The organism is Halolamina litorea (assembly GCF_026616205.1).
GTDB classification, from domain to species: domain Archaea; phylum Halobacteriota; class Halobacteria; order Halobacteriales; family Haloferacaceae; genus Halolamina; species Halolamina litorea.
The window spans coordinates 223,077-267,810 of record NZ_JANHGR010000003.1; the positions used below are offsets into that span (position 1 = coordinate 223,077).

Sequence of the window (44,734 nt, forward strand, 5' to 3'; positions counted from 1 at the left end):
GTCCCAGAGGTCCGGCATCTCCTGTTCAAACCGATAGGTGACAGGTTGCAGTGGGATTGGCTCATATAGGCGATTGAGGAGACCAATCGACGGGAGCCATGGGATGTCTGCTGGCCGGATATCGGAGTATAGACGCACGTACAGGAGTGGGATGATGGGCTTCCCACCATCGGGTGGCGGTGAGAGGTCGAGACCAATCGTCGTCATTCCCGTTTTGGCGCTCATGACCGACGCGTTCCACCGGAACACTTCCTCACGTCGCTCTTGGAGGTAAGACAGTCGTGGGTCGAATGTTTCGGCCTCCATCGAGAGTGCGTCGTACTCTTCGACGTCCCCTTCGGGGTAGTCGATCGACAGCATGGACGGCGTGTAATGGAGCTGTGTGGCATCCAGTAGAACAGGGAATGGAGAGGCGTTTGAGATCACCAGTGCAAGGTCGCCTTCCATCTTTTGGAAGCCGACGCCGAGTTTCGGTGTGATTGTGTAGTGGGCAGCGAGTCGGATGCCAGCCCATAGGAGTGCGTACGCTGCAGTCCCGATGCTGGTGGCAGTTGCGATGACCGCCAGGATACCGATTGCGGGCGTGATGAGGAACAATATCACTGAAAGAATCCCGGCAGCGATACTCAGCAAGTCAGCGGTGAGGATACGCCAGCGCATGGTGTTCTAGTTAGGTGATTGGCAGCAAGTAGCTTTGTCTGGTATTGGGAATCGAATCCTCCGGAGGGGGTGAGGGTGACCAATTATCGGGCTGTCCTTGAGTTTTGTATCCACGCCACCATACGACCGCATTGAATGCAATCACCTGTTTTATTTTCATACTTAGTCGATCATAGCGGCTCAACCATTCATTTGCACCCAGTAGATTGATTTTGTGCGCGGGTTTACTGGGTGAGTATGCATGCGACAGCCAGAACTCGATTCTAACGCTCCTGGCGAACTGATCTCCTATGGGCGGCGGTCCTACTACAAGCCGGATCCGCTGCCGCCATCTCGAGAGCTCGATCTCGGGGATGATTTCTACGAGACGCTCTCGGAAGCGACATTCTGGCTCGGGAAACTCAGTGGAGTGAGTCTCGAACTCGACTTCCCACCAGTACTCTACACGTCACTCCTCCGTAAGGAAGCCATGGAATCCGCGGAAATCGAAGGCGCCGATGTTGACTATGACGCTCTCTACAGTCTCGAAACGCGCTCCTTTGACGCCGGCGAGGACGAGACTAGTGTTGAATCCACGACGGCCCAAACGAAGGACACGCAGGAAGTCCTCAACTACGAAGACGCTATCGAGGATGGTATCGAGGCACTCGACCGGGACGACGCGTTAACCGTTGAACGGCTGCACGAATTCCACGAGACGCTTCTCACTGGCGTTCCAGACGATCGGGCTGATACCGGCACTCTTGGCGCATACAAGACGAAACCGAACCATATCGGTGACTTCCTCCCACCCGTTCCAGACAAAGTTGATGGGTTGATGGATGCGCTGTTCACCTACTACAGAACTGGCGGAAGCTACCACCCGCTCGTCGATATCGCGCTCTTCCATTACCAATTCGAGACGATCCATCCGTACGGGGATGGGAACGGTCGTCTCGGACGGCTCCTCATCACGCTCCAACTGTACGATGCTGGCTATCTCGAACGCCCGAACCTCTACCTCAGTGAATACTTCAATCGAAACAAGCCAACGTACGTCGACCGGTTGGAGGGCGTTCGATACAATGGCAATTGGGAGGCTTGGCTATCGTTCTTTATCGAGGGTATTGCCCGACAGGCTCGTGAGTCCGTTGATCGAACACTCTCGCTCACCCGCCTCAAGCGTCGGTACGACGACGCGTACGGCGGCAAATCCTACACCAAGAATCAACTCGCAGTGAAGCTCTTCGAACAGCCGTACATCACCAGCAAGACTGTGCAACGACTCTTCGATGTCAAGCAACCGACGGCGTCGCGAGCGATCAACGCGCTCGTTGATGAAGGCGTTCTCGAGGAAGTGACCGGGAAGGGGCGCAATAAGGAGTATCGCGCTCGAGAGATTTTCGATATTCTCGAGCAGCCACCGCAGACCTACTGACGCTAGTGGTGACGTGCCAGGTGATGGGGCCAACGTTTTCCCAGCGCTTGTCGATAAGGCGCGTTGACGATGGACAGCAGTCGCTGCAACGAGCCTGCGTGTCTCCAGCTGGCGACGATGGGCCCACAGCTCAGGGTGACCGCCAAAGTGACTCACGTGCATCGGCGATGCCTCGTTTCAAATCTGCAAGGGTCTTAGCTTCAACCCCACGAGGGTACGTCTGAAACCCAGATACCGCTGTTGACCATCACCTTCACAACCTTCATGCCAGAAAACGTCCGCCGCGCCGTCACTCGAAGATCTCCGAGTCTTCGATAGACCCGCTTTCGTTGTTTTCCGGGTCGACCCCGATCTCTCGGAGTTCTTCCTCGGTCGGCGCGTGGCCTTCACCATGGAACCCCGCAATCGCCTCATCGAGGTTATCGAGCGCAGCTCCCCGAGTTCGGCCCTGTGAGGAGAGGGCCGTTTCCTCATCACGGGCGACCCACCACTCCTCATCTTCAGAGAGGGTGAGCGTGATTGTCTGGGCCGCAGCCGGGTCGTCGACATGGGCCGGCGTGTCGGTGCTCATAGAGCAGGCTATCCTCACTTCCCTGAACTACCTTGTGCTCACCAAGTGAGATACACCGCACGGTCCGTCCTAGTGAATGACTCGGCCTGACTTGGACATGATTATGAACCGTCAAAACTTAGTGTTCAACTGTTAAGCAATGCCACGTGAGACGACGAGAACTGTTGTCGAAAGGGCTATCACTCTCGCTCGCGCTCGGAGCCGGTGTTACCACCGTGCGAAGCGAGCAGTCCCCAGCGACGGGGTCGGAGTTGTGGCGGAGTCTCGGCGGCGATACGCGGAGTTCCGGCTACAAGCCGGAGGCCTCCGTGCCGACTGAGGGCGCACAGGCAACCTCCCTCGAACCCGTCGCGGACGCGACTCAGCGTCTCGGCGATGAGATCGACGACTGGTGGTACTGGGCCTATCGGTACAGCACAATCGCAGCCGACGAGTCGCACGTGTACTACACCGGTGGGTTCGACCACGACGCCGTCGAGGGTGGCGTCGTCGCCGTCAACCGGGCGACCGGAGAGACAGCCTGGCAGTTCGGGCCGAAAGAGGCGGCCGCGTGGTTCCGAGGTGGGATCACCGTTCGAGGCGACACGGCAGTCGTCGGCGGGATCGATGGCGAGAGCGAGAAGGGAATCTTGTTCGGTATCGACACCACTTCCGGCACGGAACGGTGGCGACAACGCGTCCCCGGTGCCGTGTGGATGCCACCGGAGTGGTATGACGACACGGTGTACGTAGCCAGTCGCGCGGTCCAGTACACCGGTACTGATCGAGCCCTATTAGCTGTCGATCCGACAGACGGCACCATCGAGTGGGAGGTTCCGCAATCGGAACTGCCGGACCGGATGCTTCGGACCAGTCCGGTCGTCGACGACACTGGTGTGTACATCGCCGCGAACTGGCAGACGATCGCGGCGTACACACACGACGGCAGTCAGCGGTGGACGACGAAGATCAGGGGACCGATCATAGGCTCTCCAGCTGCCGACGACAAGAGGGTGTACGCGACGCGGCAACGGTACGGCCAAGGGTACGGAGATGAGAACACGGATGTCGTTGCACTCGACAAGTCGAACGGGCAGATCGACTGGCGGTACCAGACGGAGAGCAAAGAGGCACAACATAGGCCTGCCGTCACCAACGACTCCGTCTACATCGTCAACTCCGATAGTACCGTGATCTGTCTCTCGAAGACGGGTGATCTGCGGTGGAAGACGAAACTACCCGGAACGCCAGGTACCCCACCAACCGTCGCCGACGGGTTGGTGTTCATCGGGCACAGCGAGCAACTCAACCCCGGAGTGGTCGCACTCCGGACCGAGAACGGGAGACAGCGGTACAGCTATTTGACCGACCGCTACGGACCGATCGGCGAAATCGTCGTGGTCGACGGCGCCATCTGGGTGTTAGAGGCGAACAACCGGCTCCACCGGCTCGAGCCGGGGTCACAGCGCGACACGACATCGGCGCCGACCGCCGATATCGACATGCCGGAGTCGCCCACTCTCGTCGGTTCCGCCGTCGAACTCAGTCCGGTCGTCCCAGAGACGGTAGACCTCCAGGCGACAGACTGGTTCGTGACGACCCCCAGCGAGGAACGCGCTCGCCTGAGCGACCCTGAGCGGGACGCAGAAGATCCGGTGTCGTTCCAGCCGCCGACGCCCGGCGAGTGGACCGTCGAACTGTGGGTGCAGAACGAACACGACAACTGGGGTCGAGCACGCGAGTCATTCCTCGTCAGAGAGCCGACCCCGACCCCGACCCCGACGGAGACGCCGACAGAGACGCCGATGCCCACGACCACGACCGAGGGGCCGGGTTTTGGCGTCGTCTCCACACTTCTCGGTGCGGGCGGAGCGGCATCGCTTCTGCGTCGTCTCGGTGAGGGGAGCGAGAACTCGGCTCGAAGTGCCGAACGGGACGAGAACTGATCAAGAGCCCTCTCGAAACGGCGAACCCCTCTCGGACCCTTGTCGTCGTATTTCGAACTCCCCCTTCGGTTGCTGAATCGGGGAACGACTCACGGATTCAGAAACCGGCGAACAACGGTACGAAGTTGAGTACGAAACGAGGCGGACGAAAACACCCGTGTTGTGCTGACTGTTCTCTCTATGCAGCACGCTGCCCGCCGACTCTCGACACAACTGCAGTGGCCGGGAACGCGACGGAGACGGGGATCCAACGGTAGGAGGCATTAGCGCTCGAGTCCCGTTCCTCGGTCCCGACGCACACGCTTCGGGTTTCACCAAGCTGATCGCGTGGAACTATACCGGCCCGCCGGGACGCATACGGACGATGGAGATCCACGTTCGAGGGACGGCACAGGACGGGGGCGTGCCCCACCTCGGCTGTAGCTGTTCGCGCTGTACTGACGCTCGAAGCGACCGGACTGCCGTACGCTACCCGGCCTCGCTCCGCGTCGATGCGGGACAGTCGCTGTTGGTCGACGCCTCGATGGACGTTCGTCATCAAGTCGTCGGCGACGTCGATGGCGTCGTGTTCACACACGCTCATCTCGGGCACTTCCCCGGGATCCTGCAGTTCGGGCGGGAGGTCCTTGACGCCGACGCGCTTCCGGTCTACTGCACCGAGGGGCTCGCCGAGTTCGTCCGGACCAATCAGCCGTTCACCAAGCTCGTCTCGAACGGGAACGTCGACCTCACCCCCGTCGGCGCCGACGGCACGATCGACCTCCCCAAGGGCGAGGTGCGGCCGTTCCCCGTCCCCCACCGGGACGAGTTCGGGACCGGAACGCTCGGCCTCGAGTTCCGTGGCTCCCGGTCGCTCGTCTACGTCCCCGACATCGACGACTGGGACGACCGAACGCTCGCTCGCATCGAGGCAGCCGACATCGCCGTCCTCGACGGCACGTTCTGGGGGACCGACGAGGTCAGCGGGCAGGCGGACGTCCCACATCCGCCGATCGAGGAGTCACTCGCGGCGCTGCCGCTCTCGGAGACGGACGTCTACTTCACCCACCTCAACCACACGAACCCGGTGCTCGACGCCGATTCGCCGGAATCAGCGACCCTCCGCGAGGCGGGGGCCGGCGTCGTCGAGCCGGGACAGCGGTTCGACCTCGGGTAGAGTCGGGTATCCTGCATGCCGCTCGTGCCCAAAGCCTGTATGGATTCGTGGGGACCGTGTTGGACACCGAGAGTGTTTCGCGTACTTGAGTTCTACAGGCGGGGCAGGCCGAGTGCCTCGGGACTTGCCCCCGAAGGCGGTTCACTGAGAAGCGAGAGCGCGAACGCGATTACCGGTTAACAGAAACGTGAGCGAACGTTGATCCCTGTATGCAACGGCTGGGTGCACTCTTTCGGCCCGTCGAACGATACGCGAATACACTCTCCACGAAAACCCACAGCGCTGTCGCCGCTGTATCGTTTTTCACCTTCGTGGGGGTGATCGCGCTGGGGTTCGCCCCGGTGACTCGCCGGATCGAGACGTCTGGCTACTCCACGGCAGACCTGCAGGCTGCGACGACTCGGACGGAAGTAGACACGATACTGCGAGCGTTCGAACCGGTCATGGAGTCCGTGATCCTGCTCTCGGTCCTCGATTACGTCTTTATCGTCGCGGGGTTCTTCCTGTTTTTCTCACTCCATTCGCTTTCCCTGAAGACGCTAGCGGGCCACGACCGGCTCGCCCTGGCCCCGAAGATCGGGATGTGGTTGACGGTCCTCTCTCGACTTCTCGATTCTCTGGAGAACTTCTGGGTCATCCTCATCTACACGAACCCCGACGACTACGCGACCGTCCTGATCACCCTGATGAACCGCTCTGAAGCGTTGAAGTGGGCGGTCGTCAACGTCGAATATCCGATGCTCGGCATCGCTATCGCACTCGCACTGCTGACACGCTTCACTTCACTGTTCGACGGTCGGTCAGAGACCCGACAGTAGGTGCTCTTCGATTCTCCGGGTCTACAGATCGCCAAGGCGACCCCTTCGGGGCTTGACCCCGAGGCGGTTCACACCGGGGCGTTGAGGGCGCCGAAGAACACCTGCCACGCCAGCAGTGACTTCGCGACGAGGCTGAGGACGATGTACGTCCGCTCGCCGAAGAGGTAGTCCTCCCACTTCCAGGTCTCGCGGTACTGGAGCACCATGTTGATCGCGAACAGGTTGAAGAACACGAAGAGGCTGACGTAGATCACGATCACGAAGTCCGGTGGACCACCGCCGTCGCTGCCGAGGATGGTGGCCACGATGGTGATGGCGATGACGACCCAGGGGACGAGGCCGGCGAAGGTCCCGATGATGTAGGCTGTCCAGTCGGTCGTCTCGGTGGTCTGGTTGTGGAGTTCCATCATCAGCCCCATGAGGTTCATCACGGCGACGAGCGAGAATAGCGAGACGAGTGTGCCGAGGTCCCAGACGCCGGCGAGCATCGCGATGACGACGATCATGACGGAGGCGCTGACGGAGTACTCGTACCAGCGGTACGGGTTCATGCCGCGTTCGAGGTAGCTCACGTAGGAGTCGTAGAGGACAGTCGCGATGAGCAGGTGAGCGAGCGCCGAGAGCAGTAGGAACGCGGCGACGAGGTACGACAGTTGGATGGTCGTCCACGGTTCGAGCGCCGGTGTGAGCCGCTGGCTCGTGGGGTCGAACTCGAGGCTGGTGACGGTGATGGTCCACTTGAGCGTGGTGCTCAGGTAGACCATCAGCGCCCCCTGGACGAAGTGGAGGACGGCCATCACGGCGTTGAACTGGCGGAGCCGTCGATACGTCTCGCTGTCTCGTGCCATCCTAAATGCATGTTCTACTGTGGTAATGAACGTATGGGTCGGATTCCCACGCCTCGGGCCCGAATCAGGGGCGCCACGACGGCCGCCGCGAACGCCGGGTCCGGGTATCGACGACCAGAATCCGTATGGTGCCGCCGAATCTACGCCGGTTGTGCCGAGTAAGCCACGCTTCGAACTCTACACGGACAGCGCCGGCGAGTGGCGGTGGCGACTGGTCGCGACGAACGAGGAGATAATCGCCGCCAGCGGTGAGGGGTACGTCTCGAAACAGGGCGCCCAACGCGGCATCGAGAGCGTCAAGCGAGCGGTCCCGAGCGCCGAGGTCCGGGACGTCTCCTGAGGGGAGGGGGGGCTCGCTAACGCCCGAACCGCCCGAAAAACGGCCCTGTAAGCCTCCTCGGCGCCGTATCCTTCGTCGAGCGCTATTCGGAGTATTTCGACGGGAGAAGGACTCTAAACCCCCGATACCGTCCGTTTCGAGGACAATGTGCGGTTTATCCTCCGGTCCCGGGAATAGGGGGGTAGAACAATGACTCAGCGCCGATCTGCCGGACACGCGGGACGCGTCTTGCGTAGGGGCGGGCCGTGAACACGCTCCTCGTCGCCACTCTGTTTGTCGTCGTCTCAACGGGCGTGATCTGGAAGGGGAGCGAAGCGCTCGAGGCGTCGGCCGAGCGGCTCAGCAAACACTACGGGCTCCCGGTCGCCGTCCACGGGGCCGTCGTCGTCGCCGTCGGGTCGAGCTTTCCGGAGCTCAGTTCGGTCGTGATCAGCACGACCCTCCACGGGGAGTTCTCGCTTGGCGTCGGCGCCATCGTCGGGAGCGCCATCTTCAACCTCCTCGTGATCCCGGCGCTCTCGACGCTCTTCAGCGACGGCCTCGACTCGACTCGCGACCTCGTCCACAAGGACGCACAGTTCTACATCATCAGCATCCTCGTGTTGTTCGTGACGTTCGCTCTGGGCGCGACCTACGTTCCCGGCGGCACGAACCAAGCGGCGGTGCTGACGCCGGCGCTTGCCGTGTTCCCGTTGCTGACGTACGCCGTATACGTCTTCCTCCACTACCAAGACGTCCAGGAGCACACCGATCTCGAGGTCGTCGACATCGCGCCGGCACGCGAGTGGGGCCGGCTCCTCCTCTCCCTCGCGGTGATCGCCGTCGGCGTCGAGGGGATCGTGCGTGGGGTGCTCGACTTCGGCGCGTTCTTCGACACACCGACGTTCCTCTGGGGGGTCACGGTTATCGCCGTCGCGACGAGCCTCCCCGACACGTTCGTCAGCGTCCGGGCGGCACGGCGAAACGAGAGCGTCACCAGCCTCACGAACGTCCTCGGGAGCAACACGTTCAATCTCCTCGTCGCGATCCCCATTGGGGTGCTCATCGCCGGCGCGACGACTGTGAACTTCCTCGTCGCCGTCCCCCTGATGGCGTTCCTCGGGGTGGCGACGTTCGTGTTCATGGTCTTCGCACGGACCGGCCTCGAGATTTCGAACCCCGAGGCGTACGCCTTCCTCGTCCTGTACGGCGCGTTCCTGGTCTGGATGGGGCTAGAAACCGCGGGCGTCGTCCAGCTCGTCCGGGGGCTGTAGTGGAACGGGGCCCCTGTTGTGACCCCTCTCCACGTCCGACTCTCGTCCCCCTTCGATGCATGATCGTATGGTACACCTTCATTACCGTGGGGAATTCAGGGAGAAGAGAGTTAGCAGAAACGACTTCGCCCTCCACTTACATGTCCCTGCCTACAGACCCGGCGATGATTCTCGCCGCAACCCCCGCCAGCGAGATCGAACCCCTCCTCACACGACTTGAGGGAACTCACTCACGGATCACTGCTCGGGCTGCCGAGTCAGCATCTGCCGCCGCAGAACTACTGTACAGCTGTCCCCCCGACCTGCTGTTCGTGCCCGTCGAGGCTCGGGACGGCCGCTGGCGGGAAACGGTCGACGTTGCCCGGGACGTGGGGGTGGACTGCGTCGTCGTCGATACGGACCAGTTGCTCTCGCCGTCAACGGCGCTTGAGGCCGGTGCAACGGAGTACATCCACACGCTCGACGATCAGTGGCTCCCGTTGTACACAGAGCGTTTCGCTGGGCTCCTGACCCGCCGGGAGCCCGCTGGCGGGACCGAACTCCCTCACACCGTCGGGCTCGCCGGGCTGAACGAGATCGACGACGTGATCTATCTCTTCGACGCCGACGGTCGGCTTCGGTGGTGGAACGAAGCCCTCTCGGAGGTCACTGGCTACACTGATCCCGAACTCGCCGGGATGGAACCGACGGACTTCTTTGACGGCGAAGACCGCGACACCATCTCGGCAGCCTTCTCACGAGCACTCTCGGGTGAACGGGTGATCGTTGAGGCGCATCTCGCCACCAAACGTGGCGAGCGGCTCCCCCACGAGTTCACTGCCACTCGGTTGGATCGGGAAGCGTGGGAACAGGGCTACGTCTGTGGGGTCGGGCGCGACATCGGTGAGCGCCTCACTCGGGAGGCGGAACTCCGGGCAACCGAACGCCAGATGAACGCGATCTTTCAGGACCCGTTGACGTTCATCGGCGTCCTCGACAGGGACGGCCACCTCCTCACGGCCAACCGGACCGCCTTAGAGTACATTGACACTACACAGGGGGCGGTCGAGGGTGAGCCGTTCTGGGAACTCCCGTGGTGGACGGAGTCGTCGACGCCCCAATCCGTCGTCGAGGGCGCGATCGAACGCGCGCGACGGGGAGAGTCGACCCGGTTCGAGGCCGAACACCGTCGAAGCGACGGTGCGGTCGGCACGTTCGACTGCGTGGTTCGCCCTGTCACCGACGACGACGGCGAGGTCGTCTCGGTGTTGGCCGAGGCGATCGAGATCACCGAGCGAGAACAGTTACGCTCCGAGCTCGACGAGGTCCTCGACCGGATCAACGATGCGATGTTCGCCCTCGACACCGACTGGCGCATCACCTACGTCAACGACCGCGCCCTCGAACTGACCGACTCCGTCAAGGACGACCTCCTCGGGTCGGTGTTCTGGGAGGCGTTCCCGGAAGCGATCGGTACCGACTACGAACGGTACTACCGGCAGGCGATGGAGACACAGCAACAGGTCTCCTTCGAGGCGTACTTCGAGCCGGTCGACATGTGGACCGGTGTCCGTGCGTACCCGTCCGACACCGGGCTCTCGATCTACTACCACGACATCACCGAGCAACGTCGGGCTCAGCAGGAGCGGGAACTGCTCGCGACGGTGACGCGGATCGCGGCCGAGGCGACATCGTTCGACGACGCTCTCGAAGACGTACTCAAAGTCGTTTGTGCCGAGAGCGAGATCGTCTACGGGGAAGCGTGGGTACCCAACGACGGATCTCTGAGCCCGGAAGCGACGTACTACAGCGGGTCGGTCGACGCCACCTTCCGCGACGTGACCGCGGAGACCCGGTTCGAACGAGGCGAAGGGCTTCCCGGGCGTGTCTGGGAGCGCAACGAGCCTGAGTGGATCAAGGACCTTGCCGACGTTCCCGACTCGACGTTCGCCCGGCGCGAAGCGGTTTCATCGACCGACCTCCGGACGGCCTTCGCCGTCCCGATCGCCGTTGACGGGGAGGTGGTCGCGGTGTTGGCGTTCTTCCTGGGCCACTCGCGGGACACCGATTCCCGGTTCATCGACTCGATCACCACGATCGCGATGGATATCGGGACCGTCATGGCCCGGCAGCGAACGAGGGACGAACTCGAACAGGAACGTCAGTTCCAGGAGCGACTCTTCGATACGAGCCCCGTCGGCATCGTCGTCGTTGGCGCCGAGGGCGAACTGGTCCGAGTCAATGACCCAGTCAGTGACGTCCTCGGCTGGGCTGAGTCCGAGATCGCTTCCAGATCGTTCGCCGCCGAGGAGTGGGAGATCACGGACGCCGCCGGCGACGCCATCCCGACGGCGCAGTTGCCCGTCGCACGCGTGTTCCGGACCGGGGAGCCGATCATCGGGGCCGAGCACGCGATTCGCCAAGCTGACGGCACTCGTATCTGGCTTCGCGTCAACGCGGCCCCGCTCATCGACGCCACCGGCGACGTCGAACACGTCATCGCGACGGTACAGGACATCACGGAGGAGCGAGCACGCGAACACGAACTCCAGCGACAGCGGGAACAGCTGTCAGTCATGAACCGAATCCTCCGACACGACCTCCGGACGCATGCGAACGTCGTGCTCGGGCAGGCTGGGTTGCTCGAGCGTGGGGAGGTGTCAGTCTCGGATGCGACCGCAAAGATCGTCGATCGGATGGAGGGGCTGCTGGAGACTGCCGAGAAGACCCGTCGGTCGGCGTCCCTCGTCAAACTCACCGAGACCGCCCCCCGAACCGTGGCCGATCTCTTGGCGGACTGTGAGCGTGAACTCTCGAACCGCGTGGCGTCGTACACCCTCGAGATCAACGCCGATGCGCCTCGGTCCACTCTGATCGACGCGACTGACGGCGTCGTTCTCGGCCTCGTCGAACTCCTCGAAAACGCAGTCGAACACGGCGACGCCGACAGTCCAGTCGTCGTCAGCACCGAACACTCGACCGAGGAGTCGGTCGTGATCCGTATCCGAGACCATGGGCCGGGGATTCCCCGCCCCGAACTTCGTGTCCTGCGAGGCGAGGCCGAAACGCCACTTGTCCACTCGTCGGGTACCGGTATCTGGCTCGCAAAGTGGTTGATCGAGGCCCATGACGGGACGCTCGCTATCGACGCTGTCGAGAACGGCGGGACGGTGTGTACCGTCACGTTCCCGCTCAGTAATTGACCGCTTTCGGTGTACCTCTGTGGCGGCCCCCTCTGTACTCCGAACCCGTGCCTCGCTGAGAGACCGCCCGGTCGTGGACGGACCCAGGCGAGATCACTCCGCGACGACCGTCGCCAACCAGACTGTCACGAGTGCGCCAGCGAGCGCGACGACGGCGATCCCGCCGAACGCCGCGGTCGGGCCGCTGGCGTCCACGATGTAGCCGAACGCCGGCGGGGCGATCGCGCCGCCGAGCATCACCCCGACGCTGACCACCGCGAAGTTCGTCCCGACCGTGTCGTCGGCAGAGAGGTCGTCGGTCAGGCCGTCACGGGCCGGACCGGCGAGACTGCGGGCCGCACCGACGCCGAGCAGCGCGGCCACGGCGACGATCCCCGGGATGAGGCCGGACGCCAGTAGCGCAACGAAGCCCGTGACCGCCGCGAAGCTCGCGACCATCACCGGGCCAGGGGCGATCCTGTCGGTCAGGTCCCCGCCGAGGACGATGGCGACGGCGCCGACGACGAACATCCCCGTGAGTGCGAGGTTCGCCGTCTCCGGGGTGACGCCGTATACTCGGTCGAGGAAGACGACGGCGTAGGTGTTCACCCCCCACGACGCCGTCGAGGTCAGGAGCGCCAAGAGCGTGAGCCCCATGATCCCCGGCGAGTTCGCCAGCGCCCGGAGCGCGGCGACAGCGCGGGTCGACAGCGACTCGTCCGCGGCGTCGTCGTCTGCCGCTGCGGTCCCGACGTTTGGCCCTGTCACGTCGTCGCCGACTACGAACCGGAGAATCGCTGTCGCCACCAGCGCGTAAAGGAGGCCGACCCCGCCGACGACGCCGACGGCGTGGCGCCACGTCAGCCCGACGTTGGTAAACAGGCTGAACAGCACCGGTGGGGTGGCGAAGCCGAGCGCCCCGCCGACACCGTAGACCGAGAACGCCCGCCCGCGGAGCCCGTCGGGCGTCGCGTCCGAGAGCAGCGGGTAGTGGGCCGGGTGGTGGCCGCCGACGCCGACGCCGATCAGCACCTGCCCGAGCACGAGTGCCGGGAAGTCGGGGGCGACGGCGACAACCAACACTCCGAGCGCGCCTGCGACTGAGGAGAGTGCGAACGCGATGGTCCGGTCCCGGGCGTCGGCGAGCCAGCCGAACGGGAGTTGGAACACCGTGTTCGAGGCGCCTTGGACGCCGATGGCGATACCGAGCATCGTCAACGACACCTCGAACTCACTCGACAGTGTAGCCAGTATCGGCGGGAACAGCACCAGGTAGGCGTGATTGACGTACTGTGAGCCGCTGATGAGCCCCACGACGGTCGCAGTTTCACTCGACGCGTCACGGACGCTGTTGGCCATTACTCGGATCGAGGCGGCCCCGGTTCCCAACCCTACGGCTGCCGGCAAGCCGTGCGGGCTTTTCGCCGGACACGGCGCCGGAGATGGGTGTCGGGGAACCGATCACGTTCCGAGTCGGGTTCGTGTCGATCGGGTGCGTAGGCGCCGCGTAATTTTCCCCGGCCCCGTCGAAGCTGTTCCCCATGAGTGCAGCCGACATCGGTGGGCTCCAGACCTTCCCGGCGGAACTGCAGGACCGAGCGGCGTGGCTCGAGCCCTTCGAGTGGTACGCCGAGATGCGCGAGCGGGCGCCGGTTCGCTACGATCCGGACCGTCGCACGTGGGACGTCTTCCGGTACGACCACGTCAAGGAGATCCTCGCCAACGACGACGGCCGCTTCTCGACGAGCCCGCGGAACATCGACGGCTTCGAGGAGCCACCCGAGGACGAGGGGTTCCTGCTGGACACGATGTTGCTGCAGGATCCGCCCCGGCACGACGAGCTTCGGAGCGTCGTCGACGATGCGTTCGAGCCGCGGGCGATCCGGGAACTGGAGCCACGGATCCGGACGCTAACCAGTGAGCTGCTCGACGAGGCGCTCGCCGGCGCCGACGGCGAACTCGACCTCGTGGACGCCATCGCCTACCCGCTCCCGGTTATCGTCATCGCCGACCTCCTCGGGATCCCGAGAGAGGACCGCGACCGGTTCAAGCGCTGGTCCGACACCATCGTTCGGGGCGCCGACAGCGGCGTCGACCCGGAGTCGTTCGTCGAGGAGCAGCGTCAAGCGGGTCAGGAGATGGCGATGTACTTCCTCCAGCAACTGGAAGACCGACGGCAGAACCCCAAGGACGACCTCCTCACCACGATCGCCACCGCCGAGGGAGAGGGTGGGAAGCTCTCCCACCGCGAGGCGTTGGGGATGTGTATGCTGCTGCTGATCGCGGGGAACATCACGACGACACATCTCATCACGAACGCCGTCCGCTGCTTCGACGCCCACGATGGGGACCTGTTCGACAGCCTTGCCGACGGAGCACGGGAGCTCACCTCCGCCATCGAGGAAGTCCTCCGGTACCGAGCCCCGGTGCAGGCGATGACCCGCGTGCCGCTGGAAGACGTCGAAATCGGCGGCGAGACGCTCGAAGCCGGCGACGGTGTCGTCGTCTGGCTCGGCTCCGCCAACCGTGACGAGCGACAGTTCGCGAACGCCGACTCGTTCGTCCCCGGCCGATCCCCGAACTCCCACCTCGGGTTCGGCCACGGGCGTCACTACTGTCTGGGCGCGCCGTTGGCCCGCCTAGAGGCGAACGTCGTGCTCGACGAACTGACCGACCGAATCTCCGCGGTCGAGGTTGCCGACGCCGACCTCACCCCGGTCCGGAGTTCGTTCATCTACGGCGTCGAGTCGTTGCCGATCCGGTTCGAGAACTCGGCGTCGTGGTGATGGTTCGGTCCGTGTGGCCCCCGGAGCGTGGCTGGTGACCCTGTTGGGAGACGCTCCGCCCCTACCGACCCACTCTGCCTTCCTCCTCACCGGACTGTCGGCGAGCGAGGATAACCGAGCTCGCAGCCGCTCTCCCGACGCCCCCGGCGACGGAGCCGATCAGTTTCCGCCGCAGGAACGAATCCCCTGTCGCGCCGAGGATCGTGAGGTCGTGGCTGACGGTTTCGTCCGTGATCGCCCCCGCGACGTGGTCGCTCTCCCGTATCGTCGTCGCGACCTCGACGGTACTCCCCTCGAGTAACGCCGCGGCCTCGTCAAGCACGGTCTGTGCCTCCTGTCGACGTTCATCGGTCGCCGTCGGGGGGAGTACGTGAAGCAGATTGACAACGGCATCTTGTTGCTCGCCGATCGTGCCCGCAAGCTCGACGGCGAGCTCCCCGTGTGGCCCGCCGGCAACGGGAACCAGTATCGAGTCGACCCCGCTCGTCTCGCCGCGGATGCGCTCGACAAGGACGTCACACTGCGCTTCGCCAAGCACCCGATCGAGGAAGCGACCCAGTACGATGCCACGGCGGCGCGGGCGGCCACGCCAGCCCATCAGGAGTGTATCGGCATCGTTGTCGTCGACGGCGCCGACGATCCCGGTCGCTACGTCCCGCGCGTAGCGCAGCCGTGACTCCACCGGTACATCGGCAGCTTCGAGCTGTTCGGTCGCCCGGTCGATCAGCGTCCGTTCTTCGCCGTCGTCCTTGACGAGCCTCCTTCCCTCGGAGATCGGCACCTGTGGGGGAACCTCGATGACGTGGATCACGACGACGCGCATCGATCGACCGCACGCGATGTCGATTGCGGTGTCCAACAGCCGATCGACCGTCTCACGGTTCGCGACGGGAACTAACAGCGTCTCTGTGTCTGGGGGCATCCGTGTAGAGCTGTTTCAACTGTGTGTCCATTAACCGCTACGCTGGCCGCGAACAGTCCCAAGTCCCTCTCGTTTGCCAACCGACCAGCCCGCCGCTACGCTCCCGGACGGCCTTCGACGATGGTGCCGTCGCCGCCGACGGCCAGCACCGTCCGGTCGACAAGCAGTTCGGTGCCGTAGAACAACACGTCCAGGTCCAGACCGGGCCGGATCGATTTCCCCTCCCGGTCGATTCCCCCCACAAACGGGCCACGACGGCAAAAATGATGTACGCAGACGCCCCCCTATCCCGCCCGAGGCAACAGCGGGCTTATCCCCCGCACTTTCGTACTGGCGGACATGTACGAGCACCGAGTCGGCGCGAACCGACTCGCATCCCTCCGGGAGGACCTCGTCGTGACCGGCGAGCGTGAGCAACTGGACGTGATCGAGCCGTTCAGCGGCGACGTGCTGGCGTCGATTCCCGCGGGCACCGAGGCGGACGTGGACGCTGCCGTCGAACGCGCCCGCGCCGCACGCACGGCGTGGGCCAATCGACCGGTGGAAGAGCGAGCGGCCGTGCTGGAGCGCTACGCCGAGCGCGTTCTCGACGACCAGGCCGAACTGCTCGATATGGCCCAACTTGAGACCGGGAAGACCCGTCGGGACGCCTTCGAAGAGGTGCTCGACGTGGCACAGACGGCCACTCACTACGCCGATGCCGGCCCCGACCTCCTGACGAGCGAGCGCCGTCGCGGCGCGCTCCCGGGACTGACGAAGACGACGGTCCACCGCCAGCCGAAAGGTGTCGTCGGCATCATCGCGCCGTGGAACTACCCCGTCACGCTCGCCGTCTCCGACGCCCTCCCGGCGCTACTTGCGGGCAACGCCGTCGTCCTCAAACCGGCCGAGGAGACCACCCACTCGGCGCTGCTGGCCCGTCGCCTCCTCGTTGACGCCGGCCTCCCGCCGGAGCTGTTTCAGGTCGTTTCCGGCACCGGCGAGCGCGTCGGGGCAGGCCTCGTGGATCGGGTGGACTACGTCTGTTTCACCGGGTCGACCGAAGCCGGCCGCAGCGTCGCCGAACGGGCGGGGCGGGCGCTGATCGACTGCTCGCTCGAACTCGGCGGGAAGAACCCGCTGCTCGTCCTCGACGACGCCGACCCGGAAACGGCTGCCAACGGGGCGATCCGGGCCTCCTTCCCGAACGCCGGGCAGCTCTGTATCAGCACCGAGCGGCTCTACGTCCACGAGTCGGTGTACGAACCGTTCCGCGACGCCTTCGTCGCCGCCACCGAAGACCTCGACCTCGGCAGCGGGTTCGAGTTCGGCGCGGACGTGGGGTCGCTGCAGTCCGCCGCCCAACTCGAAAAGGTCGAACGCCACGTCGACGACGCCGTCGAGAAGGGGGCGGACGTGCTCGCCGGCGGCCGCGCCCGCCCGGACATCGGCCCGTTCTTCTACGAGCCGACGGTGCTCGAAGGCGTCACCCCCGAGATGACCCTCTACGACGAGGAGACGTTCGGGCCGGTGGTGAGCCTCTTCCCCGTTCACAGCGTCGAGGAGGCCATCGAACGGGCGAACGACTCGCCGTACGGGCTGAACGCGTCGGTCTGGGCCGGCGACCGGGACCGGGGCGAGCGCGTGGCCGAACGCATCGACTGCGGCACCGTGAACGTCAACGAAGGCTACGCCGCCTCGTGGGCGTCGGTGGACGCGCCGATGGGTGGCGTCGACGACTCGGGGATCGGTCGCCGACACGGGGACGACGGACTGTTGAAGTACACCGAACCACAGACGGTGGCCGTCCAACGGGGCGTCCGTATCGACTCCGGGCCGCTGCCCGATGCGGTTTGGGCGCGCCTGATGACCGGCGCCGTCAAGCTACTCAGTCAGGTACCCGAGCGGTTCCGGTGACCGCGTCAGGCGCTGCTCAGGGCTTTCACGGGCCGCCTTCGACACTGCCGTAACTGCAACCTCACGGTCCAATGTGTTTGGTCCCGGTCAGTTCCTCGATGATCCGCTCCTGTTGGTCCGCGAGCTTGATGAGGTGACAGAGGGGGTTCCCCGGGTGGACGACCGGGTTCTCGAGTACCCCGACGAGGAGCCCGGTGAACGGCGCCCCGACGACCGTTTCGTCGGTCTTGAACGGGTTCGTGATCCGGCAGATGGTTTCGCCCTCGTGGACGAGGTCGCCGCGCTCGAACTGCATCTCGACGATGCCGCCGGCGTCGGCCCGGAGCCACGTTTTCTCGCCCCAGTTCTCGACGATGGTCCGCCAGCCGGGCCAGCGGACGGTCTCTTGTGGGTAAATGCCGTACTCGGCGAACACACTTCGGACCCCTTCGAGGGCGTGGTCGATCAGGTCGCGTTCGAACCGGTGGGCCTCGCCCATCTCAAGGGTGATCGTCGGGACGCCGTCCTCGGTCGCCTCCCGGCGGAGCATCCCCGGCGAGCCCTCCCCGGCCATGATGAGGCTCGTGCCGAACGCCCGGGCGAGCCGGGCGGTAGCGTCGTCGCCCATGTCCGCCCGGACGTGGAACATGTTGGTCCGCCCCCGCGTCGACGTGTGGAAGTCGAGGCCGAAATCGCAGGGCGCAACGAAGTTGCTGTAGATCTCGTGGGCGATCCGGCTTGAACTCGTGCCGTCCCGCTTCCCCGGGAACGAGCGATTGAGGTCGTGATCGTAGATCGGTAGGTACCGCTCCTGTGTCGTGAACCCTTGGACGTTGAGGACGGGGAGACAGACGATGGTCCCACGCACGTTCCCGTGGTCCCACTCCTGTGCGACCTCGCGAACCACCTCAATCCCGTTGAGTTCGTCGCCGTGAGCCGCCGCCGAGAGGAACGCCGTCGGACCGGGCTCGGCGCCGTTGATGACCGTCACGGGGATCCTGACGGGGTCGGCGAGGTACGTCTCACTCACCGGGAACCGGAACTGCTCGGTCTCGCCCGGCTGGACCTCTCCGCCGTCGAAGGTGAACGTATCCGCGTGCTGGTTGTTCATTGCTGTCAGTAAACACGTTTTCCAACTACTAAACCACGAGCGCGAGAGGGCGGGGCGTCGCTATACGGGAGACCTTGTTGGCTATTCCTGGCTTTCAGCAGGACCGAATCGAGTCGGGTACCGAACTTTGGCGAAGCGGGGCGCTCTCTGGATGGTAGAGCGCCCACCTGTAGGAGCAGGCGGGCTTGGGATCCGTGATCTAGGCGGAACCCGTTTCGATCGAACCGACGTAGTCGGATAACGGTGCCGCTCCGAGGGCACTCACCGTGAACTCCGTTCGATGGGCTGGGACCACCTCGACCACCGAGCCATCGGTCAAAATGCGCTGGAACCAACGGACAGGCCTTGGGGAGGAACGCCGAGGAGAACGGTCGGTCTGTGGGTCGTGACCGTCATCGATGTGGCAACCCGACTGATCGGACTTTGTAACCTGTGCAACAGATGTTTGCCGTCTGGGCCGCAATACTCGTGGATGGACCATACAGCACCGACGAACGGCCTCGCGGCCACGTTCGAGGGCGACGGCGTCGCGCTCGGCGTGCTCGACAACACGTACAGCCCGACGCTCGTGGAGTTCTACGGCGAACTCGATCTCGACTTCGTCTGGATCGACCTCGAACACGGTGGCCCGGATCCCTGGGACGCGACCCTGATGGAGGACCTCCTCCGCGCCGCCGAACGGACGGGGGTCGAACTGCTCCTTCGACTCCCCGACACGGAGCCGACACTGGTCCGGAAGGCGCTGGATCTCGGGTTCCGTAACGTCTTTCTCCCGCGCGTGGAGACGGCGACGGAGGTCCGTGAGGCGGTCAAGTCCGCTCGGTTCCACTACGACGGCGAGCCCGGTGATCGCGGACTCGCCTCACCGCGGGCCAGCCGTTGGGGGCTCGTCGACGACTACACCACGGCCGAGGATCAGGAGACGCTCGTCGGCGTGACCGTCGAGACCGAGGAATCCCTCGAGAACCTCGAGGAAATCCTCGCGGTCCCCGAACTGGGGTTCGTCTTCGTCGGCCCGCTCGACCTCTCGGTTTCGTTGGGTCATCCCGGGGAACTCGATCACTCGGAGGTGCAGGAAGCCGTCGAGACGGTTCGTTCAGCGGCCGTCGATGCCGGCGTTCCCGTCGCCGGCCTCGGGTTCGGGATCGACGACGTCAATGAGAAAGCGGCCAACGGCTACGACATGCTGAACCTCGGGACCACGACGGGGGCGCTGAAAGGGGTCGTGACCGACTGGTTCGACGCCTACACGGGCGAACGGACGGCGAGTCGGTAGTCCGGCCACACGGGCCTCACCGGCTCCGGCATGGCTTCGCCAACAGCGGAAGCGACCGAGGGACGAGTAGCCGTTTACCTCGGACGTACCCCCGTCCCGGGTGCCGGATTACAATGGACATCCCCCCTCTCCCTACTCCAAACGTGGGCTGAGCATCTCGTCAACGACGTGCTCGATCTGGCTGTCGTCGGTGAGGTTGTCGAGGACGGTTTCGGCCTTGACTTCCAACTCGTAGCGGTTCGTTTTCCCGAGTCCCTGTCCCCGGCCACGGGTGTCCTTTGAGAGGATTCCCGAGTCGCCGAGGTCGTTAAGCTTGTCACGGAACCGCCGCTCGGAGATCGCCGTGGCGTCGATGTGGTCACAGAAAACTTCGTAGAGGTTGTGGAGGTCTTTCGTCTCTGAGACCTCGTTGCCGATGATCGTCGCGTGCGTGACGGTCAAGAGCGCGAGCGCACGCTGGAGTGGGAGCGATTGGATACCCCTCTCGACGGCCGCCTGCTCGAGGTACTGGTGGGCGCCGCGAACATGCTGTTCGGTGACGGACGATTCGCCGGCGTCATCGGCGAAGCGGCACGCCCGGAACAGCAGTTTAATCGCCTCTCGGGCGTCGCCGGAACCTTGGGCAGCGAGTGCGCTAGTCAGCGGGATCACGTCGCCGGTGAGTATGTCGCTGTCGAGTGTGGCGAACGGCTCGTCTTCGTCGCTGACCTCTGTGTCCCGAAGGGCACCAGCCGCACGGCGTGCGAGGATATCCCGGAGTTGGTTCGCGTCGTAGGGTGCAAACTCGATCTCGTCCTCGCCAAGCGAGGAGCGGACGTCGGCGTCGAGACCCTCTCGGAACTGGAGATCGTTCGTGATACCGATGATCAACAGTCGGACGTCGTCTGGTTCGGCTCGCGGGAGTTCGTAGAGGATGTAGTCGTCGCTGCCAATGGCGTCGATCTCGTCGAGGATCACGATCACTGTCCCGCTGATCGCTTCCAGTTCGTCGATGATCATCGACAGCAGCCTCTTTTTCCGGTAGCCGCTCGGGAGTTCTTCACCAGGTCCGAAGCGTTTCTCGCGGAGTTCTTTCAGCAGATGCGCCATCACGTGGTAGCTCTTGTCGATCCCCTTGCAGCGGACGTGGACCACATGGAGATCAAGGCCCTCCTTGTCGGCGTACTCCTGCAGTTGGCCGGTTTGAGAGAGATACCGACAGTCTTCCCCTGACCGGTCGGACCGAACACGAACGCGTTCAATGGCGTTGAGCCCATCGTCGCCGCCTCCCGTTCGGAGCAGTGCGTATCCCCGACAGAACTTCCGCCGTTCCAGCTCGACGGGCGGATGCCGGACACGATTTCGGGGAAGTTCGGGTATATGCACGCTCGCTGCCTATGAACAACTGCCATGGTTCCGAACGTCGACCTCGACCCATCTGGGAGGCCCCTGCTGATCGCCGGCATGCTGTGGGCTCTCGCGAGCGCCGCGACCGCGGCTTGGGTGTTCAGCATGGGGGATGTCGTGACGGCCCTCGGACTGACCGTGCTCGTCGGGGCTGGGCTCCTCTTAGCGGGGATCGACCTCTCGCCGAACGCCACGCCGCCGTGACGGTCGATACGGAGGTAGCCGACGCAGCGACGTGGAGCCTCGTCCTCGCGGGCGTCGTCGTCGCGTTTCTCGTCGGCGTCGGTCTGTTGCAGTTCTCGATGACTGGGAACGTCGGGAAGCTCGCACGCAACGTCAGCATCGGGTCCCTCCTGTCGCTGTTCGCCGTCGGGTTCTACCGGAAGTGGCACCGGGCCTGATCGAGCCTCTCGATACACGTCGCCCGCTCCCGTGTCGCGCGGCTCCGTTTTCCGAATCGTTCCTGACAAACCGTTCCTGAGAAAGGGTCCGCCCGCGTGGCCTCAGGAGTAGGCCTCGGGCTCGTCAACCGGCCCATCGAACGCCGAGTAGAGAACCACGAAGTAGACTGCGACCAGCGGTAACAGCAGCGCCGCCCCGATAGTCGTCAGATTGAGGGGGAGTGGGGATACGATGGCGGCCTCTGCGGTTCGGCCCACAGCGGGGTCCACCAGCGGGTAGAGCAGCGTGGCCACCAACGCCACGAGTCCGTACACCTGGCCAGCGACGGCGGCGAACGCCACGTAATGTCGCCCCCGGCGGCTGGCAGTCACGTAGACGGCTGCGAGCACCACTGTCACACCGAGCAACGTGAGCGTCGTCGGCGCAGTGACGTCGATGTGGGACGCCGAGCGGCCCAGTAGGAGGGCCGCGACTGCGAGAACGAGGTAGGCGACCTGTGCCACGTGGCCGAACAGGCGCGTCTCCAACCGGAGGTCCCCGCGGGTCTTCAGTCCGAGGAACGCGGCGCCGTCGACGACGGTCAGGGCGACGACCGCCAGCCCGATCGTCAGGCTCGCCGCGGAGGCGACGCCTCGAACTCCGAACAGCCAGTTGCCGACGAACACGCCGAGAGTGAACGGGGCAGCGAGGCTGCCCACGATGAACGCCCGGCCCCAGTACCGCTGCCACTGGCGGTCGTGGCGCTGTTCGTACATCTCCGGAGCTAAGCCACGCAGGATGAGCGACCCGAGGATCGCGAACATCAGGAGGTAGTGGCGGCTGAACAAGTCGCCGTAGACTACCGGGAACACGGCGAAGAGGAGACCGCCGAAGACGACGAGCCACACCTCGTTCCCGTCCCAGAACGGCCCGATCGCCGAGAGTAACTGCTCGCGCTCGCCGTCGTCGTCACGCGTAGCGAACAGCGCGCCGACTCCGAAGTCAAAGCCATCGAGCGCGAGAAACGTCCCGAAGACGACGAAGAGCAGTCCGAACCAGAGCCGCGTCAGCGGCAGGCCGAACAGCGGGCCGTCGGCGAGCGTCGACAGCGGTAGGGCAGTGGGCTCAATCATCGTTCGGAACGGTCACCCCCCGGTTGCCGTCGCCCGTCGGCGTCGCAGCGCGGGTGGGTGCTTCCTCGCGGATCAGCCGCGTCAGGACGTAGCTGTAGAGAACGAGCAGGGCCGAGTACACCCCGACGAAGCCGACAAGCGTGGCGAGTGCCTCAGCCCCGGTGAGGCCGGGGGAGACGCCGGCGCTCGTCTTCATCACCCCCTGGATCACCCACGGCTGCCGGCCGACCTCTGTGACGATCCAGCCCAGTTCGACGGTGAGGATACCGAGGAGCGACGAGCCGACCAGCGCCTTTGCCAGCAGGTCGTCGTCGAAGAGTCGACCCTGATACCACCGGATTCCGCCCCAGAACGCGAGCAGGATGAACCACATCCCGAGCCCGACCATCGCACGGAACGCCCAGAAAACGATGGCGACCGGTGGGGCCTCCGTGGGAATGTCGTTCAAGCCGGTGATCGAGGCGCCCGGATCACCCCCACTCGCCAAGATCGACGCGACGAAGGGCAGTTCGATCACGAAGAGGTTCTCCGCGCGCGGGTCGGTGATGTCCGAGAAGCTTGTCGGAAACGCTAACAGTTTCAGACCGACTGATGAATCGGTATCGTATTGCGCCTCCATCGCTGCGAACTTCTGCGGTTGGGTCTCGGCGACGTGTCGGCCGTAGGCGTCGCCGTGGATCGCTTGCAACGGGGCGGAGATCAGGAGCACGGCGAGTGCGATCTTCATCGTCTTGCGCCAGAACGCCGTGTCGCGGTTCATCCAGACGAAGTAGGCGGCGACGCCCGCCATGAACAGTGCGACGGAGAGCACGGCCGCGTTCTGCATGTGGACGTACATCCACGGGAACCGCGGGTTCGCGTAAGCCGCGATGGGGTCGACAAGCGAGACGACCGGCTGGCCGTTCTGCATCGCCATCTCGAACCCTCGTGGCGTCTGCATCCAAGAGTTCGCGATCAGTATCCAGAGCGCGGACAACCACGTCCCGAGGCCGACGAACACGCTCGAGAGCATGTACAGTCGATCGGTGACTCGATCGCGACCAAAGACGAAGATTCCGAGGAACGTTGCCTCCAGCATGAAGGCCATCATCCCTTCGATCGCAAGAGGGCCGCCGAAGAGCTCGCCGGCCGCAGTCGAGAAGGCGGCGAAGTTCGTCCCGAACTCGAACTCGAGGACGATCCCGGTCACGGTCCCGACGACGAAGCTGATGGCAAACACCTTGGTCCAGAACTCGCGTAGCTGTTGGTACACCTGTTCGTCCGTCCGGATCTCTTTCCACGTGAAGTATATCAGAAAGGGCGCAAGCCCCATGCTCATCACTGGAAAGATGATGTGGACGATCGTCGTCACCGCAAACTGAAGTCTGCTGGCGATGACTGCGTCGATCATATATTGTGTGTGAATGCCGCTGGTAGTCGTCCGGGCGACCCTCCCTCAGTAGCGCGTTACTCCGACTGTGTCACGAACCACCAGTCATACGCTTCCATGTCCTCCGCCGCTTCGGCCTCTGCTGTCCGGGCCTCGGCCTCGTCGACGGTGCTGGGCGGCGAGAGGAGGAGGCGATCACCGAAGGTCTCGTTTTCGGGCCAGTCGGCGGGGACGGCGATATCCTCCGCCTCGTCGCTTCGCTGCAGTGCGCGCAGCGACCGGAGGATCTCATCGATGTTCCGGCCGATTTCCATCGGGTACGTCAACACGAGTCTGACTGTTCCGGTGGGGTCGACGAGGAAGACGCTCCGGACGGTCGCGGTGCCCGCGCCCGGGTGGATCATCCCGAGCGACTGGGCGACCGTGCCCTGATCGTCGGCGATGATCGGGAACTCGATGTCCACACCGATGTTCTCGCCGATCCACTCGGTCCACTTGATGTGGGAGTGGACGCGGTCCACCGACAGGCCGAGCAGTTCGGCGTTCAGCTCCTCGAACTCCCCGCGGCGCTGTTCGAAGGCGACGAACTCCGAGGTACACACCGGCGTGAAGTCCCCGGGGTGGCTGAACAGCACCAACCAAGACCCCTCGTAGTCATCGGGAAGGGACACCTCGCCCTGACTCGTCTCCACCGTGAGTCCGGGGAACTGGTCACCGATCCCCGGTGCAGTGACGCCGTCAGCTGCCGCAGGTCGCTCACTCATTACAGCCGTAACTCGGGGACAGGCCGGTTAAACGAGGATTCAACGGGCTATTCTTTCGGACCACGGGCGGGATTTTTCGGGAACGGAGAATAATTGCCGCGACCGGGGCCGCGGCTCAGTCGTCACCGAGGTCGGCTTGCCCGAGCGCCCGCAGTGCCGCGACCAGCCGCCCGAGCGCCCGTCGGACGTCAGCGTCGAAGAGTGCGCCGACGAGCCCGAAGAAGCCGACCGGCTTCGGGTCTTCTCGTGTGAACCCCTCGACAGTGGCGTCGACGGCGTCGGTGACCACCGGATCGCCGAGTGTCTCCATGGTGGTAATCATGTTGCCAGCGTTCCGGCCGAGCTGATACATGTCCACCTCTTGTTCGCCGTGCACGTCGCTGAAGCCCGCGACGGCCATCCGGAACTCGCGGATGAGGTCCCGGTTGTCCTGTGCGACCTCCTGTAGCTCCGGCGTGAGTTCGGTCGCCAGGTCGTGGGTCGCATCGAGGAGGTCGAGCAGTTCCGTCAGCGTCTCGGCGTTGTCGCCGAGGCGTTCGAGCAGTATCAGCGTCTGCTCGTCTTCGAACGAGCCGCGGAGCCGCTCGACCGTCTCCCGGTTCTCCCGGACCGCGACCAGCAGCTCTGGCACGAGGTCGTCCGTGAGCTCTTTCGACACCGCGAGGATGTCGAGTAGCTCGACAAGCGTGTCGGCCTCGGTGCCGACTTTCGTGAGGAGCGTCAGCGTCTCCTCGCGCTCGAAGGCGAGTCGGAGTTCACCGAGGGGCTCCCGGTTCTCGTGAACGGCCTCCCGGAGTTCGGGGGTGAGGTCTCCCGCGAGGTCCTCGGCCGTCAGCAGGAGCCGGAGTAGCTCGGCGAGTTCCGCGTCGTTCTCTTCGACGACGCGTGCGAGTTCGCGGTCGCCCTCGATGGGGGCGGTCGTGTCGGCGGTGTTTTCATTGGATGCCATTGTTAGGGGAGGGGGTCGTACCCTCGAAGCCACGCGTTCCAGTACACGCTCGGCAGGACGTTGATGTCCAGAATCCAGTTTGCCCGGCTCTCGACGGGCGCCGAGATGCTGTTCTCGTAGTCGAACTCGGCGATCATCGCCTTCCCCTTCTTCGTCAGGAGGGGGCAGGCGGCGTAGCCGTGGTACTCGGCGGTCATCCGACCGTCGTTCATGTGGGCGACGAGGTTGTCGACGACGACGTGGGCCTGCTTCCGTGCCGCAGCCGCCGTCTTCGCGTTCGGCGTGTCGCCGGCGTCACCGATACCGAAGACGTCCGGGTACTCGGTGTGTTGCATCGTGTTCTCGTCGACAGTGACGTACTCACCACCGTGTTCGTCGTCGCCCTCGGTGAGCGGCGAGTTCTCGGTCAGCGCCGGTTGGCCGAACTGCGGCGGCACGGGCGCGTAGAAGTCGTACTCTTGGGTTTCACCCTCGATGGAGTGTATCTCCTGGGCCTCGAAGTCGATCTCCTCGACGGTGAAGTTGCCGCGGAACTCGATGTCCCGCTCGGCCCAGATTTCTTCGAGCTTCTCGCGGTACGGGGAGACCCCGAAGACGGCGTCGCCGGGCTTGGTCATCACCACGTCGACGTCGTCGCGAATCCCCTGTCGCCGGAAGTAGTCCTCGGCGAGCATCGTCATCTTCAGCGGCGCACCACCGCATTTGAACGGCGTGTCAGGGACGCTGACGACGAACGTGCCGCCGTCGAACGATTTCAGCCCCTCCCGCATGTCCATCGCCGCCTCGAAGTAGTAGAACGGGAAGACCGACTCGGTCTCTTCCCACCCCTCCATCATCCCCGGTATCGACTCGCCGCCTAGTCGATTGCCCAAGCCGGCGATCAGGTAGTCGTAGGAGATGGTCTCCTCCGAGAGGTCGACCGTCTTCGCGTCGGGGTCGACACCGGTAACCTCGTCCTCGACGAACTCGACACCCGGGCGCATTATCTCCCGGATATCGCGGAACTGGTCTTCCGGTTCCATGTACCCGAACGGCAACAGGTAGTACGACGGCTGATAGGCGTGTTCTGTGCCTTTGTCGACGACTGTGATCTGCGTGTCGTCGTCGAGGCGCCGATCGAGCATGTTCGCGCTCATCGCGCCCCCGACACCTGCACCGAGTACCACTATGTGGTCCATACTGTACGATATACGGCGGAACGGCATCTGTCGCCTTCGCTACGGGGAATGTTGCGGGGTCGAACGTCGATCTGAGGAGCTGAGGAAATAATTTCGCGTACCTGGCCCTCACGAGCCGATAGCTGGGTAGTTCAATCCCGATCCGGCGACTCGACGGGAGCGTCGACGAGGTTCCCCCACTCGCTCCACGAGCCGTCGTAGTTCCGGACGTGGGGGTAGCCCAACAGCTCCGAGAGCACGAACCAGACGAGCGCGGATCGCTCGCCGACGTTACAGTAGAGGATGATCTCGTCGCCCTCCTCGACGCCGGCGTCGATGAACGTCTCCTCGAGTCCGTTCCAGTACTCGAACCGGCCGTTCTCCCGGGCGACGCTCGTCCACTCGACGTTTACCGTCCGCGGAATGTGGCCGGACGCCCGGGCGGGAACGGTCGTTTCCCCGCGGTACTCTTCGGGCGACCGGACGTCGACGAGCGTAACGTCCGTCGAGAGCGCGTCGTATACGTCGTCACGGTACGCCCGAATCTGATCGTTCGGGGGCTGGGCGTCGTACTGAACGGGGGTAACGTCCGGCTCGCGCTGAGTCGTCCGATAGTCGTTCTCCGTCCAGTACTGCTTGCCGCCGTCGAGCAAGCGGACATCTCGGTGCCGGTAGTGTTTCAGCACCCAGTAGACGAAGGCTGCGAACTCGTTCATGCCGTCGCTGTATAGAACAACCGTGCTGTCGGCTGTGACTCCCCGTTCGCCGAGAATCGAGGCGAGGCGCTCCCTGCCAGGAACGGTTCGGCCGCCGGCGTCGCTGAAGTCCCGCTGTGGGTCAAGCTCCACCGCGCCCGGGACGTGTCCCTCGTCGTACGTCGTCGAGACCTCGATAAGCCGGAACTCGGGATCGTCGGTCTCGAACGCTGAGAGCATCTCCCGGGCGGCGTCCGGGCTCACGAGGAGCCGTTCGGGATGGCCCGTCCGATCGCCACCCATCGGTCGGGCCCGCACACTGTAACAGGTCTGTCGGCCGTCGTGGATCGCAGGTGCGCTCTCGACCAATCCCGCCGACTGTAGCTTCTCCAGCCCGTATCGGGCCGTCCGCGAGCCCAACAGCGTCGCCTCGGTGATCCCCTTGAGCGTCATCGACCCCTCGCGGGTTAGCTCCTTGAAGATGAACTTGGCGCTGGGCGGCAGGTCCTCCAGCGTGTCTTCGGCGTCGAAGAATTGCATTTCTCTCCCAATATCGGTCCACGGGAGTAATAAACACATTGTTGCCGCGGTACCAGCCTATCGTGCACGCGTAAGAAGTTATTAACTCAGCTAAAGGAACTCTAGACCGTCCAAAATACCGGAGATATTTTCGATAACGGACGCGCACCGACGTGTCTGCGACAAATTATTCTCGCCGCTCGAACGGTTATACGTGTACTCACCGTGCAATACCATGAAGATGGTCGAGACAATCACTGCAGAACGACTGCGCGACCTGATCGATGCCGACGAGGAGTTCGTCCTCTTCGACACACGATCGCCGGACAGTTTCGAGGACTGGCACATCGCCGACGCCCGGAACGTCGAGTACTCCAGCAACGACGACGAACTGATCGGCGAGTTCGACCCAGACGTGATCGGCGACGATGACACCGTCGTGACGATCTGCGCCACGGGGAGCTCCGCCGGCAAGTTCGCCACGTACCTGGAGGCTGAAGGCTACGCGGACGACGTCAAGACCGTCGACGGCGGCATGGAGGCTTGGAGCATGGTGTACGACGAGGTTCCCATCGCCACCGAAAACGACGACCTCGTCGTCGTCCAGCTCCAGCGTCGGTCGAAGGGCTGTCTCGGCTACCTCGTCGGCTCGAAGCGGGCTGGCGAAGCCGCGCTCATCGACGTGACCCGGGCGACCGACGAGTTCCTCGATGCCGCCACATCGCGGGGACTAGCGGTCACGAGGGTCCTCGATACGCACATCCACGCCGACCACATCTCGCGTGGTCGCCGATTGGCCGACCGTCTCGGTGTGCCGTACCACCTCGGCGCGCCCGCTGAGAGCCGGGACCCACAGTTCGAGTTCGACCCGATCGAGCCGAACGATACCGTCGAACTCGGCGACGTGGAGATCAAGGCGGTCCACACGCCCGGCCACACGACCGGGATGACCTCGTACCTCGTCGACAACGAGGCGCTGCTCACGGGCGATACACTGTTCGTCGAGTCCATCGGCCGGACCGAACTCCAGTTCGCTGACGCGGACGCCCGCGACGGCGCCCGTATCCAGTACGACACGCTCCACCAGGCGATCATGACCGCGCCTAACGACGTGAAGATCCTCCCGGGGCACTTCTCCGTCACTGACGACGGCGAGTACGTCGACGTGACCCCGGGCCAGCCGATGTTCTCGACGGTTGGCTACCTCTGGGAGAACAACGAGATCCTCCGACTGCCCGAAGAGGAGTTCGTCGACCACATGTTCGAGAACCTCCCGTCGAAGCCGCCGAACTACGAGCGGGTCATCGCGACAAACGCCGGCGAGTACGAACCGGAAGACACGGACGAAGAGACCGAACTCGAACTGGGTCCGAACCGTTGTGCGGCCACCGAGGAGAGCGCTATCGCAGACGACTAACGCTGCGCCCGGTCCCACGGATTCTCCAACGCGCTCCGAACCCGGCCGTCGGCGTTCGGACCCGCCGCCCCGTTCGACGACTGTGACGAAGTGAAAGGCCAGCCCCTGTTTTTCGGAGGCATCGAGCGAGCCACGGCTACCGCTACTCTATCTAACGTATAAACAAACCGAACAAAAAACTATTACAGTTGTTACCACGACTCTATGTGTGACTGGTTATCAACAGACCCTGAAGCCGTTCCTCTGGCGCGCACAAAACATCACCCCGGAGCGGGAAGTCGTCGCCCGGACCCACGAGGGGATGAAGCGGTACACCTACGCCGACTACGGTGACCGTGTCGGGCAGTTGGCGAACGCCCTCGAAGCAGCCGGCGTCGAAACGGGGGACCGTGTCGGGACGATGTGTTGGAACACCGACCGGCACTTCGAGACGTACTTCTCTGTCCCGAACCTCGGGGCGCAACTCCACACGATCAATCCGTTGTTGCCGGATGGACATATCCAGCATATCGTCGACGACGCCGACGACAAGCTGATCTTCGTCGATCCGTCGCTGGCCGAGAAGCTCGCCTCGGCGTACGACCCCGAGGCCTTCGAGAGCGTCGAGCAGTTCGTGATCATGGGCTCGGAGGTGCCCGACCTGCCACTGGAACCGATCACCGACTACGAGTCGTTCATCGGCGACCAATCGACGAGCTACGAGTTCCCGGAGCTCGACGAGGAACAGCCCGCGGGGATGTGTTACACCTCGGGGACGACGGGCATGCCGAAGGGTGTCGAGTACACCCACAAGATGCTCCACGCCCACACGATGGCGACGATGGTCCCACAGGCGCTGGGCATCGACAACTCCGACGTGGTGATGCCGGTCGTGCCGATGTTCCACGTCAATGCCTGGGGGATGCCGTTCACGGCGGCTGCTGCCGGGGCCAAGCAGGTCTTCCCCGGACCGTCGCCGGACCCGTCGGACATCGCCCGACTCATCGAAGAGGAGGGTGTGACGCTCGCTGCGGGCGTCCCGACGGTCTGGCTCGGCCTCCTCGAGTACGTCGGGGAGAACGACGTCGACCTCTCCTCACTCGACCGAGTCGTCATCGGTGGGGCAGCGGCGCCGAAGGCGCTCATCGAGCAGTACGACGAACTCGGTGTCGAGGTCGTCCACGCCTGGGGGATGACCGAGATGTCCCCGGTCGGGACGGTCGCGAACCTAAAACACGACCTCAAGGACGCCCCGAAGGAGCAGCAGTTCGACGTGAAGTCGAAACAGGGGCTGATCGTCCCCGGCCTCGAGTTCAAGGTGGTCGGCGACGGCGGCGACGAGATCGACTGGAACGGCGAGGACTTCGGCGAGCTGCTCGTCCGCGGGCCGTGGGTGACGATGGAGTACTTCAACCGGCCGGCGGCCAACGAGGAAGACTTTGACGGGTCGTGGCTCCGGACCGGTGACATCGTCACCGTCGACACGGACGGCTACATCGAGATCGTCGACCGCGCCGACGACGTGATCAAGTCCGGTGGGGAGTGGATCTCCTCACAGGAACTCGAGAACGCGATCATGGCCCACGACGACGTGAGCGAGGCGGCAGTGATTGGTGTGCCACACGAGCGCTGGCAGGAACGACCCGTGGCGATGGTCGTCGCGCCCGAGGGGACCGACCGCGAGCAGTTGAGCGAGGAACTCCGAGAGATGCTCCTCGAGGAGTACCCGAAATGGTGGGTCCCGGACGGCTTCGAGTTCATCGACGAGATCCCGAAGACCGCCACTGGGAAGTTCTCGAAGAAGGACCTGCGGGAACTGTACGAGGGCGAGGAAAGCGAGTTGCTCGATGAAGACGCTCCTGCAGAAGCGGCACCGGAAGGGGAGGACTGACCGGGCTTCCCGATTTTCTTCACATGAGCTGGTCGAGTTCGTCCGGACCGAACAGCAACCAGTTCTCGTCGACGTCCTCGGCAAGGCCATCGACAAATCCACTTCGGGAAAATAGTGCGAATCGCTCTGTCCGATCTGAGGGTCCCCACCGGACGTCGGTAGCTTTCTCAGTTAGTGAATTGACGAGCCCGTAGCCCACCGGTTCAGTCGTCCACTTGCACTCCCCGAACAGAATTCTGTCGTCACTTGGTGCAAGGCCGACGATATCGATCTCCTGTCCACCGTACCACCACCGACCAAGGTCGGAATACGGATCGACTTCCCCCTGTCGAATGGCTTCCCAGATGGCCTCCTCACAGATGTCCTCAAACGTCGAGGAGACGTAATCTGGCAGCCTCGGCTCGATGGTTCCCTCATACACAATCTCCGGCGCTTCTTCGATACTCGAACGATTCGGCTCGACGAACCGAAACCAGAACCGGAGGAACTCGTCGGCGACGATGTACCGGGAACGTTTGGACTGCTTTGCTGACGCTGTGACTGGTGTTTCTCGAGAGATCAATCGGAGCCGGCGGAGCGTCTGGAGATACTTTGAGAGCGGGCCTGATCCGACTCCAGTCGCACCGGCAATCTCGTTGGGCGTTGTGTGGCCGGTTGCGATCGCTTCAAGGATGCTCAGATACCGTGCAGGGCTCCGGAGCTCGGTTCGAAGCAGGAATTCCGGCTCGTTGTAGAGCATCGCTGTCGACGACAAAATCTGTTGCTGGATGTTCTCAGCGACCGATTGGCTGTAGTCGAACTGTGTTAGATACATCGCTGTCCCCCCGGTCACGCTGAACGATCTCACAGCGTCCTCAAATCCATAGGTGATCACGTCCCGGGCATCTTGGAACGAGAAGGGCTGCAGATCGATCTGGCCTGTCCGCCGACCGTAGAGGGGACTCTCGTGACCCAGTACCTCAGACTCCATTGTGCTCACACTGGAGCCACACAGGACGAGCATTGAGTCGGTTTCTGAGAGTTGTTCGTCGATGAATGCCTGGAGGTACGAGGGGAGCGAATCGTTCTCCTCCATTAGGTACGGGAATTCGTCGATGACAACGATGAGTCGCTCGTCTGCAAGCACCTCGGAGAGATACGCGAGTGCGTCCTCCCAGTCTGTGATCCTCGGTGGTCGCTCGTCGACGTGAGCGGCGATCTGCTCGACGAATTTTTCGCGTTGTCGCTGCTCGGACTCCTGTGCTGCGAGGTAGTAGATGTGTGGCCGATCGGTACAAAACTCCTTCAGCAGCGCTGTCTTCCCGATTCGTCGCCGTCCATACACCACGAAGTATTCGGCCTCCTGTGATGCGTAGGCAGCCTCCAGCGCATCGAGCTCTGCCTCCCTGTCGAAGAAGGTCATTATCTAGATAATCATTATTGCGATAATGACTTGTGTGTTTCGCCCGGTGGAGAGTTCTGGATGCAAGAGACGGTTTCGCCGCTGGTTTCGGTCAGCTTAGCCAGCCTCAAGAGCGACCTAATGCTGGGGCCCCATTGGACGGAAATATCTACACAACCCTCAGAACGGGCTTGAACGACCATCATCCCCACCGACCTGTTCGTACATCTCCTCCGGGAACGGAACGCTCCCCCAGATCGAGTAGGGACACTGCTCTTTCCCGATGCAGTACCGCTGCATATCGTCGTTGTCGCAGTTCATCGGCAACGGCGTCTCCCCCTCAATCGTGTTCGAGAACTCATAGCGGACTTGGTAGGCCGTTTCCTGTTCGTCGTACCACGGCCAGCGGGAGAAAACCGCCATCAGGTCGTCGACGATCTCGTCGATGTCGCTCTCGTGGTACTGGGGGAGCCACATCACCATCCGGGCGAAGTTGTAGAGGTCCTTTCGGACGGGCTTCTTTTGGTGCAGTCGCTCCTCCATGGCGGCCATACAGGGCAGCTCGAAGAGGTCCGCGATCCCCTCGACGTCGATCTGTTCGGCCCCTGATCCTCCTCGCCCGATTCGGTACTCGTTGACCCGACCATCCCGGTTGATTGTGACTGCCGGGTGGGTGCTGTGGTCGGTGAGCATTTTTGCGAGGCTGCTCGGACTCGAGATGCCGTCGATGACTGATGCCTCCCAGTCGGAATCGGGTCTGTACGCTTCGAGCCCTTCGTAGAGTTCTTTTGCCGTGTAGAACTCCCCGGGCTCGACGGCATCGGCGCCTGAAAGCGCTCGACGGCCTCGACCTCACGGTTCGCGAGGGGGAGGCGTTCGGGTTTCTCGGTCCGAACGGTGCGGGAAAATCCACAGCAATCAACCTCCTACTGGGGTTTCTGACGCCGAGCGGGGGGATCGGCACCGTTCTGGGCCACGACGTCGTGACGGAGTCGCGCCACGTCCGCCAGCGTGTCGGGCTGCTTCCGGAGGGGTACAGTCCGTTCGACCGGTTGACAGCGAGAGAGCATCTCGACTACGCCATCGCGGCGAAGGACGCGGACGACGATCCCGACGTGCTCCTCGACCGGACTGGCTTGGCACGGGAGGCACGCGACCGGCCGGCTGGCGAGTACTCGACGGGGATGCGGCAACGACTGGCGTTGGCGACGGAACTCGTCGGCGACCCGGAACTGCTGATTCTGGACGAACCCTCGTCGGGGCTCGACCCCGGTGGGATGGCCGAACTACGCGAAGTGGTCCGAGAGGAAACTGAGCGCGGCACGACAGTGTTCTTCTCCAGCCACGTGCTCCCCGAGGTCGAAGCGGTCTGTGACCGCGTCGGAATCCTGCGGGACGGCCGGTTCGTCGCAGTCGATACCGTCGATGGACTCCGTGCGACCCTCCATACCGAATCCACCGTGACCCTCTCGGTCGAGGACCCTCGTCTCGACGTCGACGGTATCGATGGCGTCTCCTCGGTGGTCGTCGACGACTCACAGCTCCGGGTGACCTGTACCGATCCGGCCGCCAAGGCGGCAGTGATACAGCACGCCGCCGACGTGACGACCGTCCGGGACGTGCAGGTCGAGGACGCGTCCCTCGAAGAACTGTTCACCACGGTCACGAACGGAAACGAAGTCGCCGGAAGTGGTGCGGAGGTGGACGCGTGATGGGGAGCGTGCTCCGAATCGCGAAGAACGACTTCACGAACGTCCGCCGTTCGCGCCTCCTCTGGGGTGTCGTCGGCGCCTACGCGGCGTTCACGGTTCTGCTCGTCGTGTCGCAAGCCACGACGGCAATCACGAGTGCGACGGAGCTTCTCGTCGGTGTGACGGGTATCACCGCCGTCGTGTTGCCTGCGGTCGCCCTCGTCGCCGGCTACCTCGCCGGCCGCGATATCGGTCGTGTAGATGTACACCTCGGTCGCCGTCCCCGCGCTGAGATGCTGGGCAGCGAGGGCGGCGAGGGCGGCGTCGGCACGCTCGACCTCGTCGGCGGGTCGGTCGTCGGCGTTCGCGATGTACCGCTGGACGCCATCCATCACCCGCGAGACGACCGGCTCGGAGAACTCGAGTGGCGCCGCAACCGTCGCCCATCCCTCGTCGATCGCGGTGTCGACGGGTGGCGCCTCGACGTCGGGATCGTCGACGGTCAGCTCCTCGTACACCCGTTCGGGCAGGACGAAGGTGATGTCGTTCCGGCGAGCGAATCGGCGAACAGCCTTGTAGCGGCTGTTCGAGGGCTGTCCCATCGCGACGAACAGGCCGGTGTCGGCGATGTGGAGCCGGCTCACGCGTCGTCAGCCGCGTCGCCGTCGTCGATATCCAACTCGTCGAGTCCTGCCCCTGTCTCCTCGATGTCGTAGTGCTCGTGGACGACGGGCCGCAGCGCCTGCAGAATCATCTCCGCGGCCAGCGGCGAGATGTCCAGATCCTCAGCCATCAACCGGTGGGTCACCTCGCCGCGTTCCCGAGCGACGGCGTAGGTGAGCGCCGTTGCGAGGCCGGCGACGCCGTGGCGGTCGATGTAGGTGTGGATGTCCGCATTCGTCTCGCGACGGCCGACGGCGTCGATGAGCGCCGGCGTGATCGTGTACTCTCGGTCACCGGCGGCCGTCGTCACGGTCAGGTCGATCTCACGGGCGGCGTACCGGCGCGGCTGCTCGTCGTCGGTGACGTCGACGACGCCGGTGTCGACGAGCCGGTTGACGTAGCTGTAGGCGGTTCCCTGTGCGAGGTCGAGGTCGTCCATCACGTCCTGGACCGTCGCCTCCTCCTCCCGAGCGAGGTACGCGTACAGCTGGGCCAGCTGTGGCTCCTCGAGGAGGTCCGCGACTGAGAGGAAGTCCCGGACGATGTCGCCGTGGGCGCGATCTGAAGTGCGTGACACGGATCGTTCTTGATTACAGTTTACAGCGAATCAGTAATCAGTGTTTGGGGTCACTCCGCTGGCACCGCGACGAGGTGCTCCTCGAGGTCACGCGTCCAGTACGTCGCGAGCCCGCCCGGTTGTGACTACGCACGCAACGGCTATCTCTCAGATGGGGAGGCTCGGTCGCTTATCGAGGCGATTGGCACGCGTCGGAGCTGGGAGAACAGCCCATACGTGACGCAACTGCCCAGCCATCTAGAGTAGCGAAGAGAGGTTGCGAACGCTACTGCCTCTACTGGAACTGTTTCCGAAGCGCATCCTCGACGACATCTGCCAGCGATTCAGACGGCGTGTCCTCGTTCTCGACGACAGCACCCAGCAACGCAGCTATCGAGCCATCGTCACGAATCGGAACCGCCCCGTCAGCGTCGTCGACGCCGACGGCCCCGCGCAGGTGCTCTAGAGCGAACGCCTCAACACTCTCGCCCTCTGCGGTCGCACTCGAAAGAAGGGTACTGAGCACCGGGCCGGCATCAAGTGAGAGCGCCTCGACTTCGGCGTCGAGATCGTCCCACGGTTCGTCCCCTCGGAGAATGTCGGCGATGTAGGCGTCGACGGCCTCCCGGACGAACACCGCCAAGGGTGTCTCAGCGGCTTGACCACGCTGCTGGGCAAGCAAGCCGATGGCGGGGTCGACGGTGACGGTGAGCGCATTTGTACTAACAGGCGTTCCAGAGCTGTCGTCGCTCGTCGACGTCTGCTCTTCGGCCTCGGACACGATGTCCCCCTCTGTAGACTCAGTCTCAATGGTGGAGTCACTACTGGAAGCAGCCCCCGATGCCTGCGTCGAACCACCATCAGTTGCTTCCACACTCTCCATCGACGCCTTCGGCGCCGAGCGAATATGGAGCTGCTCTCGAAGCGCCTCCACGTCGACGTCTTCTCGTCCGAGTTCGACTGATTCGCGCCGATGTGCTGCTGGCGCTGTGTCGACAGCGTCCAGTAGGGCAGCGTCGATGCGATCGGCGTCGAACTGCCCAGCCCTGTTCCGTACCCGACGCTCAACGTACTCAGTGACCCATGGTGGAGCAACGTAGGTCCCGTCCCGATAGAGCACTTCCTTCCCACGGGATCCAGTTGGCCACGAGAACGAGTCCCACTTGTCCTTGTACCTCTCCAAGGACTTCCCCTGTTGGTGCGTGACGACGACGTGAGTTGGCGAGATCGTCTCAACGACGTCGTCAAGGACTTCCTCAGAGGGGTGATTCGAGAACCGATGGCTCGAAACAGTCCCGGCGAACTCACTCCCGGTTGCGGCCTCAGTACCCCCACCCTGCACTTGGACGAGTGAGGCACTCGGGTCGTCGGCGATAGACTCGAACAGGCGGGCGCTGCTGCCCTCCACAGGGACTTCCGGGCCGGCGATGGTCACTGCCCCGTGCTCGAAGCAGGCATCGGGCATAGCGAACTCTGGAACCGTTTCGATACGGTCCTGTTCGTAGCCGAGGGCGGTGTAGAGCTTCGCTGCTTACCCGGCCAAGATGACGGGAACGTCAACATCGAGTTCGTCGTCGACGCCGGCGAGAAGGATTGCGAGGTGAACCCCAGTAAGCCCACTTGCCGTACAGAGTGTGCGCGAACCAGCGTTGGTTCGTTCGGAAATCGTGGCGACAGTCCGGGTGAGGTTCTCCTCGAACGCTCCGGTCGTCGCCGCCGTCAGGAAGAGGATATCCACGTCGGCGTAGGCCTCGGCGTCGAAGCCACGGTAGCCAGCAGCGTCGCGCTCGGTGAAGTCGCCAGTAGCGAGCATCGTCACTTGGTCGTCGCCGTCAGCGGCGCGAATGAGGAAGCCACAGGCGCCGGGCGCGTGGCCAACAGGAACGGGCCGAACGCGAAGGGTGTCTCCGAGAACGTCGTGCCACTCCGAGATCGCTTTGACGCGGTCAAGCACCTCGTCCGTGTTCGAGAGTCCGTACTGATCGGCTCCTTCCGAGAGGACGTCATCGAGAATTGACGCCGTTCCGGCACTCGTCAGAATCGGGGCTCCATCACGATGTGCCTCACCAAGGGACTGGTAGTGGTCAAGGTGGGCGTGAGTAAGCAGGATGGCTGCGAGGTATTCGTCTTCTCCGAGCAGCTCGTCCGTATCGACACCGTCGCCGGCGTCGACGAGCACGCAGGGCGTCAGCTCCGTGTGGTCCTCCTCAATACGGATGAGAAACGACTCGTTGCCCCGACGTGGGTTCGCATGCTCGTACGAGATGTCCACTTGTTGGGTAACAACCACCTTCGTTATCAACGTATGGGGGTCACCTCTACACTCGCCGTCCAGCTTCGTGAATGTGTCACCGCTCGCGCTTATGAAGCGGAGTCGGTGCCGTCGAGTCGGCGACCGAGGGCCGCCAAAAGGTCGTCCGGTCGACTGCCTGCGGGAAGCGACTTCGTCCCCCCGTCGACGAGCTCCATCCGGAGCGTTCCGTCCTCCTCCGTGACGGACCTGACGTCTTTGTACGGAATCCGCTCCGTCTGGTCCCCCACAGTCCAAGATCTGTTGAGCAGGTCCATCGAACCATCGTGGTGGACTGTCAGCGCCGACTCACCGAGGGTCACGACGGCGAGGTCGTAGCTTTTCGGACAGTCAAAGCCGACCACGGAGTCGGAACCGACCGCTAGCGAGTGAATAGTTGATGTATCGTCTAGGCCGAGTTCACCCGCCACGGCACGGCGGACGCTCCTCGTTCCGTCGTCGAACGCATCCCCACTGTGTCGGTTCACGGCCCGCACCCCGGCGACAGCGATTCCCAGACCGGCGACCAACACGCCGATTCCCAGTACAGTCCGGTCGGCCGCGAACAGGAAATTGCCGCCTAGCATCACCGCGAGAGTGACGACCCAGGGCCACTGCCAGCCAACGGACCACACCCGTGTGACTGTCCCGACGTCGATCGTTCCCTCCTCAGACACGGTTTGTGCCTCCGGAATCACGCCACTCGTCGTCGACTGTCAGGCGAGTCGGTACGTTGGGAGTGTCCTTCCGCCTCGCTTTCGAACCGTGGTCGCTCGTAGTTCCGTCCGTCCAGCGGTTCGTCCGGAACCCGCGGGGATGGCGTGGACTGTGGACTCGGCCGCATCGAGTGCTCGCTGACGCCTGATGCGTTCGGCCGCCTCCACGACCGTCTCGAGCGCGACATTCGACCGGCACGTGAAATTCTTCCGCTGACAACGTCTCAGGTGGGTTGCGGAATCGAATTCCATTGGACTTGCCGGGGAAGTCTTGGTCGCTGGGCGTCTCACCACGCTCGGGTTCTGTCATCGAACGAGTCCCGATACGCGTTGGAGTGCCAAAACACTATTGCAACAAACGCACAATACTCATGTTGGTCACCCGTTCTCCAGGAAACAGATAGAGTAAACTGCGTCTCGGGTAGGCCGGTTGACATTCTCCCCGCCCCGAATGGCGAGGATGTCAAAGGGCGTCTAGTTGGGTACGTGGCCGCTCACGACAGGTGGCTCTCAGGAGGATATGTAGCCGATCAGCTGGCTCGCCACATCCTCGGTGCGGTCGTCGATCAGGCTACGGGCCGTCGTGTCGTCGATGTCCGCTGTGTCGACGCCGGCGGCGTCGCGGTCCTTGGTCTCGGTGTCTACAAAGCACGTCGTGAAAACAGGAAGTCCCACCCGCAAACGGCGAACCGCGTCAGCGGTGAGCGAGTAGGATGGAGAGGAAGTCACCGACGAGTTTCAACTATCAGTCTCCATCGTGACGAGCGATTCATTGTTCGAGTCGGTACTCCGTTGCCGACGGGCTGCTCGCCCTGTCGAGGGAGTCAAACGCGCTCGATGAGGGTGGCGATACCCTGCCCGAAGCCGATGCACATCGTGCAGAGACCGTACTGACCGTTGCATTCCGCCAGTTGCGCGGCAAGCTTCCCCAGCAACACACCGCCGGTCGCTCCGAGTGGATGTCCATGAGCGATCGCGCCGCCCCAGACGTTGGTTTTCTCCCAGTCGGCACCGGTCTCTGCCAGCCACGCGAGAACGACTGGGGCGAACGCTTCGTTCACTTCGAACCGGTCGATGTCGTCGACAGTTAGATCATTCTCGGCCAGAATCTCGGTCGTTGCTGGAATCGGGCCCGTCAGCATCGTCTTCGGGTCGACTCCGACGACGTGTGAGTCGACGATGCGGGCCATCGGCTCCCAGCCATGTGTTTCACACGCCGCCTTCGACGCGATGAGGAGCGCCGACGCGCCATCGACGACACCGGAGGCGTTCCCTGCGTGGATGACGCCCTCGCCTTCCTCACGAAAGACGAGCGGGAGCTCCCGCAGCGTCTCCGCATCGGTTTCCGGGCGCGGATGTTCATCACGTTTGACGGTGACTGGTCCGTCGTCGACCTCGGTCTCGACAGGAACGACCTGATCGTCGTACTTCCCGGCTGCGGCCGCATGTCCCCATCTCGTTTGGGAGTCGACGGCAATCTCGTCGACTTCCGCCCGGCTGAACCCCCACTGCTCGGCAATTCGCTCGGCCCCCTCGCCCTGGGAGGTTAACTCCTCGAAGTGCTCGAAATACGTCTCAGTGACGTTCTCGGGGTCAGCGTAGCTACAGTCTGGGGAGGCCGTATCACTCGCCATCGGGACACGCGTCATGTGTTCGACGCCCCCGGCGACGAGCACGTCGTGCATACCCGCCTTGATCTGTCCGGCTGCGAAGTTCACGGCCTGCTGACCAGACCCACACATCCGATTGAGCTGGACGCCCGGGACGTCGTCGCCCCAGCCAGCAACCATCGGCGCGATGCGGGCGATGTTGCTCCCTTGCTCGTCAATCGGGGTGACACAGCCGTAAATCACGTCCTCGACAGCCGACCCGCCGTCGAACCCGTTGCGTCTTTCGAGCGCTTGAAGCGGTTCCGCAGCGAGATCCTGCGGGTGAGTATCGGAGAACGACCCGCCGTGTTTTCCGAGCGGTGTCCGCACCGCGTCGACCACGTACGCGTCCTGCATTATCCGAGAGTTTGCGATAGCGATGCTTCACCTTTTGGGATATGGCCCATCTCAGCGATCGGGGAAAATCGCCGTCGATGCGTATGGAAGACTCTCGATTCACTACCGGCTTGACCCTCACCCGAGTTCGAGTCTGTAGCTTCCGGACCCCTCTGCAAGCGTCGTTTTGTCATGAACGTCTCCGTCGACTTTGAGCGCGACATCCATCTCTGCTGGGGCAAGGCCACTGATCTCGATTTCGCCGGCATCGGGAAGTGACGGGACGTCAATGGCGGTGTCACGCTGCCCGCCAAGCCAGCGCCAGGTGTTTTCCTCGGTGCTCTCGGGACCGTAGGACCCGAGCAGGAATTCGACCGTCTCGCTTCCGGTGCCGACGTCGAGGTCGATGCGGGCTTGGCCGTCGTCGTCGCGGATAGTCAGTTCATCCAGCATGAACGAGAACTGCCGCCCGTTCTCGATATCCGGGTTCATCTCCGACTCCGCGATGAGTTTGCCGAACGAGAGCACGAACGTCTCGCCGTCGATAGTCGGCGGCGAGCGCTCGGCTGCAGCGAGTGCTTCAGCCGTGACATCGAGATACGCCTCGCCGTGGTCTTCACTCGGCTCGATTGCCGTGTCTTCGTACCACTCGTTGAACGACGTGACGAGCACCGGGCCGTCGGCGTAGTGCCGGGCGACGTCGGCGCTCCGCTCGTAGCGCTCTGCCGAGGGTTCGAGGGGGACGTTGTCCCGTTGATCGTGAGTGAGTTCTGTGTCGTCGAAGCCGGGCATCGCTGTCGGGATCACGTCGACGCCGACGTACTCGCTGCTCCGGTACCACTTCTCGTAGCCTGACTGGAGATCATCGATGAACTCGTCGGCGGTTCGGCCGCTCACCGTGTACGGGTTGTACGTTGTGACAGCGTCAGCGACTTCCAGTATCGGGTGTGTTCCGAGCCCGGAGGCCGCAGGGACGCTGGCGATCAGGTACGGCCTGACCCCGGCAGCTTCGACAGCTGCCTCATACGCCGCAGCAACATCGCCGTGAAAGAGCCGCGCGACCCAGATGTAGAGGACCGGGCGACCGTCGATACGTTTGTAGCTGTCTCGATCGAAGTAGTGCTCTCCCAGATACTCGAAGTCATTCACCAACTGCCGTTGGTTCGTTTCGTCGCTGAGGTCGATCGGATCGACGCCGAACTGCCCGACTGTCTCGTAGAGGACCGACCAGTCGAGTTCGTCCGAGCGGGGGTGGCCGAGGATGTCCTCGCGGAACCGGCGGTCGTGGCCGCTGTTCCGTCCCCACCACGACACGTTCAGCCACGAAATTCCTGCCTGCCGACACCAGTCAATGTGCTGTTCGATGACGTCAGGGTTGGTGGAGTCGTAGTTGCCGAGAACGGGCGTCGACGGTGACTCGAGGCTCCACTCGCCGCCGCGGTAGTCATGTAGCGGCGCACCGTACCAGGGGTAGTAGTGTGCGCCGACGTCGCGGACGATGTCCGGGCGCTCGGCACGGACCACAACCTCGCCCACGTGTGTGCCTGCAACGGTGATCGGCTGCGTTCCGGTCGTCGTCGGTGAGCCGGTGAGCGTGATCTCTCGTTGTTCGCCGGCGCCGAGTGTGAACGAGTGTGTCGTGATCGTCCGCCCATTCACCGCGAGTGGTAGGGTGACCTCCGTCGACGATGAGCCGGTATTCTCGACGCGACCAGTCACGACAAGTTCGCCCCCTTTGAGCAGTGCCGATTCCTCGAGAGAGAACTCGGTTTGGACGGCTGATTCCTCAGTGGTCGGTCCCCCGGTTTCGGTCGCTGACTCCGACGTCGACGTGTTCTTGGCTTCGCCCGTTCGTCCCCCACAGCCGGCGAGTGCGGCTAGCAGAGATGTACTAGAGAGTTTGAGCGCCCGCCGACGAGAGAGATCCGGCATTGGTCCAATTAAAATATTCTTGATAGATTAATAGTGTCGGCTCTTGCTCACCCGACTCGCTCTGTAATGAAGCCTCAGGAGGGTGACCGCGTCCGAATCGACATCCCCGATAAAACCGACCCCGACCACGAGCGGTACCACGGTCGGCAAGGGACGATCATCGAGGTGCTCCAAGACGATGCCGGCGAGTCAACTGGGGACGAACGGGATTCAATCCTCTACCGGGTCGAACTGGACGACGGCCGCGTCGCCGACTTCCGCTGGCGTGACCTCCGTCCAGCGTTCGACGGCTGATCTCTCTACCGGCGAAACTGTCCGTTCGGCTGTGGAACCTCCCCGGCCAGGATTTCCAAGTTCGTTCGTCTGAGGTGCTTACAGCCTTCTTGCCCGAGGGTATCACCCCGATTTCGCCAGTCTGGACAGGAACAGCGGATCTCCTCAACGTCGACTTGGTACGTGTTGCCGCTCTCGCTCCGGACGTCGTAGATCGGTCCCAATGCGCCGAACTGCACCACCATCTGCTCAGTGAGTGCCCGTCGCGTCCGTGGGTCGTCGATCGAGTACCCACCGTCGCTGAGTGGCGTCGACGAGTCTGGACCCGGGCACACCTCCTGGAAGTGTCCGGCGCGGTTCCGTTCTTGCCCACAGTTCTGACAGCGGTAGAACCGCGCCGTGTAGCTATCTCTGTCTGAGAGATCGATGTCGTAGTCCGTCGGTCGCTTCCCGATGAGTCGTTCGCTGACGATTGTTAGTTCGTGGCCGTTCGGATTTCGGATCTCCGGCTGTGCCGGTTTCGGGGGGAGTTGTCTTCGGGACATCGTTTCTGAGAGGCACTGTATCGCGCCTCCAGCCCTGCTGAGGCGCCAAAAACCGGGACCGTGGGTCGCACTAACCAACAGCGAACTAGCACAATCCCTCGGCGCGTGCGAGGCGCGGCGAACGCCGCAACCGCGCGCGAGGGGCGTCCGAGCCCGCGAGGACGACGGCTGGGGAGGTAGCTGGCCACACGAAAAAGAGAGGCCGAGATGGCCTTACTCAGCCCACCACGCCTCGCGCTCGGGGAACGAGATCGACGACCGCCCCGTTAGTGCAACTGAGACGCGCCCCTCGTACCAGCTCTTCGCGACGTTCCGAAGCACCACACGTTCGCCCTCTTCGACAACCGGTTGCGCTGACCGCGACCAGACCGTCAGCTTCGTCTTCCCGCTCTCGTCTTCGATGAGCCCCACCTGTTGAATAGCTGGACTCGATGGGTCCCACAGGGTCGTCACGACGCCGCTGACACTCACCTCACGCACTGGCACATCCGCAAGCGCCGCAATGGGGAGCACCTGCCCGGCATCAGTCTGTAACTCCTCGAAGACACCGACGACCGCCGCCGTCTTCGAGACACCATCGACGACCCGCTCAGCCAGCCGCCGACTGATCGCCGCCCGCGACCACCCCGGCAGCATCCCTGACAGCCGCCTCGCTTCTTCGTTCACCCAGCCCAGTTCCGCTTTCGACACTTGCTCGCGCGCATCAGCCCGCTCCGGGTCTTGCCACGGATCCACCGCCGCCGCTCGCTCTTTGAACACTCGTCGCTGTTCGACGCTCGCCTCACGAACCACCGTTCTCGTTCGCGCCTCTCTATCGGAGTCCAGCCGTCGATCGAACCGCTCGGCTGTTCGCTTGATCTCCCACTCACGCGCTTCCAGTCGCTCTTCGGCTTCCAGTGTCAGCCCAGCCCGCCGCCCATCTGGGTGATTGGTGTCCACCTTC

General features: G+C 63.6%; 41 protein-coding genes and 3 pseudogenes (1 of these 44 running past the window's edge). 17 read left to right on the top strand and 27 right to left on the bottom strand.

Going from position 1 to position 44,734, the window contains the following annotated elements; all coding sequences use genetic code 11:
* On the bottom strand, positions 1 to 660 hold the 5' portion of the coding sequence (locus tag NO998_RS15465) for a hypothetical protein (RefSeq protein ID WP_267648192.1). 111 nt of this gene lie to the left of the window's left edge; 660 of the gene's 771 nt are visible here — the first part of the coding sequence; it begins with the start codon at positions 658 to 660; the stop codon falls past the left edge of the window.
* 241 nt (positions 661 to 901) lie between these two features.
* On the opposite strand from NO998_RS15465, the gene NO998_RS15470 reads away from it, so the two are divergent.
* Positions 902 to 2,077, top strand: coding sequence for a Fic family protein (locus NO998_RS15470; protein ID WP_267648193.1), 1,176 nt, complete (start codon positions 902 to 904; stop codon positions 2,075 to 2,077).
* Positions 2,078 to 2,366: 289 nt separating this feature from the next.
* Here NO998_RS15470 and NO998_RS15475 read toward each other — a convergent pair whose 3' ends face one another.
* Complete coding sequence (locus NO998_RS15475) at positions 2,367 to 2,648, bottom strand: type II toxin-antitoxin system HicB family antitoxin (protein ID WP_267648194.1); 282 nt, start codon at positions 2,646 to 2,648, stop codon at positions 2,367 to 2,369.
* 215 nt (positions 2,649 to 2,863) lie between these two features.
* Between NO998_RS15475 and NO998_RS15480 the strand changes: the two genes are divergently transcribed.
* From NO998_RS15480 to NO998_RS15490, 3 genes are all read left to right on the top strand, one after another.
* A complete protein-coding gene (locus NO998_RS15480) occupies positions 2,864 to 4,573 on the top strand; it encodes an outer membrane protein assembly factor BamB family protein (RefSeq protein WP_267648195.1) in 1,710 nt (569 codons plus the stop codon).
* 364 nt (positions 4,574 to 4,937) lie between these two features.
* Positions 4,938 to 5,729 (top strand): MBL fold metallo-hydrolase, encoded by a 792-nt coding sequence (locus NO998_RS15485; RefSeq protein WP_267648196.1) that lies wholly within the window; start codon positions 4,938 to 4,940, stop codon positions 5,727 to 5,729.
* Positions 5,730 to 5,938: 209 nt separating this feature from the next.
* Positions 5,939 to 6,547 carry a hypothetical protein gene (locus NO998_RS15490; RefSeq protein WP_267648197.1) on the top strand — a complete coding sequence of 203 codons (609 nt, stop codon included), beginning with the start codon at positions 5,939 to 5,941 and terminating at the stop codon, positions 6,545 to 6,547.
* 68 nt (positions 6,548 to 6,615) lie between these two features.
* Here the strand turns inward: NO998_RS15490 and heR are convergent, their stop codons facing one another.
* Positions 6,616 to 7,395 (bottom strand): heliorhodopsin HeR, encoded by a 780-nt coding sequence (gene heR, locus NO998_RS15495; RefSeq protein WP_267648198.1) that lies wholly within the window; start codon positions 7,393 to 7,395, stop codon positions 6,616 to 6,618.
* Between the two features lie 151 nt (positions 7,396 to 7,546).
* Here heR and NO998_RS15805 point away from each other — a divergent pair, with 151 nt between their 5' ends.
* The 4 genes from NO998_RS15805 to NO998_RS15510 all read left to right on the top strand — a co-directional run bounded on the left by NO998_RS15805 (position 7,547) and on the right by NO998_RS15510 (position 12,170).
* Entirely contained in the window at positions 7,547 to 7,735 is a 189-nt protein-coding gene (locus NO998_RS15805) for an HVO_2922 family protein (RefSeq protein ID WP_267648199.1), read from the top strand.
* A gap of 245 nt (positions 7,736 to 7,980) precedes the next feature.
* Positions 7,981 to 8,988, top strand: a complete 1,008-nt coding sequence (locus NO998_RS15505) for a sodium:calcium antiporter (RefSeq protein ID WP_267648200.1) — start codon at positions 7,981 to 7,983, stop codon at positions 8,986 to 8,988.
* 55 nt (positions 8,989 to 9,043) lie between these two features.
* Complete coding sequence (locus tag NO998_RS15870; RefSeq protein ID WP_379822363.1) at positions 9,044 to 9,208, top strand: hypothetical protein; 165 nt, start codon at positions 9,044 to 9,046, stop codon at positions 9,206 to 9,208.
* Complete coding sequence (locus NO998_RS15510) at positions 9,129 to 12,170, top strand: PAS domain-containing protein (RefSeq protein WP_267648201.1); 3,042 nt, start codon at positions 9,129 to 9,131, stop codon at positions 12,168 to 12,170. Before NO998_RS15870 ends, NO998_RS15510 begins: the two co-directional genes overlap by 80 nt.
* A gap of 93 nt (positions 12,171 to 12,263) precedes the next feature.
* Here NO998_RS15510 and NO998_RS15515 read toward each other — a convergent pair whose 3' ends face one another.
* Positions 12,264 to 13,508 carry an MFS transporter gene (locus tag NO998_RS15515; RefSeq protein WP_267648202.1) on the bottom strand — a complete coding sequence of 415 codons (1,245 nt, stop codon included), beginning with the start codon at positions 13,506 to 13,508 and terminating at the stop codon, positions 12,264 to 12,266.
* 182 nt (positions 13,509 to 13,690) lie between these two features.
* Here NO998_RS15515 and NO998_RS15520 point away from each other — a divergent pair, with 182 nt between their 5' ends.
* A complete protein-coding gene (locus NO998_RS15520; RefSeq protein WP_267648203.1) occupies positions 13,691 to 14,935 on the top strand; it encodes a cytochrome P450 in 1,245 nt (414 codons plus the stop codon).
* A gap of 61 nt (positions 14,936 to 14,996) precedes the next feature.
* Here NO998_RS15520 and NO998_RS15525 read toward each other — a convergent pair whose 3' ends face one another.
* A complete protein-coding gene (locus NO998_RS15525; protein ID WP_267648204.1) occupies positions 14,997 to 15,857 on the bottom strand; it encodes a universal stress protein in 861 nt (286 codons plus the stop codon).
* 95 nt (positions 15,858 to 15,952) lie between these two features.
* On the bottom strand, positions 15,953 to 16,099 hold the full coding sequence (locus tag NO998_RS15530; protein WP_267648205.1) for a hypothetical protein: 147 nt from the start codon (positions 16,097 to 16,099) through the stop codon (positions 15,953 to 15,955).
* Positions 16,100 to 16,196: 97 nt separating this feature from the next.
* Between NO998_RS15530 and NO998_RS15535 the strand changes: the two genes are divergently transcribed.
* Positions 16,197 to 17,753 carry a succinic semialdehyde dehydrogenase gene (locus tag NO998_RS15535; RefSeq protein ID WP_267648206.1) on the top strand — a complete coding sequence of 519 codons (1,557 nt, stop codon included), beginning with the start codon at positions 16,197 to 16,199 and terminating at the stop codon, positions 17,751 to 17,753.
* A gap of 61 nt (positions 17,754 to 17,814) precedes the next feature.
* On the opposite strand, the gene NO998_RS15540 is transcribed toward NO998_RS15535, so the two are convergent.
* Positions 17,815 to 18,843, bottom strand: a complete 1,029-nt coding sequence (locus NO998_RS15540; protein WP_267648207.1) for a succinylglutamate desuccinylase/aspartoacylase family protein — start codon at positions 18,841 to 18,843, stop codon at positions 17,815 to 17,817.
* 472 nt (positions 18,844 to 19,315) lie between these two features.
* Between NO998_RS15540 and NO998_RS15545 the strand changes: the two genes are divergently transcribed.
* A complete protein-coding gene (locus NO998_RS15545) occupies positions 19,316 to 20,119 on the top strand; it encodes an HpcH/HpaI aldolase family protein (protein ID WP_267648208.1) in 804 nt (267 codons plus the stop codon).
* 132 nt (positions 20,120 to 20,251) lie between these two features.
* Here NO998_RS15545 and NO998_RS15550 read toward each other — a convergent pair whose 3' ends face one another.
* Positions 20,252 to 21,253 carry a Cdc6/Cdc18 family protein gene (locus NO998_RS15550; protein ID WP_267648209.1) on the bottom strand — a complete coding sequence of 334 codons (1,002 nt, stop codon included), beginning with the start codon at positions 21,251 to 21,253 and terminating at the stop codon, positions 20,252 to 20,254.
* 255 nt (positions 21,254 to 21,508) lie between these two features.
* Here NO998_RS15550 and NO998_RS15555 point away from each other — a divergent pair, with 255 nt between their 5' ends.
* Both NO998_RS15555 and NO998_RS15560 read left to right on the top strand, forming a co-directional pair.
* Positions 21,509 to 21,709, top strand: coding sequence for a hypothetical protein (locus NO998_RS15555; RefSeq protein WP_267648210.1), 201 nt, complete (start codon positions 21,509 to 21,511; stop codon positions 21,707 to 21,709).
* The gene (locus NO998_RS15560) at positions 21,706 to 21,906 is read left to right on the top strand and encodes a DUF8073 family membrane protein (RefSeq protein WP_267648211.1); all 201 of its coding nucleotides are present in this window, start codon (positions 21,706 to 21,708) and stop codon (positions 21,904 to 21,906) included. The genes NO998_RS15555 and NO998_RS15560 overlap by 4 nt, the downstream gene beginning before the upstream one ends.
* 102 nt (positions 21,907 to 22,008) lie before the next feature.
* Here NO998_RS15560 and NO998_RS15565 read toward each other — a convergent pair whose 3' ends face one another.
* From NO998_RS15565 to NO998_RS15590, 6 genes are all read right to left on the bottom strand, one after another.
* Positions 22,009 to 23,019: a cytochrome d ubiquinol oxidase subunit II gene (locus NO998_RS15565; protein WP_267648212.1), complete on the bottom strand. Its 1,011-nt coding sequence runs from the start codon at positions 23,017 to 23,019 to the stop codon at positions 22,009 to 22,011.
* The gene (locus NO998_RS15570; protein ID WP_267648213.1) at positions 23,012 to 24,409 is read right to left on the bottom strand and encodes a cytochrome ubiquinol oxidase subunit I; all 1,398 of its coding nucleotides are present in this window, start codon (positions 24,407 to 24,409) and stop codon (positions 23,012 to 23,014) included. The genes NO998_RS15565 and NO998_RS15570 overlap by 8 nt, the downstream gene beginning before the upstream one ends.
* Before the next feature lie 56 nt (positions 24,410 to 24,465).
* Positions 24,466 to 25,152: a peroxiredoxin gene (locus NO998_RS15575; protein WP_267648214.1), complete on the bottom strand. Its 687-nt coding sequence runs from the start codon at positions 25,150 to 25,152 to the stop codon at positions 24,466 to 24,468.
* A gap of 115 nt (positions 25,153 to 25,267) precedes the next feature.
* Positions 25,268 to 26,101 carry a helical membrane plugin domain-containing protein gene (locus tag NO998_RS15580; protein WP_267648215.1) on the bottom strand — a complete coding sequence of 278 codons (834 nt, stop codon included), beginning with the start codon at positions 26,099 to 26,101 and terminating at the stop codon, positions 25,268 to 25,270.
* A gap of 2 nt (positions 26,102 to 26,103) precedes the next feature.
* Positions 26,104 to 27,306 (bottom strand): NAD(P)/FAD-dependent oxidoreductase, encoded by a 1,203-nt coding sequence (locus NO998_RS15585; RefSeq protein ID WP_321169533.1) that lies wholly within the window; start codon positions 27,304 to 27,306, stop codon positions 26,104 to 26,106.
* Between the two features lie 104 nt (positions 27,307 to 27,410).
* Positions 27,411 to 28,493, bottom strand: coding sequence for a rhodanese-like domain-containing protein (locus NO998_RS15590; RefSeq protein WP_267648217.1), 1,083 nt, complete (start codon positions 28,491 to 28,493; stop codon positions 27,411 to 27,413).
* Positions 28,494 to 28,713: 220 nt separating this feature from the next.
* Here NO998_RS15590 and NO998_RS15595 point away from each other — a divergent pair, with 220 nt between their 5' ends.
* Positions 28,714 to 29,889 carry an MBL fold metallo-hydrolase gene (locus tag NO998_RS15595; RefSeq protein ID WP_267647972.1) on the top strand — a complete coding sequence of 392 codons (1,176 nt, stop codon included), beginning with the start codon at positions 28,714 to 28,716 and terminating at the stop codon, positions 29,887 to 29,889.
* A gap of 208 nt (positions 29,890 to 30,097) precedes the next feature.
* Complete coding sequence (locus NO998_RS15600; RefSeq protein WP_267647973.1) at positions 30,098 to 31,759, top strand: long-chain fatty acid--CoA ligase; 1,662 nt, start codon at positions 30,098 to 30,100, stop codon at positions 31,757 to 31,759.
* A 19-nt stretch (positions 31,760 to 31,778) separates the two neighbouring features.
* Here NO998_RS15600 and NO998_RS15605 read toward each other — a convergent pair whose 3' ends face one another.
* On the bottom strand, positions 31,779 to 33,161 hold the full coding sequence (locus NO998_RS15605; RefSeq protein WP_267647974.1) for an ATP-binding protein: 1,383 nt from the start codon (positions 33,159 to 33,161) through the stop codon (positions 31,779 to 31,781).
* A 159-nt stretch (positions 33,162 to 33,320) separates the two neighbouring features.
* Positions 33,321 to 33,983 (bottom strand): annotated as a pseudogene (locus tag NO998_RS15610) (primase-associated protein); the annotation flags it as partial.
* On the opposite strand from NO998_RS15610, the gene NO998_RS15615 reads away from it, so the two are divergent.
* The gene (locus tag NO998_RS15615) at positions 33,875 to 34,852 is read left to right on the top strand and encodes an ABC transporter ATP-binding protein (RefSeq protein ID WP_267647975.1); all 978 of its coding nucleotides are present in this window, start codon (positions 33,875 to 33,877) and stop codon (positions 34,850 to 34,852) included. The pseudogene NO998_RS15610 and the gene NO998_RS15615 sit on opposite strands and share 109 nt — an antisense overlap.
* 206 nt (positions 34,853 to 35,058) lie before the next feature.
* Here the strand turns inward: NO998_RS15615 and NO998_RS15620 are convergent.
* The 9 genes and pseudogenes from NO998_RS15620 to NO998_RS15655 all read right to left on the bottom strand — a co-directional run.
* Positions 35,059 to 35,475 (bottom strand): annotated as a pseudogene (locus tag NO998_RS15620) (PIN domain-containing protein); the annotation flags it as partial.
* Complete coding sequence (locus NO998_RS15625; RefSeq protein ID WP_267647976.1) at positions 35,472 to 36,071, bottom strand: DUF7437 domain-containing protein; 600 nt, start codon at positions 36,069 to 36,071, stop codon at positions 35,472 to 35,474. The gene NO998_RS15625 and the pseudogene NO998_RS15620, both read right to left, overlap by 4 nt.
* A gap of 50 nt (positions 36,072 to 36,121) precedes the next feature.
* A pseudogene (locus tag NO998_RS15875) lies at positions 36,122 to 36,190 on the bottom strand (DUF7558 family protein); the annotation flags it as partial.
* A 155-nt stretch (positions 36,191 to 36,345) separates the two neighbouring features.
* A complete protein-coding gene (locus NO998_RS15630) occupies positions 36,346 to 37,515 on the bottom strand; it encodes a hypothetical protein (RefSeq protein ID WP_267647977.1) in 1,170 nt (389 codons plus the stop codon).
* Between the two features lie 66 nt (positions 37,516 to 37,581).
* Positions 37,582 to 38,322: an MBL fold metallo-hydrolase gene (locus tag NO998_RS15635; RefSeq protein WP_267647978.1), complete on the bottom strand. Its 741-nt coding sequence runs from the start codon at positions 38,320 to 38,322 to the stop codon at positions 37,582 to 37,584.
* 89 nt (positions 38,323 to 38,411) lie between these two features.
* Complete coding sequence (locus tag NO998_RS15640) at positions 38,412 to 39,038, bottom strand: hypothetical protein (protein ID WP_267647979.1); 627 nt, start codon at positions 39,036 to 39,038, stop codon at positions 38,412 to 38,414.
* Positions 39,039 to 39,566: 528 nt separating this feature from the next.
* Positions 39,567 to 39,731, bottom strand: coding sequence for a hypothetical protein (locus tag NO998_RS15645; protein ID WP_267647980.1), 165 nt, complete (start codon positions 39,729 to 39,731; stop codon positions 39,567 to 39,569).
* Between the two features lie 149 nt (positions 39,732 to 39,880).
* Positions 39,881 to 41,062 carry a thiolase family protein gene (locus NO998_RS15650; RefSeq protein WP_267647981.1) on the bottom strand — a complete coding sequence of 394 codons (1,182 nt, stop codon included), beginning with the start codon at positions 41,060 to 41,062 and terminating at the stop codon, positions 39,881 to 39,883.
* A 117-nt stretch (positions 41,063 to 41,179) separates the two neighbouring features.
* Positions 41,180 to 42,760 carry a glycoside hydrolase family 99-like domain-containing protein gene (locus NO998_RS15655; RefSeq protein WP_267647982.1) on the bottom strand — a complete coding sequence of 527 codons (1,581 nt, stop codon included), beginning with the start codon at positions 42,758 to 42,760 and terminating at the stop codon, positions 41,180 to 41,182.
* A 279-nt stretch (positions 42,761 to 43,039) separates the two neighbouring features.
* On the opposite strand from NO998_RS15655, the gene NO998_RS15660 reads away from it, so the two are divergent.
* Positions 43,040 to 43,267 carry a DUF8139 family protein gene (locus NO998_RS15660; RefSeq protein ID WP_267647983.1) on the top strand — a complete coding sequence of 76 codons (228 nt, stop codon included), beginning with the start codon at positions 43,040 to 43,042 and terminating at the stop codon, positions 43,265 to 43,267.
* 5 nt (positions 43,268 to 43,272) lie between these two features.
* On the opposite strand, the gene NO998_RS15665 is transcribed toward NO998_RS15660, so the two are convergent.
* Both NO998_RS15665 and NO998_RS15670 read right to left on the bottom strand, forming a co-directional pair.
* The gene (locus NO998_RS15665; RefSeq protein ID WP_267647984.1) at positions 43,273 to 43,791 is read right to left on the bottom strand and encodes a hypothetical protein; all 519 of its coding nucleotides are present in this window, start codon (positions 43,789 to 43,791) and stop codon (positions 43,273 to 43,275) included.
* A gap of 213 nt (positions 43,792 to 44,004) precedes the next feature.
* On the bottom strand, positions 44,005 to 44,734 hold a 730-nt coding region (locus tag NO998_RS15670; protein ID WP_267648218.1), incomplete at its 5' end, for a DNA-binding protein.

Coding starts and splice junctions, on each gene's coding strand:
- NO998_RS15580 (WP_267648215.1), bottom strand. CDS start 26,101: ATGGCATCCAATGAAAACACCGCCGACACGACCGCCCCCATCGAGGGC.
- NO998_RS15470 (WP_267648193.1), top strand. CDS start 902: ATGCGACAGCCAGAACTCGATTCTAACGCTCCTGGCGAACTGATCTCC.
- NO998_RS15565 (WP_267648212.1), bottom strand. CDS start 23,019: ATGATTGAGCCCACTGCCCTACCGCTGTCGACGCTCGCCGACGGCCCG.
- NO998_RS15540 (WP_267648207.1), bottom strand. CDS start 18,843: ATGAACAACCAGCACGCGGATACGTTCACCTTCGACGGCGGAGAGGTC.
- NO998_RS15490 (WP_267648197.1), top strand. CDS start 5,939: ATGCAACGGCTGGGTGCACTCTTTCGGCCCGTCGAACGATACGCGAAT.
- NO998_RS15630 (WP_267647977.1), bottom strand. CDS start 37,515: ATGCCCGATGCCTGCTTCGAGCACGGGGCAGTGACCATCGCCGGCCCG.
- NO998_RS15510 (WP_267648201.1), top strand. CDS start 9,129: ATGTCCCTGCCTACAGACCCGGCGATGATTCTCGCCGCAACCCCCGCC.
- NO998_RS15535 (WP_267648206.1), top strand. CDS start 16,197: ATGTACGAGCACCGAGTCGGCGCGAACCGACTCGCATCCCTCCGGGAG.
- NO998_RS15595 (WP_267647972.1), top strand. CDS start 28,714: ATGGTCGAGACAATCACTGCAGAACGACTGCGCGACCTGATCGATGCC.
- NO998_RS15520 (WP_267648203.1), top strand. CDS start 13,691: ATGAGTGCAGCCGACATCGGTGGGCTCCAGACCTTCCCGGCGGAACTG.
- NO998_RS15485 (WP_267648196.1), top strand. CDS start 4,938: ATGGAGATCCACGTTCGAGGGACGGCACAGGACGGGGGCGTGCCCCAC.
- NO998_RS15590 (WP_267648217.1), bottom strand. CDS start 28,493: ATGCAATTCTTCGACGCCGAAGACACGCTGGAGGACCTGCCGCCCAGC.
- NO998_RS15575 (WP_267648214.1), bottom strand. CDS start 25,152: ATGAGTGAGCGACCTGCGGCAGCTGACGGCGTCACTGCACCGGGGATC.
- NO998_RS15650 (WP_267647981.1), bottom strand. CDS start 41,062: ATGCAGGACGCGTACGTGGTCGACGCGGTGCGGACACCGCTCGGAAAA.
- heR (WP_267648198.1), bottom strand. CDS start 7,395: ATGGCACGAGACAGCGAGACGTATCGACGGCTCCGCCAGTTCAACGCC.
- NO998_RS15555 (WP_267648210.1), top strand. CDS start 21,509: ATGGTTCCGAACGTCGACCTCGACCCATCTGGGAGGCCCCTGCTGATC.
- NO998_RS15475 (WP_267648194.1), bottom strand. CDS start 2,648: ATGAGCACCGACACGCCGGCCCATGTCGACGACCCGGCTGCGGCCCAG.
- NO998_RS15615 (WP_267647975.1), top strand. CDS start 33,875: ATGCCTCCCAGTCGGAATCGGGTCTGTACGCTTCGAGCCCTTCGTAGA.
- NO998_RS15515 (WP_267648202.1), bottom strand. CDS start 13,508: ATGGCCAACAGCGTCCGTGACGCGTCGAGTGAAACTGCGACCGTCGTG.
- NO998_RS15525 (WP_267648204.1), bottom strand. CDS start 15,857: ATGCCCCCAGACACAGAGACGCTGTTAGTTCCCGTCGCGAACCGTGAG.
- NO998_RS15660 (WP_267647983.1), top strand. CDS start 43,040: ATGAAGCCTCAGGAGGGTGACCGCGTCCGAATCGACATCCCCGATAAA.
- NO998_RS15585 (WP_321169533.1), bottom strand. CDS start 27,306: ATGCCGTTCCGCCGTATATCGTACAGTATGGACCACATAGTGGTACTC.
- NO998_RS15665 (WP_267647984.1), bottom strand. CDS start 43,791: ATGTCCCGAAGACAACTCCCCCCGAAACCGGCACAGCCGGAGATCCGA.
- NO998_RS15545 (WP_267648208.1), top strand. CDS start 19,316: ATGGACCATACAGCACCGACGAACGGCCTCGCGGCCACGTTCGAGGGC.
- NO998_RS15570 (WP_267648213.1), bottom strand. CDS start 24,409: ATGATCGACGCAGTCATCGCCAGCAGACTTCAGTTTGCGGTGACGACG.
- NO998_RS15605 (WP_267647974.1), bottom strand. CDS start 33,161: ATGACCTTCTTCGACAGGGAGGCAGAGCTCGATGCGCTGGAGGCTGCC.
- NO998_RS15870 (WP_379822363.1), top strand. CDS start 9,044: ATGCATGATCGTATGGTACACCTTCATTACCGTGGGGAATTCAGGGAG.